General features: G+C 38.3%; 56 protein-coding genes, 1 tRNA gene and 1 pseudogene (2 of these 58 cut by a window edge). 28 read left to right on the top strand and 30 right to left on the bottom strand.

What is annotated here, in order from left to right:
- The 8 genes and pseudogenes from glyA to DQN49_RS00515 form a co-directional block, all read left to right on the top strand.
- Nucleotides 1-646 carry the 3' portion of a serine hydroxymethyltransferase gene (gene glyA, locus DQN49_RS00550; RefSeq protein ID WP_005648164.1) on the top strand. The gene continues 620 nt to the left of window position 1, outside the view, so the window shows 646 of its 1,266 coding nt (coding positions 621-1,266); the start codon falls outside the window, past its left edge; its stop codon occupies nt 644-646.
- 70 nt (nt 647-716) lie between these two features.
- Nucleotides 717-1,337: a dephospho-CoA kinase gene (coaE, locus tag DQN49_RS00545; RefSeq protein ID WP_013527294.1), complete on the top strand. Its 621-nt coding sequence runs from the start codon at nt 717-719 to the stop codon at nt 1,335-1,337.
- The gene (gene yacG, locus DQN49_RS00540; RefSeq protein ID WP_005681585.1) at nt 1,330-1,536 is read left to right on the top strand and encodes a DNA gyrase inhibitor YacG; all 207 of its coding nucleotides are present in this window, start codon (nt 1,330-1,332) and stop codon (nt 1,534-1,536) included. The genes coaE and yacG overlap by 8 nt, the downstream gene beginning before the upstream one ends.
- 117 nt (nt 1,537-1,653) lie before the next feature.
- A complete protein-coding gene (gene rhlB, locus DQN49_RS00535; protein ID WP_006995552.1) occupies nt 1,654-2,901 on the top strand; it encodes an ATP-dependent RNA helicase RhlB in 1,248 nt (415 codons plus the stop codon).
- A gap of 242 nt (nt 2,902-3,143) precedes the next feature.
- Nucleotides 3,144-3,707, top strand: a complete 564-nt coding sequence (gene acrR, locus DQN49_RS00530; RefSeq protein WP_032824449.1) for an efflux transporter AcrAB transcriptional repressor AcrR — start codon at nt 3,144-3,146, stop codon at nt 3,705-3,707.
- A gap of 31 nt (nt 3,708-3,738) precedes the next feature.
- A complete protein-coding gene (gene acrA / locus DQN49_RS00525; protein WP_006995554.1) occupies nt 3,739-4,935 on the top strand; it encodes a multidrug efflux RND transporter periplasmic adaptor subunit AcrA in 1,197 nt (398 codons plus the stop codon).
- Between the two features lie 17 nt (nt 4,936-4,952).
- Nucleotides 4,953-8,032: pseudogene (gene acrB, locus DQN49_RS00520) on the top strand (multidrug efflux RND transporter permease subunit AcrB).
- 233 nt (nt 8,033-8,265) lie between these two features.
- Entirely contained in the window at nt 8,266-9,036 is a 771-nt protein-coding gene (locus DQN49_RS00515) for an SPOR domain-containing protein (RefSeq protein ID WP_006995557.1), read from the top strand.
- 12 nt (nt 9,037-9,048) lie between these two features.
- On the opposite strand, the gene DQN49_RS00510 is transcribed toward DQN49_RS00515, so the two are convergent.
- From DQN49_RS00510 to folA, 3 genes are all read right to left on the bottom strand, one after another.
- Nucleotides 9,049-10,581 (bottom strand): DHA2 family efflux MFS transporter permease subunit, encoded by a 1,533-nt coding sequence (locus DQN49_RS00510; RefSeq protein WP_006995558.1) that lies wholly within the window; start codon nt 10,579-10,581, stop codon nt 9,049-9,051.
- 9 nt (nt 10,582-10,590) lie between these two features.
- Complete coding sequence (locus DQN49_RS00505) at nt 10,591-11,763, bottom strand: EmrA/EmrK family multidrug efflux transporter periplasmic adaptor subunit (protein ID WP_006995559.1); 1,173 nt, start codon at nt 11,761-11,763, stop codon at nt 10,591-10,593.
- A 181-nt stretch (nt 11,764-11,944) separates the two neighbouring features.
- Nucleotides 11,945-12,427 (bottom strand): type 3 dihydrofolate reductase, encoded by a 483-nt coding sequence (folA, locus tag DQN49_RS00500; RefSeq protein WP_006995561.1) that lies wholly within the window; start codon nt 12,425-12,427, stop codon nt 11,945-11,947.
- Between the two features lie 114 nt (nt 12,428-12,541).
- On the opposite strand from folA, the gene proB reads away from it, so the two are divergent.
- The 6 genes from proB to tadA all read left to right on the top strand — a co-directional run bounded on the left by proB (nt 12,542) and on the right by tadA (nt 17,295).
- Nucleotides 12,542-13,633, top strand: a complete 1,092-nt coding sequence (proB, locus tag DQN49_RS00495; protein ID WP_032826261.1) for a glutamate 5-kinase — start codon at nt 12,542-12,544, stop codon at nt 13,631-13,633.
- A gap of 80 nt (nt 13,634-13,713) precedes the next feature.
- Complete coding sequence (gene rppH / locus DQN49_RS00490) at nt 13,714-14,304, top strand: RNA pyrophosphohydrolase (RefSeq protein WP_005655829.1); 591 nt, start codon at nt 13,714-13,716, stop codon at nt 14,302-14,304.
- Complete coding sequence (locus DQN49_RS00485) at nt 14,304-15,098, top strand: sulfite exporter TauE/SafE family protein (protein ID WP_006995563.1); 795 nt, start codon at nt 14,304-14,306, stop codon at nt 15,096-15,098. Before rppH ends, DQN49_RS00485 begins: the two co-directional genes overlap by 1 nt.
- Before the next feature lie 8 nt (nt 15,099-15,106).
- A complete protein-coding gene (lgt, locus tag DQN49_RS00480) occupies nt 15,107-15,913 on the top strand; it encodes a prolipoprotein diacylglyceryl transferase (RefSeq protein ID WP_006995564.1) in 807 nt (268 codons plus the stop codon).
- A gap of 9 nt (nt 15,914-15,922) precedes the next feature.
- Nucleotides 15,923-16,774 carry a thymidylate synthase gene (locus tag DQN49_RS00475; RefSeq protein ID WP_006995565.1) on the top strand — a complete coding sequence of 284 codons (852 nt, stop codon included), beginning with the start codon at nt 15,923-15,925 and terminating at the stop codon, nt 16,772-16,774.
- Complete coding sequence (tadA, locus tag DQN49_RS00470; RefSeq protein ID WP_006995566.1) at nt 16,774-17,295, top strand: tRNA adenosine(34) deaminase TadA; 522 nt, start codon at nt 16,774-16,776, stop codon at nt 17,293-17,295. The genes DQN49_RS00475 and tadA overlap by 1 nt, the downstream gene beginning before the upstream one ends.
- A gap of 27 nt (nt 17,296-17,322) precedes the next feature.
- On the opposite strand, the gene DQN49_RS00465 is transcribed toward tadA, so the two are convergent.
- Nucleotides 17,323-17,637 (bottom strand): DUF721 domain-containing protein, encoded by a 315-nt coding sequence (locus DQN49_RS00465; protein WP_006995567.1) that lies wholly within the window; start codon nt 17,635-17,637, stop codon nt 17,323-17,325.
- A gap of 79 nt (nt 17,638-17,716) precedes the next feature.
- Between DQN49_RS00465 and secM the strand changes: the two genes are divergently transcribed.
- From secM to tsf, 7 genes are all read left to right on the top strand, one after another.
- On the top strand, nt 17,717-18,019 hold the full coding sequence (secM, locus tag DQN49_RS00460) for a secA translation cis-regulator SecM (RefSeq protein WP_013527283.1): 303 nt from the start codon (nt 17,717-17,719) through the stop codon (nt 18,017-18,019).
- Between the two features lie 124 nt (nt 18,020-18,143).
- The gene (gene secA / locus DQN49_RS00455; RefSeq protein ID WP_006995569.1) at nt 18,144-20,849 is read left to right on the top strand and encodes a preprotein translocase subunit SecA; all 2,706 of its coding nucleotides are present in this window, start codon (nt 18,144-18,146) and stop codon (nt 20,847-20,849) included.
- A gap of 64 nt (nt 20,850-20,913) precedes the next feature.
- Complete coding sequence (gene mutT / locus DQN49_RS00450; protein WP_005648100.1) at nt 20,914-21,324, top strand: 8-oxo-dGTP diphosphatase MutT; 411 nt, start codon at nt 20,914-20,916, stop codon at nt 21,322-21,324.
- 108 nt (nt 21,325-21,432) lie between these two features.
- Nucleotides 21,433-23,289, top strand: coding sequence for a monovalent cation:proton antiporter-2 (CPA2) family protein (locus DQN49_RS00445; protein ID WP_006995571.1), 1,857 nt, complete (start codon nt 21,433-21,435; stop codon nt 23,287-23,289).
- Nucleotides 23,290-23,389: 100 nt separating this feature from the next.
- The gene (locus DQN49_RS00440) at nt 23,390-24,154 is read left to right on the top strand and encodes a class I SAM-dependent methyltransferase (RefSeq protein WP_006995572.1); all 765 of its coding nucleotides are present in this window, start codon (nt 23,390-23,392) and stop codon (nt 24,152-24,154) included.
- A 177-nt stretch (nt 24,155-24,331) separates the two neighbouring features.
- Nucleotides 24,332-25,054 (top strand): 30S ribosomal protein S2, encoded by a 723-nt coding sequence (rpsB, locus tag DQN49_RS00435; protein ID WP_005645552.1) that lies wholly within the window; start codon nt 24,332-24,334, stop codon nt 25,052-25,054.
- A 133-nt stretch (nt 25,055-25,187) separates the two neighbouring features.
- The gene (tsf, locus tag DQN49_RS00430) at nt 25,188-26,039 is read left to right on the top strand and encodes a translation elongation factor Ts (RefSeq protein WP_005648092.1); all 852 of its coding nucleotides are present in this window, start codon (nt 25,188-25,190) and stop codon (nt 26,037-26,039) included.
- Nucleotides 26,040-26,207: 168 nt separating this feature from the next.
- Here the strand turns inward: tsf and lpxD are convergent, their stop codons facing one another.
- From lpxD to uppS, 6 genes are all read right to left on the bottom strand, one after another.
- Nucleotides 26,208-27,233 (bottom strand): UDP-3-O-(3-hydroxymyristoyl)glucosamine N-acyltransferase, encoded by a 1,026-nt coding sequence (lpxD, locus tag DQN49_RS00425; RefSeq protein ID WP_006995573.1) that lies wholly within the window; start codon nt 27,231-27,233, stop codon nt 26,208-26,210.
- Between the two features lie 12 nt (nt 27,234-27,245).
- Nucleotides 27,246-27,839 (bottom strand): OmpH family outer membrane protein, encoded by a 594-nt coding sequence (locus DQN49_RS00420; protein WP_006995574.1) that lies wholly within the window; start codon nt 27,837-27,839, stop codon nt 27,246-27,248.
- Nucleotides 27,840-27,946: 107 nt separating this feature from the next.
- Nucleotides 27,947-30,325: an outer membrane protein assembly factor BamA gene (gene bamA / locus DQN49_RS00415; RefSeq protein ID WP_032826262.1), complete on the bottom strand. Its 2,379-nt coding sequence runs from the start codon at nt 30,323-30,325 to the stop codon at nt 27,947-27,949.
- A 19-nt stretch (nt 30,326-30,344) separates the two neighbouring features.
- Nucleotides 30,345-31,676 carry a sigma E protease regulator RseP gene (rseP, locus tag DQN49_RS00410; RefSeq protein WP_006995576.1) on the bottom strand — a complete coding sequence of 444 codons (1,332 nt, stop codon included), beginning with the start codon at nt 31,674-31,676 and terminating at the stop codon, nt 30,345-30,347.
- Between the two features lie 9 nt (nt 31,677-31,685).
- Complete coding sequence (locus DQN49_RS00405; RefSeq protein ID WP_006995577.1) at nt 31,686-32,552, bottom strand: phosphatidate cytidylyltransferase; 867 nt, start codon at nt 32,550-32,552, stop codon at nt 31,686-31,688.
- 17 nt (nt 32,553-32,569) lie between these two features.
- Nucleotides 32,570-33,289: a polyprenyl diphosphate synthase gene (gene uppS, locus DQN49_RS00400; protein ID WP_006995578.1), complete on the bottom strand. Its 720-nt coding sequence runs from the start codon at nt 33,287-33,289 to the stop codon at nt 32,570-32,572.
- A 248-nt stretch (nt 33,290-33,537) separates the two neighbouring features.
- Between uppS and leuS the strand changes: the two genes are divergently transcribed.
- From leuS to holA, 3 genes are all read left to right on the top strand, one after another.
- Entirely contained in the window at nt 33,538-36,123 is a 2,586-nt protein-coding gene (gene leuS, locus DQN49_RS00395) for a leucine--tRNA ligase (protein WP_006995579.1), read from the top strand.
- A gap of 94 nt (nt 36,124-36,217) precedes the next feature.
- Nucleotides 36,218-36,721: an LPS-assembly lipoprotein LptE gene (locus tag DQN49_RS00390; protein ID WP_005651506.1), complete on the top strand. Its 504-nt coding sequence runs from the start codon at nt 36,218-36,220 to the stop codon at nt 36,719-36,721.
- Entirely contained in the window at nt 36,721-37,755 is a 1,035-nt protein-coding gene (holA, locus tag DQN49_RS00385; protein ID WP_006995580.1) for a DNA polymerase III subunit delta, read from the top strand. Before DQN49_RS00390 ends, holA begins: the two co-directional genes overlap by 1 nt.
- A gap of 456 nt (nt 37,756-38,211) precedes the next feature.
- Here holA and DQN49_RS10140 read toward each other — a convergent pair whose 3' ends face one another.
- The 11 genes from DQN49_RS10140 to glyQ all read right to left on the bottom strand — a co-directional run bounded on the left by DQN49_RS10140 (nt 38,212) and on the right by glyQ (nt 44,611).
- Nucleotides 38,212-38,349 carry a hypothetical protein gene (locus DQN49_RS10140; protein ID WP_005677065.1) on the bottom strand — a complete coding sequence of 46 codons (138 nt, stop codon included), beginning with the start codon at nt 38,347-38,349 and terminating at the stop codon, nt 38,212-38,214.
- A gap of 47 nt (nt 38,350-38,396) precedes the next feature.
- Nucleotides 38,397-38,774: a hypothetical protein gene (locus DQN49_RS10315; protein WP_006995581.1), complete on the bottom strand. Its 378-nt coding sequence runs from the start codon at nt 38,772-38,774 to the stop codon at nt 38,397-38,399.
- A gap of 60 nt (nt 38,775-38,834) precedes the next feature.
- Nucleotides 38,835-39,227 carry a helix-turn-helix domain-containing protein gene (locus DQN49_RS00375; protein WP_006995582.1) on the bottom strand — a complete coding sequence of 131 codons (393 nt, stop codon included), beginning with the start codon at nt 39,225-39,227 and terminating at the stop codon, nt 38,835-38,837.
- An 11-nt stretch (nt 39,228-39,238) separates the two neighbouring features.
- Nucleotides 39,239-39,502, bottom strand: coding sequence for a type II toxin-antitoxin system RelE family toxin (locus DQN49_RS00370; RefSeq protein WP_006995583.1), 264 nt, complete (start codon nt 39,500-39,502; stop codon nt 39,239-39,241).
- Nucleotides 39,503-39,904: 402 nt separating this feature from the next.
- Nucleotides 39,905-40,213 carry a P2 family phage major capsid protein gene (locus DQN49_RS00365; protein ID WP_005663597.1) on the bottom strand — a complete coding sequence of 103 codons (309 nt, stop codon included), beginning with the start codon at nt 40,211-40,213 and terminating at the stop codon, nt 39,905-39,907.
- Between the two features lie 29 nt (nt 40,214-40,242).
- Nucleotides 40,243-40,404 carry a hypothetical protein gene (locus DQN49_RS10135; protein ID WP_006995584.1) on the bottom strand — a complete coding sequence of 54 codons (162 nt, stop codon included), beginning with the start codon at nt 40,402-40,404 and terminating at the stop codon, nt 40,243-40,245.
- Between the two features lie 164 nt (nt 40,405-40,568).
- Nucleotides 40,569-40,645 (bottom strand) — tRNA-Ile (locus DQN49_RS00360).
- 85 nt (nt 40,646-40,730) lie between these two features.
- Nucleotides 40,731-42,797, bottom strand: a complete 2,067-nt coding sequence (gene glyS, locus DQN49_RS00355) for a glycine--tRNA ligase subunit beta (RefSeq protein WP_006995585.1) — start codon at nt 42,795-42,797, stop codon at nt 40,731-40,733.
- Nucleotides 42,798-43,134: 337 nt separating this feature from the next.
- Nucleotides 43,135-43,353 (bottom strand): DUF559 domain-containing protein, encoded by a 219-nt coding sequence (locus tag DQN49_RS00350; RefSeq protein WP_006995587.1) that lies wholly within the window; start codon nt 43,351-43,353, stop codon nt 43,135-43,137.
- 30 nt (nt 43,354-43,383) lie between these two features.
- A complete protein-coding gene (locus tag DQN49_RS00345) occupies nt 43,384-43,644 on the bottom strand; it encodes a hypothetical protein (protein WP_005648060.1) in 261 nt (86 codons plus the stop codon).
- A gap of 58 nt (nt 43,645-43,702) precedes the next feature.
- The gene (gene glyQ / locus DQN49_RS00340) at nt 43,703-44,611 is read right to left on the bottom strand and encodes a glycine--tRNA ligase subunit alpha (RefSeq protein WP_005632923.1); all 909 of its coding nucleotides are present in this window, start codon (nt 44,609-44,611) and stop codon (nt 43,703-43,705) included.
- 265 nt (nt 44,612-44,876) lie between these two features.
- On the opposite strand from glyQ, the gene DQN49_RS00335 reads away from it, so the two are divergent.
- Nucleotides 44,877-46,403, top strand: coding sequence for a catalase (locus DQN49_RS00335; RefSeq protein ID WP_006995588.1), 1,527 nt, complete (start codon nt 44,877-44,879; stop codon nt 46,401-46,403).
- A gap of 232 nt (nt 46,404-46,635) precedes the next feature.
- On the opposite strand, the gene DQN49_RS00330 is transcribed toward DQN49_RS00335, so the two are convergent.
- The 9 genes from DQN49_RS00330 to suhB form a co-directional block, all read right to left on the bottom strand.
- Nucleotides 46,636-47,817 (bottom strand): glutathionylspermidine synthase family protein, encoded by a 1,182-nt coding sequence (locus tag DQN49_RS00330; protein WP_006995589.1) that lies wholly within the window; start codon nt 47,815-47,817, stop codon nt 46,636-46,638.
- Entirely contained in the window at nt 47,818-48,399 is a 582-nt protein-coding gene (locus tag DQN49_RS00325; RefSeq protein ID WP_006995590.1) for a hypothetical protein, read from the bottom strand.
- Nucleotides 48,400-48,411: 12 nt separating this feature from the next.
- Entirely contained in the window at nt 48,412-48,831 is a 420-nt protein-coding gene (locus DQN49_RS00320) for a DUF2251 domain-containing protein (RefSeq protein ID WP_013527279.1), read from the bottom strand.
- An 83-nt stretch (nt 48,832-48,914) separates the two neighbouring features.
- Nucleotides 48,915-50,225, bottom strand: a complete 1,311-nt coding sequence (gene eno / locus DQN49_RS00315; protein WP_006995592.1) for a phosphopyruvate hydratase — start codon at nt 50,223-50,225, stop codon at nt 48,915-48,917.
- Nucleotides 50,226-50,348: 123 nt separating this feature from the next.
- On the bottom strand, nt 50,349-51,551 hold the full coding sequence (locus tag DQN49_RS00310) for a BaiN/RdsA family NAD(P)/FAD-dependent oxidoreductase (protein ID WP_006995593.1): 1,203 nt from the start codon (nt 51,549-51,551) through the stop codon (nt 50,349-50,351).
- Nucleotides 51,548-52,702, bottom strand: a complete 1,155-nt coding sequence (gene nrfF / locus DQN49_RS00305) for a heme lyase NrfEFG subunit NrfF (RefSeq protein WP_006995594.1) — start codon at nt 52,700-52,702, stop codon at nt 51,548-51,550. Before nrfF ends, DQN49_RS00310 begins: the two co-directional genes overlap by 4 nt.
- Nucleotides 52,699-53,229 (bottom strand): DsbE family thiol:disulfide interchange protein, encoded by a 531-nt coding sequence (locus DQN49_RS00300; RefSeq protein WP_006995595.1) that lies wholly within the window; start codon nt 53,227-53,229, stop codon nt 52,699-52,701. Before DQN49_RS00300 ends, nrfF begins: the two co-directional genes overlap by 4 nt.
- A complete protein-coding gene (nrfE, locus tag DQN49_RS00295) occupies nt 53,229-55,136 on the bottom strand; it encodes a heme lyase NrfEFG subunit NrfE (RefSeq protein ID WP_006995596.1) in 1,908 nt (635 codons plus the stop codon). The genes DQN49_RS00300 and nrfE overlap by 1 nt, the downstream gene beginning before the upstream one ends.
- A 108-nt stretch (nt 55,137-55,244) precedes the next feature.
- Nucleotides 55,245-56,048, bottom strand: a complete 804-nt coding sequence (gene suhB, locus DQN49_RS00290) for an inositol-1-monophosphatase (RefSeq protein WP_006995597.1) — start codon at nt 56,046-56,048, stop codon at nt 55,245-55,247.
- Nucleotides 56,049-56,247: 199 nt separating this feature from the next.
- On the opposite strand from suhB, the gene DQN49_RS00285 reads away from it, so the two are divergent.
- The 3 genes in view from DQN49_RS00285 to DQN49_RS00275 are tightly spaced (at most 14 nt apart) and all read left to right on the top strand, a layout consistent with a single transcriptional unit that may run on beyond the window.
- Nucleotides 56,248-56,766, top strand: a complete 519-nt coding sequence (locus tag DQN49_RS00285; RefSeq protein ID WP_032826263.1) for a type II secretion system protein — start codon at nt 56,248-56,250, stop codon at nt 56,764-56,766.
- Nucleotides 56,760-57,476, top strand: a complete 717-nt coding sequence (locus DQN49_RS00280; RefSeq protein WP_032826301.1) for a PulJ/GspJ family protein — start codon at nt 56,760-56,762, stop codon at nt 57,474-57,476. Before DQN49_RS00285 ends, DQN49_RS00280 begins: the two co-directional genes overlap by 7 nt.
- Nucleotides 57,477-57,490: 14 nt before the next feature.
- Nucleotides 57,491-57,671, top strand: partial view of a DUF2572 family protein gene (locus tag DQN49_RS00275; RefSeq protein ID WP_032826264.1) — the 5' portion only. 503 nt of this gene lie beyond the right edge of the window; 181 of the gene's 684 nt are visible here — the first part of the coding sequence; it begins with the start codon at nt 57,491-57,493; the stop codon falls past the right edge of the window.

Genomic DNA, 57,671 nt, shown 5'->3' with positions numbered 1-57,671 from the left:
AATTGCAGCGGGTTTATATCCAAATCCACTGCCTCATGCACATGTTGTGACAACAACAACTCACAAAACATTGGGCGGTCCGCGTGGTGGTTTAATTCTTTCATCTTGTGGCGATGAAGAAATCTACAAAAAATTACAATCATCCGTATTCCCTGCAAATCAAGGTGGTCCATTAGTTCATATTATTGCGGCAAAAGCAGTTTGCTTTAAAGAAGCATTAGAGCCTCAATATAAAGAATACCAAGCAAATGTAATCAAAAATGCAAAAGCAATGGTTGAAGTATTTAAACAACGTGGTTATGACGTTGTGTCAAATGGTACTGAAAACCACTTGTTCTTAGTAAGTTTCATTAAACAAGGATTAACAGGTAAAGCAGCTGATGCGGCATTAGGCAAAGCAAATATTACCGTGAATAAAAATGCAGTACCAAACGATCCGCAAAAACCATTCGTCACTTCTGGCATCCGTGTAGGTACACCATCTGTGACTCGCCGTGGTTTCAATGAAAATGATGTGCGTGAATTAGCTGGCTGGATGTGTGATGTTTTAGATGCTTTAGGCAAAGAAAATGAAGAACAAGTGATTGCTGAAACTAAAGAAAAAGTATTAGCAATTTGTAAACGTCTTCCAGTTTATCCGAAATGATTTATTTTCTTTCGTTGATTATATGTTTAGCGGCGATTAATATCGCCGCTTATTTTTTATGGGAAATTATATGACTTATATTGTTGGCTTAACTGGTGGCATTGGTAGTGGTAAAACAATGATTGCTAATTTATTTGCCGATCTTGGTGTACCTCTAGTGGATGCGGATGTGGTTGCTAGAGAAGTCGTCGCGAAAGATTCCCCCTTATTGTCAAAAATTGTTGAACATTTTGGGGCTCAAATTTTAACGGAACAAGGCGAGCTTAATCGCGCGGCTTTACGAGAGCGAGTGTTTAACCATGATGAAGATAAATTGTGGTTAAATAACCTTCTACATCCCGCTATTCGTGAACGAATGAAACAACAACTCGCTGAACAAACTGCGCCTTACACATTATTTGTCGTCCCTTTATTAATAGAAAATAAATTGACCGCACTTTGTGATCGTATTTTGGTGGTGGATGTGAGTCCACAAACTCAACTTGCTCGTTCAGCTCAACGAGATAACAATAATTTTGAACAAATTCAACGAATTATGAATTCTCAAGTTTCTCAACAAGAGCGTTTGAAATGGGCGGATGATGTGATTAATAATGATGCTGAACTGGCCCAAAACTTACCGCACTTGCAGCAAAAGGTGCTAGAATTGCACCAGTTTTATTTACAACAAGCGGAAAATAAAAATGTCTGACGAAATGATTGAAGTACCTTGTCCGATTTGCCAAAAATCTGTGCCTTGGATAAATGAAAGTACTTTTCGACCTTTTTGTAGCAAACGTTGCCAGTTAATTGATCTTGGCGAATGGGTGGCTGAAGAAAAAGCGATTCCAAGTGATACTGCTGATTTTGCAATGGATCCAAATGTGAGTGACGGATGGAGCATTAAATAGAGATTAACCGATAGGAAACCCTATCGGTTAATTTTTATAAGTGCGGTGCTTTTTTTGAGGATTTTTCCTAAAAATGCTATGCTAAACGTAATTTTATTATTCTAAAATGTGATTTTTATGCAACAAGATTATTTAAGCCAACAACGATTCTCCGCGCTTCCTCTACACCCGATTGTACGAGATGCTTTGGCAAAAAAAGGCTTTGATTTTTGTACCCCAATTCAGGCTTTATCCTTGCCTATCAGTTTAAATGGACGAGATGTTGCAGGACAAGCTCAAACTGGTACAGGCAAGACAATGGCTTTTTTAACGGCTACTTTTCACCATCTTTTAACCCACCAAGATCCTAATCTTAAATATCCTCACCCAAGAGCTTTGATTTTAGTGCCTACTCGAGAATTAGCGGTGCAGATTAGTAATGACGCAGAATTTCTTGCAAAAGCGAGTGGATTAAAGACCGCACTTGCCTATGGTGGCGATGGTTATGATAAACAACTACAAGCGATTGAGTGTGGCGTAGATATTTTGATTGGTACGACGGGGCGAGTCATTGATTATGTGAAACAAGGCGTAATTGGTTTAGATGAAATCCAAGTTGTCGTGCTAGATGAAGCAGATCGAATGTTTGATCTTGGGTTTATCCGTGATATTCGTTATTTATTGCGTAAATGCCCCGCTCCGCAAGCTCGTTTAACGATGTTATTTTCAGCGACGCTTTCTTATAAAGTGCGTGAATTAGCATTTGAAGATATGAATGACCCTGAATATATTGAAATTGAACCTGAACAAAAAACAGGTCATCGCATTAAAGAAGAACTTTTTTATCCATCTAATCAGGATAAAATGGCACTTCTCTTAACCTTAATGGAAGATGAATGGCCTGAACGCTGTATTGTATTTGCGAATACGAAACATCGTTGTGAAGAAATTTGGGGCTATTTGGCGGCTGATGGGCATCGTGTCGGTTTACTGACTGGCGATGTAGCACAGAAAAAACGTTTATCGTTATTAAAACAATTTACTGATGGTGATTTGGATATTTTAGTGGCAACAGATGTGGCTGCTCGTGGCTTGCATATTTCTGATGTGACGCATGTTTTCAATTATGATTTACCCGATGATCGAGAAGATTATGTTCACCGAATCGGCCGCACTGGACGAGCAGGGGAAAGTGGTGTTTCGATTAGTTTTGCTTGCGAAGAATATGCGATGAATTTACCAGCAATTGAAGAATATATTGGCCATTCTATCCCTGTGAGCCAATATGAAACAGAAGCCTTGCTTGAACTGCCGAAACCGTATCGGTTGAAACGTGCGGTGCCACCGCAAGGACATACAAGACATCGTTCTTATCACACAAAATAGGTGGGCTTCAGTCCACGCATTTATTTAATGATGAAAAGTGCGGTTAATTTTGACTGCATTTTATATTCCTATTTTTTATATCCTCCTTTGTTCATCATTCATCTTGTGGGTTTACGGCTTACCTACAGATAAGTATTGTTACGTTTTTTGTTTTTTAACTTGCCAAAAAACAAAAAATAAATAAAATGAACGATCATTCATTTTTTGAGCAATTATTGCTCCTTATTTTACTCAAGGATCTTATGCGACAAGCTAAAACAGACTTAGCTGAACAGATTTTTTCAGCGACAGATCGTTTAATGGCAAAAGAAGGGTTGAATCAACTTTCTATGCACAAACTTGCGAAAGAAGCAAATGTAGCCGCAGGAACGATTTACCTTTATTTTAAAAACAAAGATGAGTTGCTTGAACAATTTGCACACAGAGTGTTTTCAATGTTTATGGCAACACTTGAAAAAGATTTTGATGAAACGAAACCTTTTTTCGAACAGTATCGACAAATGTGGAAAAACATTTGGTATTTCTTACAAGAAAATCCCACTATTCTATCCAATTTAAAGCAATATGAATCTTTGCCGAATTTCAAGGATATTTGTAAAAACATTAAAAATTGCCGTTGGGATTTATTTTGTCATCAAGCCCAAAAAGCTGGCTTATTAGCGGAATTATCTGAAGATATTCTCTTTTTATTAAGTTTGAAAACGGCGATAAATTTAGCCTCTGATGCAAAATTTATCGATTTCGATCTTAAGCCTGAAATTTTAGAATCTGTGATTGAACGCTCTTGGCGTGCGATTCAGAAATAATTGTTGCTATTTTTATAACGGAGCTTTAAACATGAGTCAAACTCAACATCAAAGACCAAAACGCTCACATATTTTCTTTATGAAAATAATTTTAGTGGTATTTGTCTTAATTTTTGTCGGTGTCATCGGTTTTAATATGATAAAAGGCGTAATGATAAGCCGAGCCATTGCAGAAATGCCAGAACCTTCAAGCCCAGTGACCGCACTTGAAGTACAACCACGTGAGTGGACGCCAGTTATTAACACAACAGGTCTTGTGCGTCCAAATCAAGGCGCAATGCTCAGTACACAAAATGCAGGTACGATTTCTCAAGTACTTGTGCAAAATGGCCAACAAGTGAAAAAAGGCGATTTACTCATTGAACTCGACAGTTCAGTAGAACATGCAAGCCTACAAGCCGCACAGGCACAACTCCCAGCTCTTCGCCAAACTTATCAACGTTATGCGAATTTATTGAAAAGCAATGCTGTTTCACGACAAGAAATGGATAACGCAAAAGCGGCTTATGACGCTCAACTAGCCAATATCGAATCTTTAAAAGCAGTAATTGAGCGCCGTAAAATTGTTGCGCCATTTGATGGCAAAGCAGGTATTGTGAAAGTAAATGTGGGTCAATATGTGAATGTTGGAACAGAAATTGTGCGTGTAGAAGATACTAGCTCAATGAAAGTGGATTTTGCTCTTTCACAAAATGATTTAGATAAATTACATATCGGTCAGCGCGTTACAGCGACAACAGATGCTCGCTTGGGCGAAACATTTTCAGCTCGAATCACGGCTATTGAACCTGCCATTAATTCATCAACAGGTTTAGTTGATGTTCAGGCTACTTTTGATCCTGAAGATGGGCATAAATTGCTTTCAGGTATGTTCTCTCGTTTACGCATTGCGCTTCCAACTGAAACAAATCAAGTTGTCGTTCCACAAGTAGCTATTAGCTACAATATGTATGGCGAAATTGCCTATTTACTTGAACCATTATCTGAAGAAGAAAAAGGAAAAATGTCAGGTAATGAAAAATTGGATCGTCTCTATCGTGCGAAACAGATCACCGTATTTACTAAAGATCGTCAAGGTGTTTATGCTCAATTACAGGGAAATGAAGTTAAAGTGGGAGATAAAATTATTACAGGCGGTCAGCAAGGTATTGGTAATGGAAGTCTTGTGGAATGGATTAAAAAAGACATTGTGGGTGCAGTAGAGCCTGCACATAAAACACCACTTTAATGTATGAGGAAATCCGAATGAAATTTACCGATATATTTATTCGTCGTCCTGTTTTAGCAGTTTCAATTAGTTTGTTAATGATTATTTTAGGGTTGCAAGCAATCTCGAAATTGGCAGTGTGTGAATACCCTAAAATGACTACTACAGTCATTACAGTGAGTACCGCATATCCAGGGGCAGATGCGAATTTAATCCAAGCATTTGTTACGTCAAAATTGGAAGAATCTATCGCGCAAGCCGATAATATTGATTATATGTCTTCGACTAGTGCGCCTAGTAGTTCGACTATTACAATAAAAATGAAATTAAATACCGATCCTGCAGGCGCGTTAGCAGATGTGTTAGCCAAAGTGAATGCAGTAAAGTCAGCATTACCAAATGGTATTGAAGATCCTAGTGTATCCTCTTCTTCAGGTGGGAGCGGTATTATGTATATCAGTTTCCGATCTAAAAAACTAGATTCTAGTCAGGTAACTGATTACATCAATCGTGTAGTCAAACCACAGTTTTTTACCATTGAGGGTGTTGCCGAAGTACAGGTATTTGGTGCAGCTGAATATGCATTACGTATTTGGCTAGATCCACAAAAAATGGCAGCTCAAAATCTTTCTGTGCCAACAGTGATGTCTGCCCTTTCTGCAAATAATGTACAAACGGCTGCGGGGAACGATAATGGCTATTATGTGAGTTATCGTAATAAAGTAGAGACTACAACGAAATCAGTGGAACAACTCAGCAACTTAATTATTTCATCAAATGGCGATGATTTAGTGCGTTTGCGTGATATTGCAACCGTTGAATTAAATAAAGAAAGTGATAATTCGCGTGCTACGGCAAATGGCGCAGAGTCCGTTGTGTTAGCCATCAATCCAACCTCGACAGCAAACCCTTTGACTGTCGCAGAAAAAATTCGCCCTTTATATGAAAGTATAAAAACACAACTGCCAGACAGTATGGAAAGCGATATTCTTTATGACCGCACTATTGCTATTAATAGCTCTATTCACGAGGTCATAAAAACTATTGGTGAAGCTACTTTGATCGTTTTAGTGGTAATTTTAATGTTTATCGGTTCGTTCCGTGCTATTTTAATTCCAATCTTGGCTATTCCAATTTCTCTTATTGGCGTATTAATGCTGCTACAAAGTTTCAACTTTTCTATTAATTTAATGACCTTGCTTGCTTTAATTCTTGCCATAGGTTTAGTTGTAGATGATGCTATTGTGGTGCTGGAGAATATTGATCGTCATATTAAAGCGGGAGAAACGCCATTCCGAGCGGCGATTATTGGTACGCGTGAAATTGCCGTGCCTGTAATTTCTATGACTATCGCATTGATCGCAGTTTACTCACCAATGGCTTTAATGGGCGGCATTACCGGCACATTGTTTAAAGAGTTTGCTTTAACCCTTGCTGGTGCAGTATTTATTTCTGGTATTGTGGCATTAACGTTATCGCCAATGATGAGTAGTAAGTTACTCAAATCCAATGCTAAACCAACATGGATGGAAGAACGCGTAGAACATACCTTAGGTAAAGTAAATCGTGTTTACGAATACATGCTTGATCTCGTTATGCTCAATCGTAAATCAATGCTGGCTTTTGCGGTCGTGATTTTCTCAACGCTCCCATTTTTGTTTAATTCACTTTCTAGTGAATTAACGCCAAATGAAGATAAAGGCGCATTTATTGCAATTGGTAATGCGCCATCTAGCGTAAATGTGGATTACATTCAAAATGCAATGCAACCATATATGAAAAATGTAATGGAAACACCCGAAGTCTCTTTTGGTATGAGCATTGCTGGTGCGCCAACTTCTAATAGCTCGTTAAATATCATCACATTGAAAGATTGGAAAGAACGTTCACGTAAACAATCTGCAATAATGAATGAAATTAATGAAAAAGCAAAATCAATTCCAGAAGTGTCAGTATCAGCATTTAACATTCCTGAAATTGATACAGGGGAACAAGGCCCTCCAGTCTCTATTGTATTGAAAACTGCACAAGATTATAAATCTTTGGCAAACACCGCAGAGAAATTCCTCAGTGCGATGAAAGACTCTGGCAAATTTATTTATACAAATTTAGATTTGACCTATGACACAGCGCAAATGACAATTTCAGTAGATAAAGAGAAAGCGGGTACTTACGGTATTACAATGCAACAAATCAGTAATACTTTAGGGAGTTTCTTATCTGGTGCGACAGTTACGCGTGTGGATGTGGATGGACGCGCTTATAAAGTCATTTCGCAGGTAAAACGAGATGATCGCTTATCGCCAGAAAGTTTCCAAAATTATTATTTAACTGCATCTAATGGTCAATCAGTGCCATTAAGTAGTGTTATTAGTATGAAATTAGAAACTCAGCCAACATCATTACCGCGTTTCAGCCAATTAAATTCGGCTGAAATCAGTGCTGTACCAATGCCGGGTACATCAAGTGGTGATGCCATTGCTTGGCTTCAACAACAGGCAAATGATAATTTGCCACAAGGATACACTTATGATTTCAAATCCGAAGCTCGTCAATTAGTACAAGAGGGTAATGCACTTACGACGACTTTCATTCTTGCTGTTGTAATTATTTTCTTGGTGCTTGCCATTCAGTTTGAATCTATACGTGACCCAATGGTAATTATGATTTCTGTACCATTAGCCGTAAGTGGTGCATTAGTGAGCTTAAATATTTTATCCTTCTTTAGCATCGCAGGAACAACATTAAATATCTACTCTCAAGTTGGGTTGATTACTCTCGTGGGATTAATCACCAAACACGGTATCTTAATGTGCGAAGTGGCAAAAGAAGAACAGCTTAACCATGGTAAAACTCGAATTGAGGCAATCACTCATGCTGCAAAAGTACGTTTACGCCAATCCTAATGACAACGGCGGCAATGGTAGCTGGTTTAATTCCATTACTCTATGCAACAGGTGCAGGAGCGGTATCTCGCTTTAGTATTGGGATAGTGATTGTAGCGGGATTATCCATTGGTACTATTTTCACCTTGTTCGTCTTGCCTGTAGTATATAGCTATGTCGCAACTGAACACAAACCATTACCGGTTTTTGATGAAAATAAAACAACCCACTAATTAAAACATAGAAAAAACAAACCGCACTTAGGTTATCTTACGTAATTCGTACTTATAAATAGTTGTTTATCCAACTTTTTTGAGCATAACCTGCATAAGTGCGGTATTTTTTTATTCTGTTAATTATATAAATAATCCACTTATGTTAGTCTTTATTTAAAGACTATTTTTCAGTAAACTTAGCGAATTTTGTTGAATTATTAAAATTATCACTTCAAATCTAGGAATTTATTGTGGCACATCGAGATTTTGCTGCGCGTCGTAGCTCAAATAATAAGAAAAAAAATAAGAAAAAGAATACAAATGTCTTGATTTTTCTTGCTTTATTTATTGTTCTAGTTTTTGTTGTTGGACTTTATTTGTTGAAAAATAAGAACAGTAAGGTAAGCGTGCAGCAAGCTATAACACAACAGGAAAAAGCTCAACCTAAAAGTGTGTTACCTAATCGTCCAGAGGAAGTGTGGAGTTATATTAAAGCCTTAGAAACGCGTACTGTACCTGTAGATAATAATCCAGCGAGTGTAGAACAAAATATGCGTTTAACAGAAGAACAACGTCAAGTTTTAATTCAAATGGAAAGAGATCAAAAAGCGGCTGATGAAGCTAGAAAACTGGCTGAGCAACAGAGAATAGAAGATGCAACGAGAACTCAATCCAAAAAAACGGAAGATATGAAAAATACAGAGGCAGAAATCGTAAAATCGGAATCAATTAAAAAGCAAGACTCACAGAAAATTGAAAGCGCAAAAAAAGTAGAACAAATAAAAACGGTTAATAATGTACGGGATAGCAAGAAATTTGGTTTACAATGCGGTGCTTTTAAAAATCGAGCTCAAGCTGAAAATTTGCAAGGTCGTTTACAGATGACAGGATTAAATGCTCAAATACAAACTAACGGCGAATGGAACCGTGTTCGTGTAGCAAGTTTTGATACTCGAGAGCTTGCAGTACAGGCGCAAAGTAGAGCTAAAACTGTTACCGATTGTGTTGTGATTGGTATGTAATATATATTTATTTTAATGCTGAGTACCAAAAGGTGGTTTTGCAAACCAAATCACAATAAACAATCCTAAGAATCCCATAGCTGATAACCAAAATATTTCATTTGCGCCAATAATAAATCCTTGCGATGTTATTTGTTGAGCGAGGTAAGCTGAAGTTTGCGTATCACTTAAACCAAATTGATTCATTTGATGGTAAAAACTTTGGGAAATTGGGTTATAAGGATTAATGTGTTCTGTTAATTGAGTGTGGTGAACAGCTTCACGGTTATACCACATAAATGTGGTCAAAGATGTTCCTACAGAACCCGCTAAAGTTCTCAAAAAGTTAAATAAGCTAGAGGCTGAAGCCATTTTATGCTCAGGCAAGCCAGACAGCGTTATTGTAGTAAGTGGCATAAAGAAACAGGACACCGCTAAACCTTGCACTAATTGTGGTAAAGCTACATCAACAAATGTCATTGATGGCTCGAAAGTTACCGCTCGCCAATAAAATGTTATTGCATATACAATAAAGCTTATCGTCACTAAAATTCGCATATCGATCTTATAACCGAAACGCCCAATAATCGGTGAAAGCAAAATTGGGAATAATCCAACTGGGGAAGCCGCAAGCCCTGCCCACGTTGCGGTGTAATGGAAGACTTGTTGTAGCAAGAGCGGAATTAATACCACAGAACCTAGATAAATCAAAAAGGCTAAACTAGTACATAAACACCCTACGCTAAAATTACGAGAATGGAAAAGCGAAATATCCACTATAGGATTGTCATCTGTCAATTCCCAAATAACCAAGGCAATCAGACAAACGACAGCAACAACGGCTAATATAATGATTTCATTAGAATTAAACCAATCTTGCTCACGACCCTGATCAAGCATTAATTGCAAACATCCCACGCCTAAGACAAGTAAAACTAAACCGACTTTATCAATAGGTTGATGAACAATTTCACTTTCTCTGCTTCCCAAAATCTTCCAGCTGATTAGCACAACTAACAAACCGATCGGAACATTGATAAAAAAGATCCATCCCCAATGGATATTATCGCTAATCCATCCGCCTAAAATTGGGCCAAAAATAGGCGCAACCACAATAGTCATTGACCAAAATGCCAATGCCATTCCGCGTTTTTCTGGTGGATAATTATTTAATAATAAACTTTGCGAAAGAGGGATCACTGGACCTGCGACAGCACCTTGAATGACGCGAAAAATAATTAACGCCTCAAGACTATCTGCAATCCCACAGAGCCAAGAAGAGACAACAAATAAAAAAGTTGAGACTAAAAATAACCGCACTTCGCCAAAACGTTTTGCTAACCAACCCGTTATTGGAATAGAAATCGCATTTGCTACCCCAAAAGAAGTAATTACCCACGTGCCTTGACTAAAAGATGCGCCAAGATCGCCAGCAATAGTAGGAATTGCCACATTTGCAATGGTAGAATCTAATACCTGCATAAAGGTGGCAAGAGATAAGACCAGCGTTAATAAAATCATGGCACCACCTTGAATAGGCGGGAATTTTTTTGCGGAATTGTCCATAACGCCGCCTTAATAGCTGTTTTGCTGAATGATAGATTCAATCAAATTTTCTACCGCACTTTCATTATATTTAAGTGTATCAGTAGAAAATAACGTTTTCGGTTCTGCTTTTTCTCGTAGCATTGCGCCTGATGAATCTGAAATTCTTACTTTTGCCGTTGCAGAAAGACCAATTCTCAATGGCGTTTCTGTAAATTGTTGTGGATCTAATTTAATTCGCACAGGTACGCGTTGCACCACTTTAATCCAGTTACCCGTAGCATTTTGTGAAGGCAAAAGAGAAAATGCATTGCCAGTCCCCATTTCAATACCATTTATCACGCCATCAAATTCTTTATTTTTACCGTATAAATCAAAATGAATTTTCACTGGCTGGCCAATGCGCATATTCGTTAATTGAGTTTCTTTAAAGTTAGCTTCTAGCCACATTTGTTCATTAGATACCACCGCCATTAACGCGCCACCCACTGAAACGGCTTGCCCAACTTGAACATTACGACGCGCCACATAGCCATCAATTGGACTTCTAATTTTTGTACGTTGCAAATTTAACCAAGCCTGTTTGAGTGAACTCATTGCATTTTGTATTTGCGGTTGTTCACGTAATGGAACGTTACGCAATAAAGCCTGATTAGCAGCCAATTGATTTTTAGAGGCATTTAAATTTGCTTTGGCAAGCTCGACAGCTTCTTTTGCGTGTTGGAAAGATTCTTTATCAATCGCACCCATTTTTTCAAGTTGAACTCGGCGCGCCAAATTGCCTTGTGCTTGAGCTAAAGAAATTTCATTGGCGTGCACAGCTGATTGCAATTGCTGCACAGTGAAACCGAGTTGTTCTACCTGACGTACAGCATTGGCGAGATTGCTTTTGGCCTGTTCGAAACTAAGTTTCGCATTCGTATCATCCAATTCAACTAGAATATTACCTGCATGGACTTTATCCATATTGTCAGCATTAATCTTCGCTACATTACCTGCAACTTGTGATGATACCATTACTTGATTTCCACCCACATAAGCATCTTCTGTTTCTTCAAAATCCTTCAAGAAGAAAAACCAATACAAAGCACAAGCAATACCAATAATAAGCAAGATAAAAATAAAAATGCTTAAATTTTTTTTACGATTAGTTTTCTTTGATACAGATTTAGTTGATGGGTTTTCAGTTGCAATTTGCGTCATAATGCCTTCCCTAAGCTGGGATAATGTTTAAAAATGAGATATTTGAGATAACCTTTAAAACTATCAAAAATAAAATGAAAGGTCATTATGAAACTTTAAAAAGGGGAACTCAAGGGAAATCATCATATCTTTATTTTCTAGATTAATGAATATTCTAAAGATATAGTCTCATTAATTTGATTTATTTTCGGGTAAGAATTAAAAATCGGCAATCATAGCGATTTTTTTCATCCGCCTTACGATATTCATCAAATTCAATTTCCCACTCCTCCCAATTCAATTGAGGGAAAAAAGTATCGCCATCTAGTTCTGTTTGAATTTGAGTAAGGTATAACTTATCTGCTTTGGGTAAATATTGTTTGAATAACTCTCCCCCACCAATCAACATAATTTCATCAAAATCTCTGACAAAATTGACCGCACTTTCAAAGCTATCTTTCCATATCACACCTTCGTGTTCAAAAAGCTGGCGAGAAAGTACGATATTGGTACGTTTAGGTAGTGGACGACCAATACTTTCAAAGGTTTTACGCCCCATAATGACAGGTTTACCAGTGGTGTTCTGACGAAACCAAGCTAAATCTGCAGGCAAGTGCCAAGGCATTTGGTTATCTTTACCAATCACATTATTTAATGTTGTCGCCACAATTAAACTAAATGTCATAAATCCCCCTAAAATTTGCCGTTACTATACCTGATATTAAGTGATTTTTCATTGATTTAGTGATAACGTTAATGCCAATTTTAAGAACTTGGAAAGGACTATGAACAAAAAACAATCGTTGTGAAATTCGGTACAAGCACGCTAACTCAGGGTTCGCCAAAACTGAATTCACCGCACATGATGGAAATCGTTCGTCAAATTGCACAACTGCACAATGATGGATTTCGTATAGTGATCGTGACTTCTGGTGCGATTGCAGCGGGTCGCGATTATCTGAATTATCCTCAATTACCACCCATTATCGCCTCAAAGCAACTGCTTGCAGCGGTTGGTCAGAGCCAATTAATTCAGGCTTGGGAAAAATTATTTGCTATTTATGATATTCATATCGGGCAACTTTTATTAACCCGTGCCGATATTGAAGATCGCGAACGTTTTTTAAATGCGCGAGATACTTTACACGCACTTTTAGATAACCACATTATTCCTGTGATTAATGAAAATGACGCGGTGGCGACTGCGGAAATTAAAGTAGGTGACAATGACAATTTATCGGCATTAGTCGCTATTCTTGTGCAAGCGGAACAGCTTTATTTATTGATTGATCAACAAGGTTTATTTGATAGTGATCCGCGTAAAAATTCTGAAGCGAAATTAATTCCAGTTGTAGAACAAATCACCGATCATATTCGATCAATTGCAGGAGGAAGTGGTACAAATCTTGGTACTGGTGGAATGATGACCAAAATCATTGCTGCCGATGTTGCGACTCGCTCTGGAATTGAAACCATTATTGCTCCAGGTAATCGCCCAAATGTAATTGCAGATCTTGCTTATGAACAAAATATTGGTACAAAATTTATTGTACACCAATCTGATCGATTAGAAAGCCGCAAACAATGGCTTTTCGCCGCACCATCGGCAGGTATTATTACCATTGATAACGGTGCGCAAAATGCCATTTTTGAACAAAATAAATCTTTATTACCCGCTGGTATTATTAACGTGGAAGGGCGTTTTTCGCGTGGTGAAATAGTCAAAATACGCACTCAATCATTTAAAGACATTGCGCTGGGTATGTCACGCTATAACAGCGATGCCCTACAATTAATTAAGGGCAGAAAATCAGCAGACATTGAGAATGTTTTAGGCTATGAATATGGCGCAGTGGCAATGCATCGTGATGATATGATTATTTTGTCATAATGTCCTTTGGTTGATAAAAGCACTGATTTATGAAACAATCTTGAGCTATTTTTATAGGAAAAATTTAAGGTAAAACGATAGTGATCGATTTTGATGGCTACCGTCCAAATGTGGGTATTGTGATTTGTAATCGCAAAGGGCAAGTGCTTTGGGCGAAGCGTTGTGGGCAAAATTCGTGGCAGTTTCCGCAAGGTGGCATTAATGATAATGAAAGTGCCGAGCAAGCGATGTATCGCGAACTACACGAGGAAGTTGGTTTACAACCTAAAGATGTGCGTCTGTTATATGTTTCTAAACATTGGTTACGCTATAAATTGCCAAAGCGTTTATTGCGTTATGACAGCAAGCCGATGTGTATTGGGCAGAAACAACGCTGGTTTTTGCTACAGCTTGTTAGCGATGAAAAAAACATCAATATGCAAACAACTAAATCGCCAGAATTTGATGGGTGGCGTTGGGTAAGTTTTTGGTATCCTGTTCGTCAAGTTGTGTCTTTTAAGCGAGATGTTTATCGAAAGGTAATGAAAGAGTTTGCTTCGATACTATTTACGGACAACCCACTAATATTTTCCGCATCTCGTGAAGCAAATTCACAGCATTATTCGGCAAACAAAAAATATTCTCAGACAAAATACACGAAACGCCATTTTTATAAATCAAGAGGCCAATAATGTTCACTTTTATTCTTCTTTGTTTACTTGTTGGTGCATTAGCGGGTTTTCTTGCAGGATTATTTGGTATCGGCGGTGGGTTAGTAATTGTGCCAACGTTAGTGTATTTACTGCCTATTGTAGATGTACCAGAATCTTTGTTGATGTCTACCGCACTTGGAACATCATTTGCTACCATTGTGATTACTGGCATTGGATCGGCACAACGTCATCATAAATTAGGTAACATAGTCTGGCAGGCAGTTCGCATTTTAGCTCCGGTTATTATGCTTTCTGTTTTTATTTGTGGTTTATTCATTGGAAGACTTGATCGTGAAATTTCTGCCAAAATTTTTGCTTGCTTAGTGGTATATTTAGCCACAAAAATGGTACTTTCGATTAAAAAAGATCAAGTTACAACAAAATCACTTACCCCTCTTTCTTCCGTAATTGGCGGTATTTTGATTGGTATGGCATCTAGTGCTGCGGGGATTGGCGGTGGTGGATTTATTGTACCGTTTTTAACTGCTCGTGGCATTAATATCAAACAAGCTATCGGTTCTTCCGCATTTTGTGGGATGCTATTGGGCATATCAGGGATGTTTAGTTTTATAGTGAGTGGTTGGGGAAATCCATTAATACCTGAATATTCGCTCGGTTACATTTATCTTCCCGCAGTGTTAGGCATTACTGCCACTTCATTTTTTACTTCCAAATTAGGCGCAAGTGCAACCGCTAAATTGCCTGTTTCAACCTTAAAAAAAGGTTTCGCCCTTTTCTTAATTGTGGTTGCGATCAATATGTTTCTGAAATAAGGAAAATTATGAATTCAAATTATTTACTTCTTCCCCACTTTGATCCGAGTATTTTTACGCTTGGCGATAGCAATATCGGCTTACGTTGGTATGGTTTGATGTACCTTTTAGGTTTTGTTTTTGCACGTTGGCTTGCGGTTCGCCGTGCTAATCGCCCAAATAGCGGTTGGACAGTAGATCAAGTTGATACCTTACTTTTCAATGGTTTTATGGGGGTGTTTATTGGCGGACGTGTTGGCGATGTATTTTTCTATAATCTCGATCATTTCTTACAAGAACCACTTTATTTATTCCGCGTTTGGGAAGGGGGAATGTCGTTCCACGGTGGCTTAATTGGTGTAATTGGTGCTATGATTTGGACATCCTATTCACAAAAACGTAATTTTTGGCAAACGGCTGATTTTGTTGCGCCTTTGATTCCGTTTGGTTTAGGTTTAGGCAGAATTGGTAATTTCATTAATCTTGAACTATGGGGACGCGAAACGAATGTGCCTTGGGCAATGATTTTCCCGAATGATCCTCTTTTACTGCCTCGTCATCCATCACAACTTTATGAAGCCTTTTTAGAAGGCCTGGTGTTGTTTACGATTCTGAATATTTTTATTAAAAAACCACGTCCAATGGCTTCTGTTGCGGGTTTATTCTTAATTGGTTATGGTGTCTTCCGTTTTATTGTGGAATATGTGCGTGAACCTGAAGTTGAAAATTTCTTTGGGATTATTACACGAGGGCAAGCCCTTTGCTTGCCGATGATTATTGGTGGTGCTTTCATTATGGCTTGGGCTTATTCACGCAAAAGTGCGGTCATAAAATAGGAGATTTTTATGAAGCAATATCTTGAGCTTTGTCGCCGCATTGTTAGTGAAGGGGAATGGGTTGCCAATGAACGTACAGGTAAGCATTGCCTCACGGTCATTAATGCAGATTTAGAATATGATGTGGCGAATAATCAATTTCCGCTGATTACTACCCGTAAAAGTTATTGGAAAACGGCCATTGCTGAATTTCTAGGTTATATTCGTGGATATGACAATGCCGCTGATTTCCGCGCACTTGGCACGAAAACTTGGGATGCTAATGCGAATGAAAATGCAGCTTGGCTTGCAAATCCGCATCGTAGAGGCGTTGATGATATGGGGCGCGTATATGGTGTGCAAGGCAGAGCATGGCGTAAGCCTAATGGAGAAACCATAGATCAGCTACGTAAAATTGTTAATAACTTAACGAAAGGTATTGATGACAGAGGAGAGATTTTAACTTTTTTTAACCCTGGGGAATTTGATCTTGGTTGTCTTCGTCCTTGTATGCACACGCATACTTTTTCTCTTGTGGGCGATACTTTACATCTTACTAGTTATCAACGTTCCTGTGATGTTCCGCTTGGATTGAATTTCAATCAAATTCAGGTGTTTACCTTCTTAGTGCTTATGGCTCAGATCACGGGCAAAAAAGCCGGCAAGGCATATCATAAAATTGTGAATGCGCATATTTATGAAGATCAGCTTGAGTTAATGCGTGACGTACAACTTAAACGCGAGCCTTTCCCATTACCAAAATTAGAAATCAATCCAGATATAAAAACCCTTGAAGATTTAGAAACTTGGGTCACGATGGATGATTTTAAAGTCGTTGGCTATCAATCTCATGAGCCAATTAAATATCCTTTTTCCGTCTAATGGATGCAGCAAAAGTGCGGTCAGAATTTGACGAGAAAATGATGCGCTACGCCCTTGAGCTTGCCGATAAAGCGGAAGCGTTAGGTGAGATTCCTGTGGGGGCGGTGCTGGTGGATGACGCTGGAAATATTATTGGAGAAGGTTGGAATCTCTCCATTGTTCAAAGTGATCCTACTGCACATGCTGAAATTATCGCTTTGCGTAATGGCGCGAAAAATATTCAAAATTATCGCCTACTGAATAGCACGCTTTATGTGACATTAGAGCCTTGCACAATGTGTGCAGGGGCAATTTTGCATAGCCGTATTAGACGCCTTGTGTTCGGTGCATCTGATTATAAAACTGGCGCGATTGGATCACGTTTTCATTTTTTTGATGATTACAAGATGAATCATACTTTAGAGATTACATCTGGCGTATTGGCAGAAGAGTGTAGTCAAAAATTGAGTACATTTTTTCAGAAAAGACGCGAGGAGAAAAAAATAGAGAAAGCATTATTAAAAAGTCTGAGTGATAAGTAATTCTTTATTTTTTCTTATATTTGAAACTTAAAATCCAGGATTGATCGTTATCTCAAATCCTGTTACTTTCGGAAATTCTTCTTGAATTAGTGTTAATAATTCAATTTGTCTAAATAGAATCCCCTGCCGAACAATAGCATTAGACACTTCAATAAAAATTAAATGATCTGTTATGTTGCCAATACGAAATTTGCCGTGAAATTCCTGTGGAAAAATGCGGTTAAATTTTTGATTAAGTTCATTGATGGCAAGACCTTTTTTGATTATTTTGGCAAAGGGCGATTGCTCAAGCACATCCGTAATATTGACTGCTTTTTGATAACGTTCAGCCTTGTTTTCCATAAAGTCTGCCCTCAGTAAATGACATCAGTTTAGATTTCCGCTACAATACACGCAATTTTCATAATAAACAATGAGACGAATGATTTCAGGCACTGTCAAACCGAATTTTTGGTCGCGATTACTTTTAAGTATCATCGCGATTTTTGCTTTGCCTAACGCACAAAGTTTTGAAAATCAAAATAATACGGAAAATTATTCCTCAAGTGTTTCCATTCAACAAGCGTTAGAAACGGTAAAAGTAGCACGTGAAGTGCAACGACAAGCCATTCCTCAACCTTCAATTTCCCGTCAAACTAAAAAACAACCTAAAATTCAACCGCACTTTTTAGCGGATGTATTGAATCTTAGTGCGCCAATTCGAGCAGGTCCCTTGCTTATTTAATTTTTCTGTTTTTTGTGAAGAATATTGCTATTGAAATAGCGATATTTTAAAAAATTATTGTGCATGAAATAAAGTATTTCATAAGCATTTAACTATTTAACTTATATATTTAAAAAGAGAAATTATGAGCATTTTAACAAGAATTTTTGGTAGTCGTAATGAACGCGTTTTACGTAAATTAAAAAAACAAGTCGTAAAAATTAATAAAATGGAGCCTGCTTTTGAGGCATTAAGTGATGATGAATTAAAAGCAAAAACACAAGAGTTTCGTGATCGTTTAAGTGGTGGCGAAACTTTGCAACAAATTTTACCAGAAGCATTCGCAACGGTACGCGAAGCAAGTAAGCGTGTGCTTGGTATGCGCCATTTTGATGTTCAGCTTATCGGTGGAATGGTATTGACCAATCGTTGTATTGCAGAAATGCGTACTGGTGAAGGTAAAACATTAACGGCGACTTTGCCTTGTTATTTAATCGCACTTGAAGGTAAAGGCGTTCATGTTGTCACGGTGAATGATTATCTTGCTCGCCGAGATGCAGAAACAAACCGTCCGTTATTTGAATTTTTGGGTATGAGCGTAGGCGTCAATATTCCTGGTTTATCGCCAGAAGAAAAACGTGCAGCTTATGCGGCAGATATTACTTATGCAACCAATAGTGAACTTGGTTTTGATTATTTACGTGACAACTTAGCCCACTCAAAAGAAGAGCGTTTCCAACGTACTTTAGGCTATGCGTTGGTGGATGAAGTGGATTCTATCTTAATCGATGAAGCACGTACGCCATTGATTATTTCTGGTCAGGCAGAAAACAGTTCAGAGCTTTATATTGCGGTAAATAAATTGATCCCAAGTTTAATTAAACAAGAAAAAGAAGATACGGAAGAATATCAAGGAGAGGGCGATTTCACTTTAGATTTGAAATCTAAACAAGCGCATTTAACCGAACGTGGTCAAGAAAAAGTAGAAGATTGGTTAATTGCACAAGGTTTAATGCCTGAGGGGGACTCTTTGTATTCTCCTAGTCGAATTGTATTGCTTCATCACGTTATGGCTGCATTGCGTGCGCACACATTGTTTGAAAAAGATGTCGATTACATTGTGAAGGACGGTGAAATCGTGATTGTTGATGAACACACTGGTCGTACAATGGCGGGGCGTCGTTGGTCAGATGGTTTGCACCAAGCCATTGAGGCAAAAGAAGGGGTGGATGTTAAGAGCGAAAACCAAACTGTTGCGTCAATTTCTTATCAAAACTACTTCCGTTTATATGAACGTCTTGCGGGTATGACAGGGACTGCGGATACCGAAGCATTTGAGTTCCAACAAATTTATGGCTTGGAAACTGTTGTAATTCCAACAAATCGTCCAATGATTCGTGATGATCGCACTGATGTGATGTTTGAAAATGAACAATATAAATTTAATGCGATTATTGAAGACATTAAAGATTGTGTAGAACGCCAGCAACCAGTATTAGTGGGGACGATTTCAGTCGAAAAATCAGAAGAATTATCTAAAGCGTTAGATAAAGCAGGTATAAAACACAATGTGTTGAATGCGAAATTCCACCAACAAGAAGCGGAAATCGTGGCAGAAGCAGGATTTCCTAGCGCAGTGACTATCGCAACGAATATGGCGGGTCGAGGTACGGATATTATTCTTGGCGGTAACTGGAAAGCGCAGGCTGCCAAATTAGAAAATCCAACTCAAGAACAAATTGAAGCCCTTAAAGCAGAGTGGGAGAAAAACCACGAAATTGTAATGAAAGCGGGTGGGTTGCATATTATCGGTACAGAGCGTCACGAATCTCGTCGTATTGATAACCAGTTGCGCGGTCGTTCTGGGCGTCAAGGTGACCCCGGTTCTTCTCGTTTCTATCTTTCTTTAGAAGATGGTTTAATGCGCATTTATTTGAATGAAGGTAAACTCAATTTAATGCGTAAAGCGTTCACGGTAGCAGGCGAGGCAATGGAGTCGAAAATGTTGGCGAAAGTGATTGCATCTGCTCAAGCAAAAGTTGAGGCGTTCCATTTTGATGGGCGTAAAAACCTACTTGAATATGATGATGTGGCAAATGACCAACGTCACGCGATTTATGAGCAACGCAATCATTTGCTTGATAATGATGATATTTCTGAAACTATCAACGCTATTCGCCACGATGTGTTTAATGGTGTGATTGATCAATATATTCCACCACAATCTTTGGAAGAACAATGGGATATTAAAGGGCTTGAGGAACGTTTATCTCAAGAATTTGGTATGGAATTACCGATTTCTAATTGGTTAGAAGAAGATAATAATCTTCACGAAGAAAGTTTGCGCGAACGCATTGTGGAAATTGCAGAAAAGGAATACAAAGAAAAAGAGGCTTTGGTTGGCGAAGACGCTATGCGCCATTTTGAAAAAGGTGTTATGTTGCAAACCTTAGATGAACTTTGGAAAGAACACTTAGCTTCGATGGATTATTTACGCCAAGGTATTCATTTACGTGGCTATGCGCAAAAAGATCCAAAACAAGAGTATAAAAAAGAATCTTTCCGTATGTTTACGGAAATGTTGGATTCTTTAAAACACCAGGTTATCACGACTTTAACCCGTGTACGTGTGCGTACTCAAGAAGAAATGGAAGAAGCTGAACGTGCTCGTCAAGAAATGGCTGCTCGTATCAATCAAAATAATTTACCTGTGGATGAAAATAGTCAGACAACTCAAAATTCAGAGACTGAAGATTATTCAGATCGTCGCATTGGTCGCAACGAGCCTTGTCCTTGTGGGTCGGGTAAAAAATATAAGCATTGTCACGGCAGTCGTGTGGCACGCCAGTAATGAACAATCAAAGTGCGGTGATTTTTCACCGCACTTTTTTCATACCTCTACATTGGATAGAAAAATGGATAAAAAAATTATACAAGTTGCTGCGGGGATTATTCGTAATGAATTTGGTCAGATCTATTTAACGCAGCGTTTAGAAGGACAGGATTTTGCCCAATCTTTAGAATTTCCCGGTGGAAAAGTAGATGCGGGAGAAACCCCAGAACAGGCTTTAAAACGTGAACTGGAAGAGGAAATAGGCATTGTTGCGTTAAATGCAGAACTTTATGAACGTTTTCAATTTGAATATCCAACAAAAATCATTTCTTTTTTCTTTTATCTGGTAAATGAATGGATTGGTGAGCCTTTTGGGCGAGAGGGGCAAGAAGGTTTTTGGGTTGAGCAGCGCGCATTGGATGCAGGACAGTTTCCCCCCGCGAATGCAAAATTAATTCATCGATTACTAAATGAAACTCACAATTTCATATAAAATAAATGTGGTTTAAAGTTATGTTAAAAGATTTAGTATGATTTATCACATATAACTTTTTAATATACTCGCCAAAATATTTGTATTTTTTGCATTATTGGAGTCATTATGTCTCAACTTGCCAATCCAGAACTGATGAAAGTCGTTATTTTACTCGCATCTAGCGTAACAATTGTGCCGTTATTTAAAAGACTCGGGTTGGGTAGCGTGCTAGGTTATTTAGTGGCAGGTTGTTTGATTGGTCCATCTGTCTTTGGCATAGTGCAAGATCCAACAGCTGTGGTACACCTAGCGGAATTAGGTGTGGTAATGTTTCTTTTTATTATCGGGCTTGAAATGTATCCAGAACGCCTTTGGGCAATGCGTAAAGCTATTTTTGGCAGAGGTTTGTTACAAGTTGGATTATGTGGTTGCTTACTCACTTTCTCGGGTATTTATTTATTAGGATTAACAAAAGAAGTATCATTTATTGCTGGTATGGGTTTCACGCTTTCCTCTACTGCTATTGTAATGCAATCACTAGAAGAAAGGGGGCTTACTTCTACGTCAAAAGGACAACGCGTAATTTCGACATTAATTTTTGAAGATATTGCTATTGTACCACTTTTGGCTTCTGTCGCTTTTCTTGCTCCCCATTCGAAAGAATCGACACCACATACTGATTGGGTATCAATTGGTATAGCATTAAGTGCTGTTGTGGGGTTAATTGTGACTGGAAAATGGCTAATGAATCCACTATTTCGTTTAATTTCTAAAGCACGTATTCGTGAAATGATGACAGCGGGCGCATTATTGGTCGTTTTAGGTGCTGCATTAGCAATGGAAATTGGCGGACTTTCAATGGCAATGGGCGCGTTTGTTGCTGGTGTGATGATGTCTGAATCAGCGTTTCGCCATCAGCTTGAAGCGGATATAGAACCATTTCGCGGCTTATTACTCGGATTATTTTTTATGGGCGTAGGAATGTCCTTAGATTTGCATTTAGTGTTTAATCATTGGATCTTGCTACTTGGAATTGTTTTTCTTTATATACTTGGAAAAGCCAGTGCTGTTTATATTATTGCCCGAATTACCCGTCTTGATCATCGAGAAGCCATAGGACGAATGTCTTTGATGGCACACGGTGGCGAATTTGCTTTCGTTCTTTTTTCAGCCGCAGCAACTGCGGAAGTAATCAGTAATGAAGAAAAAGCGACATTCACTGCTGCAGTGATTATTTCGATGCTTTTTTCGCCTATTATTGCTCAAATTGCTCGTAAACTTATACAGCGTACAGAGCCTAAATATCTTGATCAGCTTGATGAAAATGATCTAGACAGCATCGTGGATTTGGAAGATAACGTTTTAGTTATTGGTTTTGGACGTTTTAGTCAAATTGTCTGCCAAACATTATTACTTCGTGGAATTAGCGTTTCAGTGATTGATCGCAATATCGAAAATATCCGTGCTGCCGCAAAGTTTGGTTTTAAAGTTTATTATGGCGATGGTATTCGATTAGATGTTTTACGAGCCGCAGGAATTGAAAAGGCGAAATGTGTCGTATTAGGTATTAACGATACACAAAGAATTGAACATATTGTCAGTCAAATGAAAGAGGCTTATCCAAATTTACCGATTTTAACCCGAACTTATGACAGAAAAACAACAGTTAGTTTGATTAAGCAGGATGTAGATTTTATTGTGCGTGAAACTTTTGAATCAGCAATTACACTTAGTCGAGCAACATTGATGAAATTAGGTATTGATAAAATTGAAGCGGAAGAAATTATTAAGGAAGTACGAACATTGGATCAAGAACGGTTAAATGAAGAAGTTTTACACGGTTTTTCGAATGAAATAGTAAAAAAATATTGGACACCAAGACCATTTATTAAACCGCATCTTGATACAAAAGCATTAAATAAAGAAACAGAAGAAATTCTAAGTGAGAAAATTGAAGAAGAAATATCAAATGATCATTCATAAAATTATTTTTTATCTATAAAAATATTAAATTTTAACTTCTCGTTTAAGTATTTACTTTTGAGTGATTTAAATCACGTAAATTTTTATTTTAAGGCAATAAATGAATAATAAAATTAGTGTTTATGATAAAGATAATTTCTTTGAGCTTTATCAGAAACTCCGTGCAAATCCAATTAGCCTCAATGAAATTATCGAAAAGCCCACCATGCTTTCATTGTTGCCTAATTTAAAAGGGAAGAAATTACTCGATTTAGGCTGTGGTACGGGAGGGCATTTACAACTTTATTTAGAACGAGGGGCGGCTAAAGTAATTGGAACTGATCTTTCCGAAAAAATGCTCGAACAAGCTGAAAAAGATCTTCAAAAGTGCGGTCAATTTTCAGGGCGTTTTTCCTTATATCACTTACCAATAGAAAAATTAGCTGAGTTACCAGAAAGTCATTTCGATGTGATTACTAGCTCTTTTGTCTTTCATTATATTGAAAATTTTCCGACATTATTATCAACGATCCATGACAAACTCTCGTCTAATGGCACATTAATTTTCTCACAAGAACATCCGATAACTACCTGCCACAAAGAAGGGGAACGTTGGGAAAAAAATGACAAAAAACAGCAAGTTGCTTATCGTTTAAATCATTATCGAGAAGAAGGCAAACGCAATAGAAATTGGTTCAAACAACCTTTTCAAACCTATCATCGAACAACAGCAACAATTATCAATAATTTAATTCATGCAAGGTTTCAAATCGAGCAAATGGAAGAACCCATGCTTGCTGATCAACCGCAATGGCATAATGAATTTAAAGATTTGTCGCATCGACCACCATTGTTATTTATCAAAGCAAGAAAAGTGGAGAAATAAACAAAATAAACTGGTTTTTAACCGCACTTTATGGTATAAATCGCCCCGCTGTTTTTGCCTTTCAAAAGCAGTTTTTTAATTACTAACAACACACACATATTAACAAGGCTTAATCGGGGTGCCAAACGGTCGATTAGCTGATATGTGGAGGCTCAACCCCAACAAAAGGAAAATATTATGGCACAAGTTTCAATGCGCGACATGATCAACGCAGGCGTACACTTCGGACACCAAACTCGTTACTGGAACCCACAAATGAAACCTTTCATTTTTGGTGCTCGTAACGGTGTTCACATCATCAATCTTGAAAAAACTTTACCTTTATTCAACGAAGCTTTAGCGGAATTAACTCGCATTGCTAGCAACAACGGTAAAGTATTATTCGTTGGTACAAAACGTGCAGCGTCTGAAGCAGTTCAAGCAGCAGCATTAGATTGTCAGCAATATTACGTAAACCACCGTTGGTTAGGTGGTATGTTGACTAACTGGAAAACCGTTCGTCAATCAATTAAACGTTTAAAAGATTTAGAAACCCAATCTCAAGACGGTACTTTTGATAAATTAACCAAAAAAGAAGCGTTAATGCGTAGCCGTGAGATGGAAAAACTTGAATTAAGCCTTGGCGGTATCAAAGATATGGGCGGCTTACCAGATGCGTTATTCGTTATCGGTGCAGACCACGAACATATCGCAGTTAAAGAAGCAAACAACCTAGGTATTCCTGTATTTGCTATCGTTGATACTAACTCAACACCAGCTGGCGTAGATTTCGTTATCCCTGGTAACGATGATGCGACTCGTGCTATCCAACTTTACGTTTCTGCAGCTGCAGCAGCGGTTAAAGAAGGTCGTGGTAACGAAGCTCAAGTTGCTGAAGAATTAGCAGCTGACGCAGAATAATTTAAGTTTTGCAATAAGGCGAAGCCCTTAATAATCAAGCGATTAATTGGCATAGGGGCTAAAATTTAGCCCCTATATTTTTATCTAAAAGTGCGGTCAAAATAAACCGCATTTTCGACAGAGGATTTTAAAAATGGCTGAAATCACAGCATCATTAGTAAAAGAACTTCGTGACCGTACTGGCGCAGGTATGATGGAATGTAAAAAAGCATTAGTTGAAGCAAACGGTGATATTGAGTTAGCAATCGACAATATGCGTAAATCTGGTCAAGCTAAAGCAGCTAAAAAAGCAGGCCGTGTTGCAGCTGAAGGTGTTATCCTTGCTCGTGTAGAAAATGGTTTCGGTGTATTAGTTGAAATGAACTGTGAAACTGACTTCGTAGCAAAAGATGCAGGTTTCTTAGGTTTAGCAAACGAAGTAGCTGATTTCGCAGCAGCAAACAAAGGTACCACTATCGAAGCATTACAAGCGCAATTTGAAGAAAAACGTGCTGCATTAGTTGCTAAAATCGGTGAGAACATGAATATTCGTCGTGTTGCTTACTTAGATGGTCAAGTAATTGCACAATACTTACACGGTGCAAAAATTGGCGTATTAGTTGCGGGCGAAGGTTCTGCTGATGAACTGAAAAAAGTAGCAATGCACGTAGCTGCATCTAAACCTGAATTCGTGAACCCAGAAGATGTATCTGCTGAAGTGGTTGAACACGAACGCCAAATCCAAATCGATATTGCGATCAACTCTGGTAAACCAAAAGAAATCGCAGAGAAAATGGTTGAAGGTCGTATGAAGAAATTCACTGGTGAAGTTTCATTAACAGGTCAAGCATTTGTAATGGATCCTTCTGTATCTGTAGGGGATTTCTTAAAATCAGTAAATACTTCTGTTTCTAACTTCATTCGTTTAGAAGTAGGCGAAGGTATTGAGAAAAAAGAAGAAGATTTTGCTGCTGAAGTTGCAAAAATCACTGGCGGTAACGCATAATTCTTTAACGATAAAAAATGCATGCTTGTAAGCCCAATTTAAAGTTGGGCTTATTTATTTTTAAAAGAATTTCAACTTATTTCGTAAAGTAAATTTTATACACATAAAAATCTGCATTTTAATCAGTTATTAAACTTGTAAAATGCAGATTAAATGATGGGGTATCAATTAAGAAATTTTCTTTTCTAATGCTTTTAAGCGTTTATGTATGCCATCAATGCCTAATGTTAGAGCTGCTGTTTTACGCCACTCTTTATTCGTTTGCAATGGAATACCAGAGGAATATACGCCAGGCTCTGTAATTGGACGCATAACCATTCCCATTCCAGTAATGGTTACTTTATCACAAATTTCCATATGACCATTAATCACACTCGCACCGCCAATTAAGCAATAGCGACCAACAGTTAAGCTACCTGCCATAATAACGCCACCCGCCACCGCTGTACCAGTGCCAATATGAACATTATGTGCAATTTGACAAAGGTTATCGATAATAACGTTATCTTCAATAATTGTTGCGTCTAATGCGCCTCTGTCAATACAGGTATTCGCACCAATCTCAACGTTATTACCAATTATTACTTGCCCTACTTGTGGAATTTTAATCCAACGACCACGATCATTTGCATAACCAAAACCATCACTACCGATAACTGTTCCTGATTGAATTAAGCAATTAGCTCCAATCTCAACATTATGGTAAACAGTGACATTAGCCCAGAGCTGAGTGCCTGAACCTATCTTGGTATTTTTACCAACAAAGCAATTTGCACCAATGATCACGTTATCACCTAGTACAACACCTTCTTCAATCACTGCGTTCGCACCAATAGATACATTTTCGCCCAATAAAACGTCATCAAAAATGACCGCACTTTTTGCGATTCCTTGTGCCGCTTTTGGCGTGCTATCCATATATTGCGCTAAAATTGCGTAAGCCACATAAGGATCTTTAACAATAAGTAAATTGCTTTCTGGAGAACAGTGTTCAACATCCTCTTCAGAAACAACCAAAATCCCTGCTTTAGAATCTTTCAATAATGCACGAAATTTTACGTTAGAAATAAAAGTGAGTTGATTTGATTGGGCTTTATCGAGAGGTGCGATATTCTCAACAACAACATCGGCGTTACCGCGAACGGTAGCGCCGATTTGAGTTGCCAATTCTTGTAAAGAATAGGATTTTTGCATTATGAGAACCTATTATTTTTTCTCTTGTGCTTTTTCAGAAGCAGGGATAGATTTTAATACTTCTTCAGTAATATCTTTACCCTCTACCGCAAATACAACTGAATTTGCATCAAGCACATAAGTATAACCTTTTGCTTTTGCTAAATTATTTGTCGCAGTTTGAATGCTATCTAATAATTTACCACGTTCTTCAGCTTGACGTTTTTCATTTTGAGCTTGGAATTCTTGAACTTTTTTATCTTGTTCTTGCATTAGTTTTTGTAATTCAGCATCTTCAGCCGCACCTAATTTATTAATTTCCTGTTGGCGTTTTTGAATATCAGCTTGACGTAAGCGAGGTGCATCTTTTTCTAAAGCCGCAACTTTTGCTTCTACTTTTTTACGAGCAGCAGCAATTTTATCATCAACTTCTTTTTTGTTTGCTGCTAATTTCTCAGCTACAGGTTTAAATTCAGCATCAAGTTTATCTGCTACCGCTTGGCGATCTGGGTGATGTTGAAAAATATAACCTGCATTAATGAAAGCAATTTTTTCTTCAGCGGAAGCATAGCCTGAAGCAAGTGCAATACCTAAAGCAAGTGCGGTTACTTTTGCGATGTTTTTCATTTGATAAATATCCTTAATTAAATGATGGGTTTAATATTTTCTCTGCCCAATTAAATTAGGCAGAGAACGTTGTTTTTGAGTTCTGATGAAGAAAAAAGTTCAATTTATTAGAAAGAACCTCCAATACTAAATTGGAACTGTTCGACATCATCATTTTCATATTTTTTAATTGGTTTGGCATAAGAGAATACCAATGGCCCAATAGGAGATTGCCATTGGAATCCGACACCTGTAGAGGCGCGAATACGGCTTGATTTGCCATAATCGGGTAAGCTTTTTAATACATTGTTATCTAACCCACTCTTATCCGATTTCCACTTAGTATTCCAAACACTTGCCGCATCAACAAATAGGGAAGTTCGGACCGTATTTTGGCTCTTATCGCTCACAAATGGAGTTGGCACAATTAACTCTGCGCTAGCTGTAGCGATTGCATTACCACCAATCACATCAGAACTTATCTTATTAAAATTACTACTTTGATCGGCATAAATTGCATTAGGCCCAATACTACCATAAGCAAAACCGCGTAATGAACCGATGCCACCCGCTGTATAAGTTTGATAGAACGGTAAACGCTTGTTTCCAAAACCATTTGCATATCCTGCAGATGCTTTTGCAGATACAACCCAGCGGTGATCTCTGTCTAATGGGTAGAAACCCTGTACATCTGCACTTAGTTTGTAGTATTTGTTATCAGAACCTGGAATAGTAACTCGTCCACCAAGACTTGCTTTAACCCCTTTAGTTGGGAAATAGCCTCTATTAAGGTTGTTATAGTTCCAACCAAAAGAAAAATCAAAGTCATTTGTTTTAATGCCATTACCTTTAAATTTCATTGATTGAATATATAAATTACGGTTATATTCTAGAGCAAAGTTACTAATTTTATTATAGGTATGACCTAATCCTACATAATAGGAGTTATTTTCATTTACAGGGAAACCTAAAGTAACATTACTTCCATAAGTCGTACGCTTATAGTTAGAGGATGTATCACTTTTAGAGTTATCGTAGTTTTCAAAGAAAACATTTCCACCAAGACTTACACCATCTTTAGTAAAATAGGGCTCGGTATAACCCAAATTGACACTCGTACCATAATCATTTTTCGTACCAGCTATACTTACCGCCGCCCCTGTTCCCAAGAAATTATCTTGTTTAACACTTGCTTGATAACTAATACCACTCTCTGTACCGTAACCAATACCAAAGTTGATACTACCTGTGTTACGTTCTTTGACTTTATATACGACATCCACTTCATCATTACTACCATTGATAGGATCAATTCGGTTTTCGACTGTTTCGAAGAAACCTGTACGATCTAAGCGAATTTTTCCTAACTCAACTAATTGTGAATTATACCAAGTTCCTTCTTGTTGGCGCATTTCCTGACGTAAAGTACTATCAGCAGAAACGGTATTTCCTTCAAAGCGAAGTTGGCGAACAGTTAAACGTCGTCCAGGATCAACAACAAAGGTGATCGCTAATGTTTTATTTGCATCATCAAAATCAGGTACTGAATTTACCGTTGCGTTACCGTAACCGCGTTCTCCAAGTTTTGCTTTAATTGCATTTTCTACATCTGCAATGTCACTACGGCGGAAAGTATCATTTAAATGTAATGCTGAAAGCAAAGGTTCAAGCTCGGCAGACATACCTCCCAGATTACCTATAATGCGTGCACTACGAAGGTCATACTGTAAACCTTCATTTACATCAATGGTTACATTAACTTTTGTTTTTTCATCATTTAGCTGAACATCCGTTTTAGTGATTTGTGCTTTGGCATAGCCATTATTTAAATAATAATCACGAATTGCCTGCAAATCTTTCTCGAATTGCGCACCTTCAAATTTATTTCCCCATAATTTCCACCAAGAATCAGGTTGTAATTCCATTTGTTCTTGTAATGTACTGCTACTAACAGATTCGTTCCCCTTGAAAGTTAATGATGCCAATTTTGCTTTATCATCTTCATTGATTTGAATTAAAATTTCAGCGCGATTATTTGGTAGCGTATTGACAATAGGTTCAACGGTTGCGTTATAGCGACCTACACTTGCATAGTGCTCTTTTACACTTTTGGCAAATTCATTTAATTTTTCTCGAATTAAAACATCGCCAACTTTAAACCCGTTAGCATCTAAGTTTTGTTTTAGTGCTTCAGTGGGAATAATAGAGTTACCTTTGATTTTAACATCTGAAATGATCGATTTAGCCACAACGCTAACAACAAGCACATCGCCTTCTTGATGTGCTTTCACATCATCGAATCGACCACTTACGAATAAAGAGCGGACAATATTAGCCACATCATTGTCAGTCACACGCTGACCGGCACGAACAGGTAAACTTGCTCGGATTTGTTGTTCTAAGTCACCTTGAACACCATCCACACGAATATCTTTTGCTACAAAAGGTGCGGCAAACACAGTCGTTGTCGTACCGAATAATAAACTTGCGATTAGAAGTTTTTTCATCGATTGTATCCTATATAAATTATAGACGTAAAAAATCATTAAATAATGCAAACACCGTTAAGCTTAATAACAGTGCTGCGCCAATTCGATAACAGATGCTTTGCACCCGCTCAGAAACAGGTTTTCCTTTAACAGCTTCCATTGTTAAAAAAACTAAATGACCGCCATCTAATACTGGTAATGGAAATAAATTCATAATCCCTAAATTTACACTAATCAATGCCATAAAACTTAAAAAATACACCAATCCAATATTTGCTGATGCGCCAGCACCTTTTGCAATAGAAATTGGCCCACTTAAATTATTTAATGACAAATCGCCAGTAAGTAATTTCCCTAATATTTTCAAGGTTAAAAGGGAAAGCTGTCCTGTTTTTTCAATGCCTTTTTGTAAAGATTCAAGAATACCATATTTTAATTCAGTACGGTATTCATCCGCTAATTTTGTCAAGGTTGGGCTAACCCCAACAAACCATTTGCCATTTTGATTACGCACTGGAGTTAGGACTTTGTCAAATGTTTCTCCATTACGTTCAATTTTTATAGTAAAAGTTTCGCCTTGTTCGACCTGTTTTATAAAATCTTGCCAAGGAAGTGCGGTTAAATTTTCTTTTAAAATTTTATCACCGATTTGTAAACCAGCTTTCTCAGCGGGAGAATTTTGAACAACTTTAGAAAGCACCATTTCAACTTGAGGACGCATAGGCATAATCCCTAATGCCTCAAAAGCACTTTCTTTTTCAGGATCGAATATCCAATTTGTAAGATTTAAAGTCCGTTGTTGTTCAATATTAGAACCGAAAGGAGAAAGGGTAATTTCAACATTAGGCTCACCCATTTTTGTGGCAAGTAGCATATTGATGGTTTCCCAATCTTGAGTTTCTTCGCCATCAACCGCTAGAATTTGTGTATTAGGTTCAATGTGAGCTTGTGCTGCGATGGAACTTGGTGTTATTGATTCAATCACAGGTTTAACCGTTGGCATTCCATAAAGGTAGATGACCCAATAGGCAAAAATCGCAAAAATAAAATTCGCCAAAGGGCCTGCAATAATCACAAATGCGCGTTGTAATACGCTTTTACTGTCAAATGCTTGTGATTTTTGCTCAGCAGGAACTACTTCATTACGTCCATCAAGCATTTTTACATAGCCGCCTAAAGGAATCATTGAAACCGCAAATTCTGTACCATATTTGTCAATGCGTTTCCAAATTACTTTTCCAAAACCAATGGAAAAACGATGGACTTTTATACCGCACTTTCTCGCTGCCCAAAAGTGACCATATTCGTGAACGGATACTAATACAGCAATAGCAATGATAAAAGAACCTAGTGACCACAAAAATGACATTAAAAATCCTTATAAGACAAAGAAATAGAAATAGCTGAAAAAAGGTACTGCGGCAGTCAAGCTATCAATGCGATCTAATACACCGCCATGACCAGGAATTAATTGACTGCTGTCTTTCACACCAGACTCACGCTTGAACATACTTTCAGTTAAATCGCCCAATACTGAAATTGCAACTGTCGCTACAGAAAGAATGATAAATCCAGTAATATTTCGATCGCCTACTAAAGTATTGTTAGAGAAATGAATAAAGATAAAAGCAAGCACTAATGCTGTAATTAAGCCACCAATGACCCCTTCCCAACTTTTACCTGGCGATACTTTAGGGGCAAGTTTACGTTTGCCAAAGGCACGTCCGCTAAAATAAGCACCAGAATCAGCCGCCCAAACAAGTATAAATACGTAAAGTAATAAAAATAAGCCGTGATAAGGATCATGGGTATAGTGTTCTAAACGTAAACGTAATACACCTGCGATAAATGGAATCAACGTAGAAAAGGCAAATAAAAGTTGTAAAAGTGGATTTTTAGACCAAAATTTAGCTGATTTAGGGTAACTGATCACAAGTAACAAAGCTAAACCCCACCAGCTAACAGCATTTATCAATAAAAGCTGAAGATGTTGTTCAAACACACGCCCTGCATCTAAATAGTTGCCCTCAGTATAGAGCCATAAGAAGATAAATACGCCTAAAAAGGTAGCCACAAAAAAACGTATCAAAGGTTGTTTAAGGCGAGCAAATTGAGTCCATTCCCAAATGCCTAAAATCGCTACCGCCCCTAAAGCGAGGGCAAAATAAAAAGGTGTGAATAAAAATAGCGCACATAAAACTGCAGCAATTAACACAATAGCAGATAAAACTCGTTGTTTAAGCATAATTTTAATCCGTTTAACTATTCAGTCCCGCCAAAACGGCGATGACGTTGTTGATAACTTGCAATCGCGTGATTAAATTCTAATTGATTAAAATCAGGCCAAAGCACATCGGAAAAATATAATTCCGCATAGGCAATTTGCCATAATAAAAAGTTGCTTATGCGCTGTTCTCCACTGGTGCGAATTAATAAATCCACAGGTGGTGCATTTTGGGTTGCAAGATGATGTTGAAAAGTCGAGTTATTAATATCTGAAACTGACATTTCTTCTTTTTTAACTTTTTCTGCAATTTGTTTAGCGGCTTGAATAATATCCCAACAACCGCCGTAATTTGCCGCAATATTGAGTGTAAGTGCGGTATTTTTTTCTGTTAAATTTTCCGCTTTTTTGATTTTTTCTTGTAAAGTTTCACTAAAACGAGATACATCGCCTATAATTTTCAGACAAATATTATTTTTATGTAATTTTTTCACTTCGCGATCCAAGGCTTGCATAAAAAGCGACATTAACGCACTGATTTCTTGTTCTGGGCGACTCCAATTTTCGCTACTAAAGGCATAAAGTGTGAGTACTTCCACACCGATTTGTCGTGCATAAGCCACTGCTTTGCGTACCGCAGTAACGCCATTGGTGTGTCCGAAAATTCGCATTTTATTTTTCTGTTTTGCCCAACGGCCATTACCATCCATAATAATGGCAACGTGTTTTGGTATATTTGTTTGATCCAACTCTATCATTATTTTTATTATTGAGAGACCTCTATAAATTTGGTGGTAAACTATATCATAAGTTATATTGGCTTGCTATGAATTCCTTTGTTCTAATCTGTTCTGTAAAAATTGAAAATTTATTGTGAAAAACAACTAAAAAACCACCGCACTTTTTATTTCTCTCCCTATTAATTCTTGCCATTTTACGGTATTCTATGCCACATTTTCTATTGTCAAAATGCTGCAAAAGTGCGGTTAAAATTTAAGGTGATTTTATGCAAGAACAATATCGCCCCGATATGATCGAACCAAAGGTTCAACAATATTGGGCAGAAAATAAAGTTTTCAAAGCAATCAAAGACGAATCTAAAGAAAAATATTACTGTCTTTCTATGTTCCCGTATCCTTCTGGCCGTCTGCATATGGGGCACGTGCGTAACTACACTATTGGTGATGTAATTTCTCGTTATCAACGCATGCTAGGTAAAAACGTATTGCAACCATTTGGTTGGGATGCTTTCGGCTTACCTGCGGAAGGGGCAGCAATTAAAAATAAAACCGCACCAGCAAAATGGACTTACGAAAATATCGCCTACATGAAGAAACAACTTCAACTTTTAGGCTTTGGTTTTGACTGGGATCGCGAAATTGCTACTTGCAAACCTGACTACTATAAATGGGAACAATGGTTCTTCACTGAGCTTTACAAAAAAGGCTTAGTGTACAAAAAAACCTCAACCGTAAACTGGTGCCCGAATGATGAAACCGTACTCGCAAACGAGCAAGTACACGAAGGTTGTTGCTGGCGTTGTGATACACCTGTGGAACAAAAAGAAATCCCACAATGGTTTATTAAAATCACCGATTATGCCGAGCAATTATTAGGGGGCTTGGATAATCTTCCACAATGGCCTGATATGGTGAAAACGATGCAACGCAACTGGATCGGTCGTTCTGAAGGGGTAGAAATTACCTTTGATGTTGCAGATACCAACGAAAAAGTAGCAGTTTACACCACGCGTCCAGATACCTTTTACGGCGTAAGTTATTTAGGGATTGCGGCAGCACATCCATTAGCAAGTTTAGCAGCTCAAAACAATTCCGAATTAGCCGCCTTTATCCAAGAAGCGAAAAACGCCAAAGTGGCAGAAGCTGATCTTGCGACAATGGAGAAAAAAGGAATGGCAACGGGCTTATTTGCTATTCATCCATTGACGGGCGAAGAATTACCGATTTGGGTCGCTAATTTCGTGTTAATGCACTACGGTACTGGCGCCGTAATGGCTGTTCCAGCTCACGACCAACGTGACTTTGAATTTGCTCAAAAATACAGTTTGCCAATTAAACAAGTGATCGCACCGCTTGCAAATGAAGAAATTGATTTAACCAAACAAGCTTTCGTTGAGCACGGTAAATTAGTGAACTCAGCTGAGTTTGATGGTTTAGATTTTGATGGTGCTTTCAACGGCATTGCAGATAAATTAGAAAAATTAGGTGTTGGAAAACGTCAAGTTAATTACCGTTTACGTGACTGGGGTGTTTCTCGCCAACGTTATTGGGGAGCGCCAATTCCGATGCTAACCCTTGAAAATGGCGATGTAGTACCTGCACCAATGGAAGATTTACCAATTATTCTTCCTGAAGATGTGGTAATGGATGGCGTAAAAAGTCCAATTAAAGCAGATCCTAACTGGGCAAAAACAACCTTTAACGGCGCACCAGCGTTAAAAGAAACGGATACCTTTGATACCTTTATGGAATCCTCTTGGTATTACGCGCGCTACACTTGTCCACAATATCAAAATGGGATGCTTGATGCGGAAGAAGCAAACTATTGGCTACCAGTGGATCAATATATCGGTGGTATTGAACATGCAACAATGCACTTGCTCTACTTCCGCTTCTTCCACAAATTATTGCGTGATGCGGGATTTGTAACCAGTGATGAACCAGCCGATAAATTATTGTGTCAAGGTATGGTGCTTGCAGATGCCTTCTACTACACAAGTCCAACCAATGAGCGTATTTGGGTAAGTCCAACACAGGTGACTCTTGAACGTGATGAAAAAGGCAGAATTATTAAAGCTACTGATCCTGAAGGGCGTGAACTAGTCCACAGTGGCATGACCAAAATGTCGAAATCCAAAAATAATGGTATTGACCCACAAGAAATGGTAGAAAAATATGGTGCCGATACTGTTCGTCTATTTATGATGTTTGCCTCTCCAGCAGAAATGACTTTGGAATGGCAAGAATCTGGCGTAGAAGGTGCGAAACGTTTCTTAGGGCGTGTTTGGAATTTGGTATATCAATATCAACAAAATCCAGCAAAAACTAGCCTAGATATCACCGCACTTTCAGCAACACAAAAAGCGCTTCGTCGTGAAGTACATAAAACCATTGCGAAAGTGAGTGATGATATTGGTCGCCGTCAAACATTTAATACTGCGATTGCAGCAGTAATGGAGTTGATGAATAAACTGACTAAGGCTTCCTTAGAAAGCGATCAAGATCGTGCTGTCATGGCGGAAGCATTAAGTGCAGTTGTTCGCATGCTTTACCCAATTACGCCACATATCTGCTTTGAATTATGGCAAGCGCTAGGAAATGAAAGCAACATCGATACCGCTGAATGGGTGAAAGCTGATGAGGCCGCAATGGTAGAAGATGAAAAACTCATTGTTGTGCAAGTAAATGGCAAGGTTCGTGGCAAAGTTACTGTTGCGACAGATGCAGATGAAGACACAGTCAAAACAATTGCTTTTGCGGATGAAAATGTGAAGAAATTTATTGATAATCAACACATTGTCAAAGTGATTTATGTCGTAGGTAAATTATTAAACGTGGTAGTGAAACCATAATACATAGGGTGTGTGGATTTAAAATTCACGCACCATTTTTTATAGGTATGTGAAATATTGACATTTTACACGTCCTACAATAAAGGTAATTTTTATGATCAACTCAATCAAGACTTTACTGCTTATCGCAACATTAGCAATTCTTTCTGCTTGCGGTTGGCATTTTCAACAGTCGGTTACTATGCCAAATGAATGGCGAACATTAGCCCTTGAAAGTGATGACTCTTATAATGATTTTACTGTTATTATGCGTCGCAAATTGCAGGAAAATCAGGTTAATGTCGTCAATTTAGAACAAAATATTCCCATTTTACGTATTAATAAACAGATTACTTCAGATCAAGTCGCGTCTATTTTTAAGCACGGACGTGAGGCAGAAAAACTTTTAATGTTGGAAGTAGAAGCCACTTTCCGCCTTGCTAATGGCGAAAGCTATCCAATCAATGCGAAAGTAAACCGTACTTTCTTTGATAATGCACGTGCAGCATTAGCCAAATCAGAAGAACGAGAGGTAATTTGGAATGATATGCGCGAGCAAGTAGCGCGTCAATTAATCGTAAAAATAATTGCGTTACAAAATCAAATAAAAAGGAAATAATGAACCGCATTTTTCCAGAGCAACTAAATCATCATCTTGCGCAAGGCTTGGCTAGAGTTTATCTCTTGCAAGGGCAAGATCCTTTATTACTTAGTGAAACTGAGGATACTATTTGTCAAGTGGCAAACCAGCAAGGTTTTGATGAAAAAAATACTATTCAGGTTGATAGCCAAACTGATTGGGCGCAACTTATAGAATCTTGTCAATCTATAGGATTGTTTTTTAGTAAACAAATACTAAGCTTGAATTTACCTGAAAATTTCACCGCACTTTTGCAGAAAAATCTGCAAGAACTTATATCCGTATTGCATAAAGATGTCTTGCTTATTTTACAGGTAGCAAAATTTGCTAAAGGGATTGAAAAGCAAACGTGGTTTATTACACTTAATCAATATGAACCAAATGCAATACTGATAAATTGTCAAACACCGACGGTAGAAAACTTACCACGTTGGGTAAAAAATCGTACCAAAGCAATGGGATTAGACGCTGACAATGAAGCAATTCAACAACTTTGTTATAGTTATGAAAATAACCTGCTCGCACTCAAACAAGCTCTGCAGCTTTTAGATTTGCTCTATCCTGACCATAAACTTAACTACAATCGTGTTATTAGCGTGGTGGAACAATCCTCAATTTTTACACCATTTCAATGGATTGATGCGTTGCTAATGGGAAAAGCAAATCGTGCCAAACGTATTTTAAAAGGTTTACAAGCTGAAGATGTGCAACCTGTTATTTTATTACGCACACTACAGCGAGAATTATTTACGTTGCTTGAACTCACAAAACCACAGCAACGTATTGTGACAACGGAAAAACTTCCAATTCAACAAATTAAGACTGAATTTGACCGTCTAAAAATCTGGCAAAATCGCCGACCGCTCTTTTTAAGTGCGATTCAACGTTTAACTTACCAGACTCTCTACGAAATTATCCAAGAACTCGCTAATATTGAACGTCTAACTAAACAAGAATTTAGTGATGAAGTGTGGATCAAACTCGCTGATTTATCTGTAAAAATTTGTTTGTAGTCACAAGGCAAATAAAATAGACAATATTGAAATAAGATTTTTGATAAAAAAGAAATTTTTTGCTGGAAAAATGGTCCCTACCTACTTCCATTTTTTGAACTTATCCCTTGTCATACCTAAAATTAATAAGAGTGTTAGTATCTAAAAAGGGAACAAAATAGGGAACATCACTATAAAAAATGGTCTTTTTTGATGTCATTATTTGGCAAGTTAGAAAATTTATCAATCTTTAATTCTCGTTTAATTTCGTTTTATCTGTCAAGCGTGAAATAAACAAAAAGCGAATATTTTTGTTCGTTTTGTGATAAGTGTTTGTTTTTCGGGTATAATATGCCCGTTTAGTTTTTAGCTAAATTTCATAATAAATCTTTCGTTGTATGGTTTTTTTTCCTAAGTCCCCGCACCAACCAAGTCCAAGCCTCGAGGGGCTTTTTTGCCCTCAAGTCAGTGCACGCCTTAAAACAACTTGACTTGCGCTTTATCTTGCCCTTTTAACTGTGCTAATCGTTCTTCATTCGTCATCGGCTTAATGCCTTTTTCCTGCAAGGTTTCTTTTTCGGTTTTCTCCCAGTTGTTCGCTTCGGGGCAATCCACATAAACCGCCCTTTTAATGTTACTAATCTGCCCTACAAAATCGGCGTTTAATTGCCCACATGATGAAGGCTTTTTTTAAATTTATAGCTATCTAAAATTAAACTTTCCGTTTCTTTTTTCGGGAATTCTATATATAGAATTTTCCCTATAATTAATTCCTCTAATTTATTTAATATGTCGAATTTAAGTATGCTAATCGGCATGGAATTTTCCGACTTTTGGGGGGCTCTAAATACAAGATCATTAATACATGTTCTTTCTACATTGTGGTTTATATAAATTGAAAAAGGCAATAAATCAATTTGATAATAATGCAATAAATCATCTACTGTTACTGGCTCGCCAAATTCTCTTGTCAATTTATCCGCTGCCTGTTGCAAGCTATACCATTTTCTAGGGGGTAATGTTGGTTTATTTTTTGCCATAATTTTTCTTATCCTAAGTAAAAATAAAGCCCAGTTTAGTGGGCTTTGTCATATCTTGCTTTATAGTTCTAATTGTTCAGGTTTGCATTGATAGATTTTTGCTAATTTTTCACGGGTCTTTTTCTGCGGTTTGCTTTCTTTGCGTTCTGCTTGAGAAATTGCAGATTGTGTTAACCCAGTGTGTTTTGCTACTTCAGCTTGTGAAAGACTGCGATAAATGCGCCATGCAGCCAATAAACTAACTTCCTGTTCAAACATGATATTTACTACATCATTTGGAATTAATTTATCGCCATCTTCGCTTGCTTCTACAGGGATATTTTCCCATTCTTCCGCATTTTCATCATCAAAAGGGCTTGCCTTCATAATTAAGTCTTCATACTCTGCGATAGGCAAAATAACAAATTCAGGCTGCCCTTGTGAATTATTTATGTATCTGTGATTTAAGTTCATTTTGCTTTCTCCTAACTATAAGTGCGTTCACTACGGCGTTTAATCGCTTGAATGTTGATAATTTTGGGTTGGCCGTTGATCACTTCAAAAATTATGCGGTAGTTACCTACGCGCAACCGCCATTTTCCCTCTTCGCCTTTTAGTTTCTTTGTGTCTAGTGCTTCACTAGGGAATTCGCTTAAGGCATTTGCTTTTTCCCTTATTGCTTTTTGGTAACGGCCATCTATTTTTAAGAGTTGCCGTAACGCATCTTTTGTCCAGTTTACGATATTCATCGAGATTCTTTGAGGGTATATCATTAATTAGATTATAAGTTAATAATCTATCTTTGCAATAAGAAAATTAGATTTTTTATAAAGATGAAGCCCCTTTCTGGGCTTGATTAATAGCGGTTGCGTTCGAGTTTTTCGCATCGTTTGATATATTCGGTTGGGTCTATGGCTTCGCATTCAGTAAGCCACCAATGTTGCAAAGGTGCGCTATAAATTCCGCCTTCATAATATCGCCCCCACGGTCTGAAAATGAATCTAGCTGCCCCCATAATTCACGCATAAATCGAGGCTTTTCATTCGCCTATATGATTCCACGTGAAATATAATCTTGCACGCTGTAATTGATAAATAAATGCACGGCTTCAAACAATTTACTAGCGCATTCTTCAGGGGGTATCTGTTCCATTATTGCACCTCATCAATGCTTTCAATTAGCACCGCATAGCGATGATTTTCTAGCAAGTAATCAAGCATCACAGAGAAATAAATTTGTACGTTATTTTGTCTCGGTTCTTGTTTGAAGAACAAGCGAGCGGTGTTTTGCTTGAAGTAAATCGCAAGGTTAGAAAGCGTTGTAATTAAAATGCAGTCTGCCGGAAAGAAAGGCGCGGAAATTGCACGGAGTCCGCCAATCAGGTTTTGTGCGGTGATTAGCACGCCGTTTTGGCTGTTGAGCTGTTTCGCATCAAGATTGACTAATGCGCTGCTCAACATAATCTCCCCACGTCTGCATAATCTCTTGTCTAGAACGCCATTAATTCCTTAGGCGGTATTGATGGAAAATTCTTAGTGATTGGCTTTTTAAATCTTTTGGATAATCTTGTAAAAGGATTATTTTCTAACATGCCTTCATCAATCGCATTATCAAATATTTGTTTTATTGCAATGCATAACTTATCGTACATACCTGTTCCCTCGTTTTTGTTCCTTTATAAAGAGGGAACATTTAAGGGAACAATAAAAACGAACAATGACAAACAATAAAAGACGAAAACAACAATAAGGTTGATTCTAAAATGCTGTTTTTATGATGTTTTTTGACAGAAAAGACGTTATTTGACAAGTCGAATGGTCCCCCCTACCGGACTTGAACCAGTGACCAAGCGATTATGAGTCGCCTGCTCTAACCGACTGAGCTAAGGGGGGACAGTGCGGTAATTATAGAGAAATAATCACTTGAAGTCTATAAAAGAAGGGATGATTGACGAAAAATCAACCATCCCTTTTTACATTATTGAAGCACTGAAATATCAGCTACTTGTAAGAATAACCCTTGTAACGTATTTAAAATCGCTAAGCGGTTTTGGCGTAGTGCTGGATCTTCAGCATTTACCATCACGTTATCAAAGAAACTGTCTACTGGCGCACGTAAGTTTGCTAATTTATCCAATACTGTCGTGTAATCGCCTTGTGCGATAAGCGGTTGTACTTCAGTGCGTAATGCAAGCACCGCTTCAGCAAGAGCTTTTTCTGCTTGCTCTACGCAAACGGTTAAATTGATCTCGCCAATTGCAGCATCTGCTTTCGCTAAGATGTTACTTACACGTTTATTTGCTGCTGCTAACGCTTCCGCTGAATCTAAAGTACGGAAATGTGAAACCGCACGCACTCGCGCATCAAAGTCAGCAGGGCGAGTTGGACGACGTGCTAATACCGCTTGAATTACATCCACCTCAATGCCTTCATCTTGATACCATGCACGGAAACGGCCGAGCATGAAGTCCACCACATCAGCAACCACATTTTGATTCGTGAGTTTATCACCGAAAAGTGCGGCTGATTTTTTCACTAAATCTTCTAAATCAAGTGGTAAGTTTTTCTCTACGATAATACGTAACGCACCTAATGCCGCACGACGTAATGCAAATGGGTCTGCACTACCTTTTGGTGCTTGGCCGATGCCGAAGATCCCCGTTAAAGTGTCAAATTTATCCGCTAAAGCGACCGCACTTGCAACGAGAGATTTTGGTAATTCATCACCAGCAAAGCGTGGCATATATTGTTCGTTTAACGCCACCGCTACTTCTTCATCTTCACCGTCATGACGAGCGTAGTGCATACCCATTACGCCTTGCGTATCAGTGAATTCAAATACCATGTTGGTCATCAAATCACATTTTGACAGTAAACCCGCACGTTTTGCTTTCGCTTCGTCTGCGCCGATTTGTTTTGCAATTTCGCCTGCAAGTTGTTCAATGCGGTCAGTTTTATCTTTCAATGTACCCAATTGTTGTTGGAACAACACGGTTTCTAAACGTGGTAAACGATCAACCAGTTTTTGTTTTAAGTCGGTTTTGAAGAAGAATTCCGCATCGGTTAAACGTGGGCGAACCACTTTTTCGTTCCCTTCGATAATTGCGGTTGGATCTTCTGGGTTGATGTTCGATACGAAAATAAAGTGCGGTAATAATTTGCCGTCTTTATCATAGATTGGGAAGTATTTTTGGTCGCCTTTCATTGTATAAACTAAGGCTTCCGCAGGCACCGCTAAGAAATGTTCTTCAAATTTTGCTGCTAAAACATTTGGATATTCCACCAAGGAAGTGACTTCTTCAAGCAAGCTTTCTTCAATATCAGCCACGCCGCCAAGTGCGGTCGCTTTTGCTTGAGATTTTGCAAGAATTTCTGCTTTACGCTCGTTGAAGTCCGCCACCACAGAACCTTTTTCACGCAATAATTGTGGATATTGGTCTGCATGTTGAATTTCAAATTCTTTCTCGCCTAAGAAGCGGTGACCGCGAATGGTGCGAGCACTTGCCACTCCTAAAATTTCGCCTTCGATTAACTCATCACCTAACAACATAGTCACAGTGTGAACTGGGCGGATAAATTGCACGGTTTTATCTGCCCAACGCATTGGTTTTGGAATTGGCAATTTCGCTAACGCGTTTGCCACAATATCGTTAAGTAAGTTTTTGGTCGGTTGCCCTTCAATTTTTGCACGGTGAACGAGCCATTCGCCTTTATCAGTTGCAATGCGTTCTGCTTGCTCAACAGTAATGCCACAACCACGCGCCCAGCCTTCTGCCGCTTTAGTTGGTTTACCTTCCGCATCAAAGGCTGCTGACACTGCAGGCCCTCGTTTTTCGATTTCTTTGCTCGGTTGTTGGGTTGCTAAGTTCAACACTTTCACCGCCAAACGACGTGGCGCCGCAAACCATTCGATTTTGTCGAATGATAAGCCCGCTTGGTTTAATTCCGCTTCAACGTTATCCGCAAAAGAGGTTGCTAATGTTTTAAGAGCTTTTGGTGGCAGCTCTTCCGTGCCGATTTCTACAAGGAAGTTTTGGGTTGTCATTTTGTTTCTCTTATTTAAAAATTCTGTAGATTTAAATTCTTATTTTCTTCGTTATCATTTCTGCCAAATCGCCCCTACCCCTCTTTGCCAAAGAGGGGATTGGATCTTTGGAGAGTTAAATATTTATGTCCTACTTTAACGTTTTTTGAAAGCAGATAATTTAATCTCTATTGAAATTAAAATGTAAATGAGTCAGTTACTATCAATTTACTCAAGAATTCCCCTCTTTAGCAAAGAGGGGTAGGGGAGATTTACTCGCTTCGCTCGCACTTCGTGCCGTTGCTAAAGCAACGTTCAAACGCAAGCGTTTGTGGCAGAGGTTAATCCAACCTCATACTCAATCAGCCCTTACATTCTCTAAAAACAAATAAATCTGCTCTATTACCGCTTCAATTTCACGCATAACTTCATTATTGCTAAATCGCATCACCGTAAAACCAAGTGAATTTAATTCTGCATCTCGATTGATGCGTTGCCATAGTTTTCTTTCTGCATCCGTTTGATCCGCTCGCAATTTTTGCGAATTCTCTTTTAGGTATTTTTCATAGGGTTGCATGAAAACCGCTATTCTATTTTTTCCTAGAACTCAAAAAATTGCTTTTAACTTTGATGGGTCTAAAACAACATCGCCATTTGGTAATAACAATGCAGGAATGCCTAAATAGCCATTTGCTTTCGAGTTATCAAATTCTGCATTGCTATCGCGTAAACGAATGAATTGTTTGAGATTAGGTAGTGAAGTCATAATTTCTACTTCATCGTAATCCACACCTAAGCGATCCAACTCGGCGACAAATGGCGCGGTATCTGGGCATGTTTCTGCATAAAAAAGAATGGGTTTGCTCATTTTGCTCTCCTAAAGTGCGGTCAAATTTCACCGCACTTTTTTGAATTACCTTTAAATGTTATTTTTTACAACCTGGGAAACCTAAGGCTTCACGGCTTGCATAATAGGCTTCAGCCACACCTTTAGTTAATGCACGAATCCGTAAAATATAGCGTTGGCGTTCGGTGACCGAAATTGCTTTACGCGCATCTAACAAGTTGAAGCTGTGTGCTGCTTTCAAAATACGTTCATAAGCTGGCAATGGTAACGGTTTTTCTAAGGCTAATAACTCTTGTGCTTCTTTTTCGTATTGATCGAAGCAGTAGAATAAGAAATCGGTGTTTGCGTGTTCAAAGTTATAGGTTGATTGTTCTACTTCGTTTTGATGGAACACATCACCATAAGTAGTTTTGCCTAATGGACCGTCAGACCAAACTAAGTCATATACAGAATCTACGCCTTGAATGTACATGGCTAAACGCTCTAAACCGTAGGTCACTTCGCCCGTTACAGGTTTACATTCTAAGCCGCCCACTTGTTGGAAATAGGTAAACTGGGTTACTTCCATACCGTTTAGCCATACTTCCCAACCCAAGCCCCATGCACCTAATGTTGGGTTTTCCCAGTTATCTTCCACGAAACGGATGTCGTTTTGTGTTGGATCGAAACCGAGCATTTCAAGCGAGCCTAAATAAAGTTCTTGAATATTATCTGGAGAAGGTTTGATCACTACTTGGAATTGGTAGTAATGCTGTAAACGGTTTGGGTTTTCGCCGTAGCGACCATCGGTCGGACGACGTGAAGGTTGAACGTAAGCAAATGCCATTGGCTCTGGGCCTAATGCGCGCAATGCAGTCATGGGGTGAGAAGTACCTGCGCCCACTTCCATATCAAAAGGTTGCACAATGGTGCAGCCTTGGTTTGCCCAATATTCTTGTAGGGCTAAAATCATACCTTGGAATGTTTTTACGTTAAATTTTGTACTCATAATCGTTGATCTAATGTGATTAAAAATGTTGGTATTATACTTGAATCCGTAAAAGGGATAAAGGCGAAAAATGCGGTTGAAAATCAGGCTTTATAAAGATATATCAAGTAAGTAATTTTGAATATTTAGGTAGATTTTAAGTCTTATTTTAGTATAGTTTTTTTTGATTAATTTAATAGATTTCAATTGTTTAAACCTTTCTATATGATACGCAAGAAATTCATTTCAACCTAACTAAATTTATTAACTTTACAAGGAGTCTACAATGAGTTCTCAATGCCCTTTCTCGCACTTAGCTGCGACAAACTTAACAATGGGTAACGGTGCACCCGTTGCTGATAACCAAAATAGCTTAACAGCTGGTCCGCGTGGTCCATTACTTTCACAAGATTTATGGCTTAACGAAAAATTAGCTGATTTCGTACGTGAAGTGATCCCAGAGCGTCGCATGCACGCTAAAGGTTCTGGTGCATTTGGTACTTTTACTGTCACACACGATATTACTAAATATACTCGTGCAAAAATTTTTAGTGAAGTGGGTAAAAAAACGGAAATGTTCGCACGTTTTACCACCGTGGCAGGCGAACGTGGTGCAGCAGATGCTGAGCGTGATATTCGTGGTTTTGCATTAAAATTCTATACTGAAGAAGGTAACTGGGATTTAGTCGGTAACAATACGCCAGTATTCTTCTTACGTGATCCACGTAAATTCCCTGACTTAAACAAAGCGGTAAAACGCGATCCGCGTACTAATATGCGTTCAGCAACTAATAACTGGGATTTCTGGACATTATTACCAGAAGCATTACACCAAGTCACTGTTGTAATGAGTGATCGTGGTATTCCAGCAAGTTATCGTCATATGCACGGTTTCGGTTCTCACACTTATAGTTTCTGGAACGAAGCGGGCGAACGTTTTTGGGTAAAATTCCACTTCCGTACTCAACAAGGCATTAAAAATTTAACAGATGCTGAAGCAGCCGAAATTATTGCAAATGACCGTGAAAGCCATCAACGTGATTTATATGAAGCGATTGAACGTGGCGATTTTCCTAAATGGACATTATTTGTACAAATTATGCCGGAAGCAGATGCGGAAAAAGTGCCTTATCATCCATTCGACTTAACTAAAGTATGGCCGAAAAAAGACTATCCATTAATTGAAGTCGGCGAGTTTGAATTAAACCGTAACCCAGAAAACTTCTTCGCTGATGTAGAACAATCTGCATTTGCACCAAGTAACTTGGTTCCGGGTATTGGCGCAAGCCCTGACAGAATGTTACAAGCCCGTTTATTTAACTATGCGGATGCACAACGTTACCGTTTAGGTGTGAACTACCGTCAAATTCCAGTAAACCGTCCACGTTGTCCTGTTCATAGCAACCAACGTGATGGTCAAGGTCGTGTAGATGGTAACTACGGTAGCTTGCCACACTACGAGCCAAACAGCTTCAGCCAATGGCAACAACAACCAGACTTTGCTGAACCACCACTTCGTATCAACGGAGATGCAGCACACTGGGATTATCGTAACGATGATAACGATTACTTCAGCCAACCTCGTGCATTATTTAACTTAATGAATGCAGAGCAAAAACAATCATTGTTCAACAACACGGCAGCAGCAATGGGCGATGCGCCTGATTTCATCAAATATCGTCATATTCGTAACTGCCACTGGTGTGATCCTGTATACGGTGAAGGCGTTGCGAAAGCATTAGGTTTAACCGTTGAAGATGCATTAAAAGCTCGTAATACTGATCCTGCATTAGGTCAAGGTGGATTGTTATAATCTTTCGAGTTAATTATTTTAAATAAATAATAGTAGTAATGAATCTGCACCCAAAAGTTAGGCTAAGGTTTAACTGATTAGGGTGCAGATTTTTTTCAATGAAATATTACGAATTCATTACATAATACTTGAAGGATTTTGTAATCGTTCAAAAATTTGAATATAAAAATAACCTATAATAGCTTCCATTTTTTTATGATAAATATTGTATTTGAGTAATGCTAAATATATATCATGGCACAAAATAATGAGGTATAAAATGGCTATCATTACCCGTCACTGCAGTAAAATCTTCGCGTAATCCCATACCGCAAGCCACATCCCCCACAACCCAAGAGCCGATAATTGGATACATTCCATCAAAACTTGGCAATTCAAATTTTTGTTGATAAACATAACCTGAATTACCATAAAACGTTGAGTGTTCGCTTCCTTTCGCTGCAAATTCTACACCATTATTTTTCTCATAATAGAAAACATTGGCACCTTCTCGACCTAACAATGGTTTTTTCACCCACATCGATAAATCTTTTGGTAATTCGAAAGGCGTAAAATAAGTAGGCAATAAATTCGGATGATTAGGATAACGCGCCCAAAGTTTTGCCAATAGTGCTTTATTACTTAACAACATTTTCCACGCTGGTTCAATAAATCGTGTTTCAGCCGTTGTAATATGGCGAGCAAACTCAGCGTGGCTTAGCCATTCTAGCGGATACAATTTAAATAACATTTCAATAGGTTGATCATTTAAATCTACAAATTTTTTTGTTTCGCTGTTATAGCCAATATCTTCCACCGCTAATTGATGAATATTCCAACCTGCGTTATAAGCCACATCAGCTAAATAATCCACATTACCCCAATCTTCACGGTCAGCATCCTGCATGGCACTCAAATGGAAATCTGTTTTGCCACTTTGTTGTTTCAAAAATTGGAAATGTTTTATTAATTCTTCATGAATCCAGTTAAATTGATCACGATGTTTCAAGCCCTCAATTTGCTCCAACCACAGCCATTGAACAACCGCTGCCTCCAACAAAGATGTTGGTGTATCGGCGTTATATTCAAACATTTTTAGGTTGTCGCCATCATAGCCAAAATCAAAGCGTCCATATAAATAAGGATCTTGATTACGCCAAGAGGTTTCAATAAGCTGTTTTTGCAACTCCGTAAAACGATAATTTTCATAATCGCCTTTTTTAATTTCATCCGCCGCAAAATCTAAACACATTGAATGCAATTCATTAGTTGTATCCTCAATGCGATCAATTTCCGCTAAGGTAAATTCATAGGCGACATTATCAGACCAATAATGAGATCCATCACTAGAAGGCAAGTTATAATAATCAAATCCAACATTAAGTAGCTGTTGCACCATATCTGGTCGAGTAGGAAACCCAGTTACACGTTTCATTTAGCCCCCACTGCTACGATGAGTATTATTTGGGCTACTAAAACCACCACGAGATACAGGTTTGCTATTCATGCTTCCTGCATTTCCTTTCACGAGCATTGGTTTTCCAACAGAACGATTCGTTTGAGGTTGCACAACTTGCCCTGTTGGTGTGGTGACAGCTCGATTTCCAGGATGATAGCTTGGGCCAAGGAAACTACTAATTGCACGAGCCGCCATATACCCTATAACGCCACCAGCAATTGCGGCTCCTAAAGAAGGATCAGTACTTTCAGCTTTTGTAGTTGATTCAGCATTGTTCTCGCTTTGATTAGCTTGTACATTATTTTCAGCTGGATTTTTTACCGCACTTTCTGCATTACCATTATCACGAATATTTAAACCAAGCCCCTGCTGTGGTGTAGTTGCAGTTTTCTGAGTACTTTCAGTATTTTTATCTGCCTCACAAAGCTCAATTTTTTTCCAATCCGCTAAACAATCGTCTAAAGACTGATATACATCGCGTTGTACTTGCTCTTCTGAACAGCCTCCTAATAAGGCCACAATAGATAAACTAACTAAAATCTGATTTTTCTTTTTCATTGTTCTCAATTTTTATCGAATGGTTTTCACGCCTAGCCATTGCTCGGTCTGTTTATTAGTAATTTCTTCACGAGTCCACATACTCATTAAATCTGGTTGTGGATATTTATTGCTGTTATAGCCGACTAAACGGGCAAAATCAAATACGGCATGAGGATAGCCATTAATAAGCAACAAGGCTAAATAACCACTCTCATCCCAACAAATTTCAAGTTTGCGTGCTTCATGATGATTAGAGGTTGAATCAACATTATACACATGCAACATATCCACTATCGGTTGAGCATTTTGACGAATATCAAGTGCATAAAAATAGCCTGTTTCGCCGTCATCTTCAAACATTACAGCAAAATGCTCAAATACTGTCGAATGTGTTCCCACTTGCTTTGGCGTTCCTAAAAAGAGCTCGTCCTCTAAAGTTAAATGTAACATTCCCTTTCCTTTAAATATTAGATATAAAAACACCGCACTTCTATACAAAGTGCGGTGAGATTTTACAGTAAATTCAGCGTGAATTACGCTTGACCTTTAACCGCTTTTAAGCCTAGGAATGCTGCTGGAGTACCTGCGCGTTCTAATGCTTCTTCGATACGGATTAATTGGTTGTATTTCGCAATACGGTCAGAACGGCTCATAGAACCAGTTTTGATTTGACCTGCTGCTGTACCCACCGCTAAATCAGCGATAGTTGCATCTTCAGTTTCGCCTGAACGGTGAGAGATTACAGCGGTGTAACCTGCATCTTTCGCCATTTTAATTGCTGCTAAAGTTTCAGTTAAAGAACCGATTTGATTGAATTTGATTAAGATAGAGTTTGCGATACCTTTTTCGATACCTTCTTTTAAGATTTTGGTGTTAGTGACGAATAAATCATCGCCCACTAATTGAACGCGGTCGCCTAACACTTTAGTTTGGTATGCAAAACCTTCCCAGTCAGATTCATCTTGACCATCTTCGATAGACACGATTGGGTATTGTTTAGTTAATTCTTCAAGATAGTGTGTGAACTCTTGAGAAGTGAATGATTTACCTTCACCTTTCATTTCGTACATACCATTTTCTTTGTTATAGAACTCAGAAGATGCGCAGTCCATCGCTAAAGTAACGTCTTTACCTAATACATAACCTGCTTTTTCTACTGCTTCTTTGATACAGGCTAAAGCGTCTGCGTTAGAGGCTAAGTTTGGAGCGAAACCACCTTCGTCACCAACCGCAGTGCTCATGCCTTTAGATTTTAATACTTTTGCAAGGTTGTGGAATACTTCAGCACCGATACGAAGTGCTTCACGTAATGTTTTCGCACCAACTGGTTGAATCATGAATTCTTGGATATCAACGTTGTTATCTGCATGTTCGCCACCGTTAATGATGTTCATCATTGGTAATGGCATAGAATAAACACCAGCAGTGCCATTTAATTCTGCAATGTAAGCGTAAAGTGGTAAACCTTTAGATGCTGCAGCTGCTTTTGCGTTTGCTAAAGATACCGCCAAGATTGCATTTGCACCAAAGTTAGATTTGTTTTCGGTTCCGTCTAAATCGATCATGATTTGGTCGATTTCAGCTTGGTTTGTTGCATCTTTACCAACGATAGCTTGTGCAATTTTGTTGTTCACTGCAGCCACAGCTTTTAATACGCCTTTACCTAAGAAACGAGATTTGTCGCCGTCACGTAATTCTAATGCTTCACGAGAACCAGTTGATGCGCCAGATGGAGCTGCTGCTAAACCAACAAAACCACCTTCAAGATGAACTTCAGCTTCAACAGTTGGATTACCGCGTGAGTCGATGATTTCGCGACCAATCACTTTAACGATTTTTGCCATTTTTATTTTCCTCAATTAAGTTAATTAAAACGGGTTAGGCGAGCCTAAAACTGGCGATATGATAAAGCTATTTTGAGATTTTGTCTTGTAAAAAATGCGTATGCTTTGATCTTTATCTATTTATTATCTTGAGATACTTAGAGCACAAGCATAAGCCGAGCTCCACGCCCATTGGAAGTTATAACCACCGAGCCAGCCAGTCACATCCAATACTTCACCAATAAAATATAAACCGCTGACTTGGTTGCTTTCCATTGTTTTAGAAGAAATTACTTTAGTATCCACTCCGCCCATTGTGACTTCAGCCGTACGATAGCCCTCTGTGCCATTTGGAGTAAATTCCCAGTGATGAATAAAATCCACCAGATTTTTTACCCGCACTTTGCTGATGTTAGCGATAACTTCATCTTGCACAAGGCCTTGTTCAATCCAAAGCTCGACCAATTTTTTCGGCAATAATCGAACCAAGATGGTTTTCAATATTTGTTTTGGTGAATGTTGTTTTGCTTGATTAATTTCCTCTTCCACATTGTGGTTCGGTAATAAATCGATTTCCACTGACTCAGTGGGCTGCCAATAATTGGAAATTTGCAATACCGCAGGGCCTGAAATACCACGATGAGTAAACAAAAGCTGGTTGTAAAAAGATTTTCCGCACTGCGCAGTGATCGTGACTGGCAAGCTAACGCCTGAAAGTGCAGTTAAAAATTTATCTGTTTCTCGATAAGTAAAAGGCACTAAACTCGCACGAGGCGGAATAACAGGAATGCCAAATTGTTCCGCAATTTGATAGCCAAATGGCGTTGCACCAAGCCCAGGCATAGAAAGCCCACCTGTCGCAACAATCAAATTTTTACATTGCCATTGGGTTGAATTTAGCTGTAAAACAAACCGCACTTTTTCATCATTTTGAATCCGTTCAACTTGAGAAACTTCGCTACGCAATAAAATCTTGGCACCATATTTATCGCATTCAGATTTCAGCATTTCAACGATTTGTTCTGCACCCTCATCGCAAAATAATTGCCCCAATTCCTTTTCGTGATAAGCAATCCCTTGCTCCGCCACTAAAGAAATAAAATCCCAATTGGTATAACGAGCAAGCGCCGATTTGACGAAATGAGGATTTTGCGAAAGATAATGAGCAGGCGTAACCTCTAAATTGGTGAAATTACAAAACCCACCGCCCGACATCAAAATCTTACGTCCGATTTTTTTGCCGTTGTCGAAAACTGTCACCGACTTGCCTAGCTTAGCCAACTGTGCCGCGCAAAATAATCCTGCCGCACCCGCACCAATAATAATGTTTTCAGAATATTGGCTCACGGATTTTGTCCTTTTTCACCACGTTGTAAAAAATCCAACATCTTCATTCGTTGAATAACTGAACGACGATCCACTGCCGCATTACCTGAATCTAATAACTGCTGTAAATACATACCGGCTTGTTGATATTGGCGATTTTCTAAGGCAATTGTCGCCAACAAAGAAAGACTAGATACTTCATTTTTATCTTTTGCCAAAGCTTCATTCAAAAGTTGTTCGACTTTTTGGGTCATTTGCTGACCTGCTTGATAATAAAGTGCGGTGGCTGCCAAGCCTAAAATATTAGGTTTACTTCCCGACAATTTTTCCGCATTAGAATAAGCCACAAGCGCACTATCAAATTCATTATTCTGTACATAGGCTTCTCCAAGTTGAAGCCAAGTTTCCGCATTATTCGGATCAGTACGCAGTTTATTTTGGAGCTTCTCAATCACATTTTGATTTTTGTGTTCATCATTCATTTCAACATTTTGATTATGTTGCTCAATCATCGATTGCTCGCCTTGTTGAACACGACTAAAACGATCAAGGGAAAAATAATAAGCAGTTGGAATAGCGATGAGTAAAGTAAAAAGCACAAAATAAATTTTGCTATTCACTTTTCCCTTAGAAAGTTTACTTGGCTCCCCTTGCTTGCGGGGGGAGCTGCCAAAGGTTGAGGGGAGGGAAATTATTTCATCATTCTCTAGTTGTTGTGCAACCACTTTTTCTGAAAACTGTTTTTTCCTATTTGAGAAATAAAGCAATACTGCAGCTAAAATTAAAAGGGCGACTGGCAATAACCATAACAACGCCGTATTCCATTTGAATGGCGGTTTGTAATTCACAAAATCACCAAATCTAGCCGTCATTTTATCGATAATTTGCTGATTGCTTTTGCCCTCATCCACCATTTTGTACACTTCAAGACGCAAGTCATAAGCAATTGGAGAATTAGATTCCACCAAATTTTGGTTCTGACATTGTGGACAGCGTAAAGATTTTGCTAACTCTACGGCGCGAGTACGATCATCTTGATTTTGAAATTGATAGGTATCCACCATTTCCGCTTGAGTAAACAAGGAAAATGCGAATAAAAGTGCGGTTGCAAAAAAGACTGTTTTTTGAACCTGAATAAAACCGCGAGTAAAAATATCTAATATACTTTTCATTTGTTCTTCAATGCTTCAATTTTCGGCAAAAATACCGTTTGCCAAGTTTCTTTATCCAGTAAACCAGAATGGCGATAACGAATCACACCATTTTCATCTACAAGATAAGTTTCTGGCGCACCATCCACGCCCAATTTTAATCCCAATTCCCCATGACTATCATCAATGGTTAAGATGAACGGATTGCCCATTCGCTTAAGCATTTTAATGCCATTTTGCGGATTATCACGATAATCCACGCCCACAATAGGCAACGTTTTTGCAATCTCAATTAACAGAGGATGTTCTTCTTTGCAATAACCACACCAACTTCCCCACACATTTAATAAAAATGGCTGTTTAGGAAACTCTTTCGGGCTTACGATTTGTGATGGCTCATGTAAATTAGCCTGATAAAACTCTGGAACAGGTTTATCAATTAAAGCCGAAGCAATTTTTTTCGGATCTTGATTTAACCCTGCAATTAATAATATACACACGCCTAAAAGCACAAAGAGCGGTGTAAAAAAGATAAGTTTTTTGTTCATTATTTTTCCTGTTTTCTGCGTAATCCGAAGACGCTAAAAAGTGCGCCAAAGGCCATTAAAATACCGCCCGCCCAAAGCCAACGAATCAGTGGTTTATAATGTAAGCGGAAAGTAAATTCCCCTTTGCCGAGAGAATCGCCCATCACAATATATAAATCGCCCCAAAAACCACCATCAAGCCCCACTTCACTTATTGTCATTGTTCGTACATCGTAATAACGGCGTTCTGGGATAATTTCTGCATAAGGTTTACCATTTTTAGTTACGTCAAAAAAAGCGACTTCTGCCGTAAAGTTTGGCCCAATTTCATTAGAAAATTGGCGATAATGAAATTCATATTGCCCTAACGTTTGACTTTGTTGCGGTGCTAAACGCACACCAATTTCACTGCCAAAATACCCAGTCATCACCGCACCAATAGTCACAATCGCCACGCCACAGTGTGCTAAAATCATCCCAAATTGAGACAAGCGAATTTGTCGCCAATTTTGCCATAACGTGACGAATAAAAGCCAAATCGCAAGAGTTAATAACACAAAGGCGAAAGCGTGAAAATTCAACGCAGAATTATGGCGTAGCTGTTGCCAAATCATTAGGCATGCAAGAATCAAAGACGGAATAAGCAACCACCCACAACGTATCAATAATGTGCGATCAAATTGCTCCTTACGTATGCTAAGCACAATTACCATTAAGATTAAAATCGCCGTAATAATGGGGAAGAAAATACTATTAAAATAAGGACTTCCCACCGAAATTGAGCCCCAATTCATCGCTTGGAATAACATCGGGTAAAAAGTACCTAAAAAGGTAGAAACCGTCGCAATGGTCAGCAAAATATTCAGTAATAAAATGCCACCCGATTTAGAAACGAACTGAAATTTCACCGCACTTTCTGATGAACTTCCCGCTCGTAAAGCGAATAAACCAAAGGCTAACGCTGTCAAAACAAAGAAAATTAATAACAACACATAACCGCGCGTGTTATCCAATGCAAAGGCGTGCACAGAAGTGAGCGCACCAGAACGAACAATAAACGTGCCTAATACGCTAAAGGCAAAAGCAAGCAGAGAAAAAAGCGTTGTCCAATAACTAAATACGCCTTGTTTTTCCGTCGCCATTAAACTGTGTAATAACGCCAAACCAAGCAACCAAGGCATTAAAGACGCATTTTCTACGGGATCCCAGAACCACCAACCGCCCCAGCCAAGTTCGTAATAAGCCCACCACGCACCAAGCACAATGCCAATAGTTAAAAACAACCAAGAAACCAACACCCATCCACGCATTGAGCGGGCAATTTGTCGTGCTGACTGGTTATAAATCAACGCACTCAAACTCATTGCAAAATTTACCGCAAAGCCCACATAACCAACATATAACAACGGCGGATGGAAAATTAATCCCACATCTTGCAACATTGGATTGAGATCGCGCCCTTCTGCGGGAGCAGGGAAAATGCGTCCAAATGGATTGGAATAAAATAAAATAAACACCGCAAAACCAAAGCAAATCAATCCCAATAAAGATAAAGATTGAGCGGAAAAAGTGCGGTCATTTTTTCGATTAAAAAAAGCAAAAGCAGCAAGCCATAAACTCAATGAAAATAACCAAAACAACATTGAACCTTCATGCCCGCCCCAAGTGGCAGCCACTTTAAAAAATGTAGGTAATTGAGAGTTGGAATGTGCCGCTACATATTCAAGGGTGAAATCATCCACCGCAAAAGAATAAGCAAGCAAACCAATTGAGAACGTCGTCGCAAGGGTAAAAATATAACTAAGCGGCCAAGCAGCATTAATTAAAGTCGAATTTTTTTTGAATAACCCAAATTGAGGCACTAACGCAAGAAAAAACGCGCTAGCTGTTGCGAGTAAAAGAAGGAAAAAGCCAAGTTCTGGGAGCATAATGTCGTCGTTTTTTTCGTTGATGCGCAGATAAAGTCGCTAATCAAGTATGTTTCATTAATAAAATTAAAAATAGCACCTTGATAGGTGCTATTGTGCTTATAAAAATTAATGATTAAATTCAGCACCTAAACAAGGGCGAATTTTATTTAACATTTCTTTAATTACGCGTGATGGTGCAGCAATGATATTGCCACTGCGTAAGTAGCCGTTACCAGCATCAAAATCGCAAACTAAACCACCCGCTTCACGCACGATTAAATCGCCAGCAGCACAATCCCATGCTTTTAAGCCCATTTCAAAATAACCATCAATACGGTTTGACGCCACATAGCATAAATCCAATGCGGCAGAACCAGTACGACGGAAATCCGCAGCATCTTCAATTAAGGCATTCATCATTGCAAATTGAGCTGGCATTAATTTTGGTTGTTTGAATGGGAAACCAGTGGCTAAAATTGAACCTTGAATTTCACGTTTACTATCTACACGCAAACGTACTTCATTTAATTTTGCGCCTTCACCACGCACAGCGGTAAATAATTCATTACGGATTGGATCGTAAACAACCCCAACTTCAGTGCGATTTTTTACACGAATTGCGATAGACACAGAAAAGTGGGGAAGTCCTGTCATAAAATTACGAGTACCATCTAGCGGATCAATAATCCATTGTACATCGCTATCTTTGCCTTCAATTGCGCCTGTTTCTTCCGTAATAATTGTGTGATCAGGATAAGATTTACGAATAACTTCAATGATTTCTGCTTCAGACGCTTTATCAACGTTTGTTACATAATCATTAATACCTTTTTGTGTGCTTTCGATAGCATCACGGCGTTCATAATTTTTAGCAATCACATTGCCCGCTTTTCGTGCCGCACGAATTGCGATATTTAACATTGGATTCATATTTCCACCAGCTTTTAAAGAACAGAAAAATTCCGCGCCATTATAGCGAGATTTGCCAAAATAACCAGTTGAAAATCATAAAACAATGGTTTTTATAGGTTTTCAGAAAAACTTTGCGATACAGATCGCAAAAATCAGATCAAGTGATTTTTCTACCCATTATTTATGGTTAAAGTGCGGTAGAAAATTGGAGCGTTTTATGCAGAAAGGTATGACATTAGTGGAATTATTGATTGGGTTAGCCATTATCAGTATTGTGCTGAATTTTGCAGTACCATTATGGAAAACCGATTCGCCTAAAACGATTTTAGCCAAAGAGCAACATCGCCTGTATTTATTTCTACGCCAAATTCAGGCTCGTGCAGAAAATTCATCGGAAGTGTGGTTTTTACTTATCAATCGTAATCTTGCGACACGGCAATGGTGCTTAACGGCACAAGTAAAAAATGATCAAACTTGCGATTGTTTAAACCCAACAAACTGCCCGAAAGAGGCCTATGCTCATTTTTACTATCCTTATTTTCCTAAAAAAACGATGATTCAAAGCCATTATATTTATCCCAAAGAAATCACGAGGTTTTATGGTGCTCGTAATACCAGTGTCACTCGTTGCTTTATTCTGCAAGCGGAGAATGAACGTACATTATTTTCATTTTTCAATGTAGGCAGTATCCGTTTGAAAACCAATCAAGCGGCTAGTGCATGCAATCAATCATGAAAACATTATTAAAAGGGCAAACCCTATTAGCACTGATGATTTCGCTGGCTTTGTCGTCTTTATTATTGCTAAGCATTTCGCATTTTTATGTGCAAATACAAACACAAAATCAACACATGTTATTGCATTTAAAACTACAAGCTGAATTACAACGAACATTACAGTTAATAGGTAAAGATCTTCGCCGATTAGGATTTCGAGCATTAAATGCAAAACTGACGGAAAGCAATTTATCTTTATTTGAATTAGATGAACAAGGCACAGCTATTTTTATTAGCCAAGAAGATAATGCGCCACCTAATAGCTGCGTGTTGTTCTTTTATGATTTAAATAAAAATGGGTGTATTGGCAAAGGTTCGCCGAAAACCTGTATGAAAAAAGGTAAAAATACATCTAAAAGTAGTACTGAAGAATTATTCGGCTATAAAGTGAGTAACAAAATGATAAAAACCAAACTGACGTATCAAAGTGTTATTCCTACTAATTGCACGGCAGAAACTTGTAAACGTGCTTTTCAACAAACCGCTTGTAACGCTGGTGGTGGATGGGCAGATTTATTAGATAACAACGAATATGAAATCACTAGGTTACAATTTAATTGGTTAATTGAAGGCAAAGGATTAGAAATCAAGCTAAAAGGAAATTTAAAACAAACCCCAAATATCAGTTATGAAACATCCCTTGTTGTTGCACTATGGAATCAAAAATAACGGAATCAAAAATAATGACAATACAAAAAGGCATTATCACGCTGACTATTCTGATTTTTATTTCAGGTTTATTAACCGTAATCTTATTGTTGGATGACAGCCATTTAAGTTTTTTTCGTGCGCAACAAAATCAACGAAAACACTATGTGGAAAGAACATTACAACTGCAAAACATGACAGAGGAGAAAAAACAAA

Source organism: Haemophilus aegyptius, from assembly GCF_900475885.1.
Taxonomy (GTDB): Bacteria; Pseudomonadota; Gammaproteobacteria; order Enterobacterales; family Pasteurellaceae; genus Haemophilus; species Haemophilus influenzae.
Note: the sequence above shows the minus strand (reverse complement) of the source record. Positions and strands in the feature narration are given on the sequence as shown.

Bases quoted from the DNA above. Each gene is read 5' to 3' on its own strand.
- rseP (WP_006995576.1), bottom strand. From the start codon at position 31,676: ATGTCATTTTTGTGGTCACTAGGTTCTTTTATCATTGCTATTGCTGTA.
- holA (WP_006995580.1), top strand. From the start codon at position 36,721: ATGAACCGCATTTTTCCAGAGCAACTAAATCATCATCTTGCGCAAGGC.
- DQN49_RS00285 (WP_032826263.1), top strand. From the start codon at position 56,248: ATGCAGAAAGGTATGACATTAGTGGAATTATTGATTGGGTTAGCCATT.
- eno (WP_006995592.1), bottom strand. From the start codon at position 50,225: ATGGCAAAAATCGTTAAAGTGATTGGTCGCGAAATCATCGACTCACGC.
- DQN49_RS00440 (WP_006995572.1), top strand. From the start codon at position 23,390: ATGAATAATAAAATTAGTGTTTATGATAAAGATAATTTCTTTGAGCTT.
- leuS (WP_006995579.1), top strand. From the start codon at position 33,538: ATGCAAGAACAATATCGCCCCGATATGATCGAACCAAAGGTTCAACAA.
- secM (WP_013527283.1), top strand. From the start codon at position 17,717: ATGATTTCAGGCACTGTCAAACCGAATTTTTGGTCGCGATTACTTTTA.
- DQN49_RS00300 (WP_006995595.1), bottom strand. From the start codon at position 53,229: ATGAACAAAAAACTTATCTTTTTTACACCGCTCTTTGTGCTTTTAGGC.
- DQN49_RS00475 (WP_006995565.1), top strand. From the start codon at position 15,923: ATGAAGCAATATCTTGAGCTTTGTCGCCGCATTGTTAGTGAAGGGGAA.
- DQN49_RS00330 (WP_006995589.1), bottom strand. From the start codon at position 47,817: ATGAAACGTGTAACTGGGTTTCCTACTCGACCAGATATGGTGCAACAG.
- DQN49_RS00485 (WP_006995563.1), top strand. From the start codon at position 14,304: ATGTTCACTTTTATTCTTCTTTGTTTACTTGTTGGTGCATTAGCGGGT.
- DQN49_RS00335 (WP_006995588.1), top strand. From the start codon at position 44,877: ATGAGTTCTCAATGCCCTTTCTCGCACTTAGCTGCGACAAACTTAACA.
- DQN49_RS10135 (WP_006995584.1), bottom strand. From the start codon at position 40,404: ATGTACGATAAGTTATGCATTGCAATAAAACAAATATTTGATAATGCG.
- DQN49_RS00405 (WP_006995577.1), bottom strand. From the start codon at position 32,552: ATGCTTAAACAACGAGTTTTATCTGCTATTGTGTTAATTGCTGCAGTT.
- DQN49_RS00370 (WP_006995583.1), bottom strand. From the start codon at position 39,502: ATGAATATCGTAAACTGGACAAAAGATGCGTTACGGCAACTCTTAAAA.
- mutT (WP_005648100.1), top strand. From the start codon at position 20,914: ATGGATAAAAAAATTATACAAGTTGCTGCGGGGATTATTCGTAATGAA.
- bamA (WP_032826262.1), bottom strand. From the start codon at position 30,325: ATGAAAAAACTTCTAATCGCAAGTTTATTATTCGGTACGACAACGACT.
- tadA (WP_006995566.1), top strand. From the start codon at position 16,774: ATGGATGCAGCAAAAGTGCGGTCAGAATTTGACGAGAAAATGATGCGC.
- DQN49_RS00420 (WP_006995574.1), bottom strand. From the start codon at position 27,839: ATGAAAAACATCGCAAAAGTAACCGCACTTGCTTTAGGTATTGCACTT.
- DQN49_RS00510 (WP_006995558.1), bottom strand. From the start codon at position 10,581: ATGGACAATTCCGCAAAAAAATTCCCGCCTATTCAAGGTGGTGCCATG.
- uppS (WP_006995578.1), bottom strand. From the start codon at position 33,289: ATGATAGAGTTGGATCAAACAAATATACCAAAACACGTTGCCATTATT.
- tsf (WP_005648092.1), top strand. From the start codon at position 25,188: ATGGCTGAAATCACAGCATCATTAGTAAAAGAACTTCGTGACCGTACT.
- DQN49_RS00320 (WP_013527279.1), bottom strand. From the start codon at position 48,831: ATGTTACATTTAACTTTAGAGGACGAGCTCTTTTTAGGAACGCCAAAG.
- rhlB (WP_006995552.1), top strand. From the start codon at position 1,654: ATGCAACAAGATTATTTAAGCCAACAACGATTCTCCGCGCTTCCTCTA.
- rpsB (WP_005645552.1), top strand. From the start codon at position 24,332: ATGGCACAAGTTTCAATGCGCGACATGATCAACGCAGGCGTACACTTC.
- coaE (WP_013527294.1), top strand. From the start codon at position 717: ATGACTTATATTGTTGGCTTAACTGGTGGCATTGGTAGTGGTAAAACA.
- DQN49_RS00505 (WP_006995559.1), bottom strand. From the start codon at position 11,763: ATGACGCAAATTGCAACTGAAAACCCATCAACTAAATCTGTATCAAAG.
- DQN49_RS00365 (WP_005663597.1), bottom strand. From the start codon at position 40,213: ATGTTGAGCAGCGCATTAGTCAATCTTGATGCGAAACAGCTCAACAGC.
- DQN49_RS00325 (WP_006995590.1), bottom strand. From the start codon at position 48,399: ATGAAAAAGAAAAATCAGATTTTAGTTAGTTTATCTATTGTGGCCTTA.
- DQN49_RS00375 (WP_006995582.1), bottom strand. From the start codon at position 39,227: ATGAACTTAAATCACAGATACATAAATAATTCACAAGGGCAGCCTGAA.
- DQN49_RS00445 (WP_006995571.1), top strand. From the start codon at position 21,433: ATGTCTCAACTTGCCAATCCAGAACTGATGAAAGTCGTTATTTTACTC.
- glyQ (WP_005632923.1), bottom strand. From the start codon at position 44,611: ATGAGTACAAAATTTAACGTAAAAACATTCCAAGGTATGATTTTAGCC.
- DQN49_RS00350 (WP_006995587.1), bottom strand. From the start codon at position 43,353: ATGCAACCCTATGAAAAATACCTAAAAGAGAATTCGCAAAAATTGCGA.
- nrfF (WP_006995594.1), bottom strand. From the start codon at position 52,702: ATGAAAAGTATATTAGATATTTTTACTCGCGGTTTTATTCAGGTTCAA.
- DQN49_RS00465 (WP_006995567.1), bottom strand. From the start codon at position 17,637: ATGGAAAACAAGGCTGAACGTTATCAAAAAGCAGTCAATATTACGGAT.
- nrfE (WP_006995596.1), bottom strand. From the start codon at position 55,136: ATGCTCCCAGAACTTGGCTTTTTCCTTCTTTTACTCGCAACAGCTAGC.
- acrA (WP_006995554.1), top strand. From the start codon at position 3,739: ATGAGTCAAACTCAACATCAAAGACCAAAACGCTCACATATTTTCTTT.
- yacG (WP_005681585.1), top strand. From the start codon at position 1,330: ATGTCTGACGAAATGATTGAAGTACCTTGTCCGATTTGCCAAAAATCT.
- folA (WP_006995561.1), bottom strand. From the start codon at position 12,427: ATGACATTTAGTTTAATTGTGGCGACAACATTAAATAATGTGATTGGT.
- glyS (WP_006995585.1), bottom strand. From the start codon at position 42,797: ATGACAACCCAAAACTTCCTTGTAGAAATCGGCACGGAAGAGCTGCCA.
- DQN49_RS00390 (WP_005651506.1), top strand. From the start codon at position 36,218: ATGATCAACTCAATCAAGACTTTACTGCTTATCGCAACATTAGCAATT.
- secA (WP_006995569.1), top strand. From the start codon at position 18,144: ATGAGCATTTTAACAAGAATTTTTGGTAGTCGTAATGAACGCGTTTTA.
- suhB (WP_006995597.1), bottom strand. From the start codon at position 56,048: ATGAATCCAATGTTAAATATCGCAATTCGTGCGGCACGAAAAGCGGGC.
- DQN49_RS00345 (WP_005648060.1), bottom strand. From the start codon at position 43,644: ATGAGCAAACCCATTCTTTTTTATGCAGAAACATGCCCAGATACCGCG.
- lpxD (WP_006995573.1), bottom strand. From the start codon at position 27,233: ATGCAAAAATCCTATTCTTTACAAGAATTGGCAACTCAAATCGGCGCT.
- DQN49_RS10315 (WP_006995581.1), bottom strand. From the start codon at position 38,774: ATGGCAAAAAATAAACCAACATTACCCCCTAGAAAATGGTATAGCTTG.
- acrR (WP_032824449.1), top strand. From the start codon at position 3,144: ATGCGACAAGCTAAAACAGACTTAGCTGAACAGATTTTTTCAGCGACA.
- lgt (WP_006995564.1), top strand. From the start codon at position 15,107: ATGAATTCAAATTATTTACTTCTTCCCCACTTTGATCCGAGTATTTTT.